The sequence below is a fragment of the Citromicrobium bathyomarinum genome, from assembly GCA_001306305.2.
In the GTDB taxonomy this organism is placed as follows: Bacteria; Pseudomonadota; Alphaproteobacteria; order Sphingomonadales; family Sphingomonadaceae; genus Alteriqipengyuania; species Alteriqipengyuania bathyomarina.
Genome location: CP155577.1, coordinates 1745754 through 1797664 on the forward strand (window position 1 = coordinate 1745754; position 51911 = coordinate 1797664).

Consider the following 51911-nt stretch of genomic DNA (forward strand, 5'->3'; position numbering starts at 1 on the left):
GCGACAGAAGGTCGATCTCGGGTTCGCCGGTCTCAGTCATTCTTCGCCCCCGCCGGATTGAAATCGCCGATGGTCATGTAAACCGCCGCCATCGTCGCCACCGGATCGTCAGGATCGCCGTCATGCGCGATCCCGCGCACGAAGGCGGCAGAGCGCGTGGTGCGGTAACATTCGCACCGCGCAATCACATCCGCCCGCTCGCCCGCCGGGCGCTGGTAGTCGACCCGCATGTCGAGCGTTGCGATCGGCACGAACCGCTGGGCGCGGGTCCAGATCGCGATGCCGCCACCCATGTCGAGCATCGAGAAGATCGGGCCTGAGGCGATCACGCGACGCACATCGTCGCCCATCAGCTCCTCGCGCCATGGCAGCCTGATTTCGGTCCAGTCCTCTCCGTGGCCGAGATAGGTCAGGCCAAGCCAGCCAGGGTGCCCGCCCGCAAACAGGAAGGGCGCGGCTTTTTCCGGGTCGAACAGGTTCGACGGATCGCGGTGGGGGGCCTCTTTCTCCATGCCCGGTCATCTGTCCGGAGATGGCGGCGATGACAATGTTTTAATTCGCCTGGGCCGGGGCTTCGCGGGAACGGTGGCGCTGCACGGCGGGGGAGCCGTGCGTTGTTTCAGGGAGCAAACATCTATGAACTTGCCCAAGCTTTCGCTCGACAGCCTGCCAGGCCTGATCGATGCGCCTGGCCTGATCGGGAGCCTGTCCGATCTGGCCAGCGCGACGACCGACGACCGGGTCGTGATCCTGATGGTTTACCTCTACGAAACTTTCCCCCCCGAAGTGCCCACCGGCCTGTTCTGAGGCGGGTCGCCGACCATGCATGTTGATGCTGCGCTGCGCGAATTTGCGGGCGATAGCCGCGCGCAGGCCGCGGCGCAGGATCGCGTGCTGGCCGCGCGGGCCGAGTGGCAGGCGCGGCCACAGGTCGCGCGAGTTCTGGCCGATTGCCGGACCCTGCGAAACACCGGTGATTTCGCGCGCTGCGGTGCGCTGGAGGCCCTGATCCATGGGGGAGCGGCGCAGGAGTTCGTCGCGCAGTTCATCGCGGCCATGCTGGCTGCGTGGCGGGACCAGCCACTTGCGCAATTGCCCTTTCGGCACAGCTATGCCTGCGGGCAGGGCATCGTCCACATCCACCGCGACGGGCCGGTGACGCTGGCGCTTGTGCTGGTCGAGCGGGATGCAGCCAGAGCGCCGCGCACTATCGCCTTTTCGGATTGCGATCGGCGGGAGGTGGTGCTGGCAGGGCAGAGGGCGGCGGTCCGTTACACACGGCGCGACGGTGCGCCGCCTGTGGCTAAAGAAGTTCGCCTCGCCCCCGGGACGGTTCTCACCGCCGATGCCGATAACTCCCGAGCCATTGCCGCTGTGGACGCGCCGCTTGTGCTGCTGCGGGTCGCACGCGAGCCCGCCCATCCGCGCCCGACGCGAGAGGTGGAACTGGCAACCGGGCGGATCGTCCACCGCGCCTCGCCGAGCCCTGCAGACGGTCGCGCTGAACTGGCGGCTGCATTGCTGGGCGCGATGGGGCGCACGGACGCCGCGCCAATGTTAGGTGACAGGAGGTTCTGGAGTGCCGCTTTGCCGGGATCATCCGGAATTAGCGTGGATTTGGCGAGGCGTTAGTGGCTGAATACCGCCGTTTCGGCTGGGGTGGCCCAAAATTTGGCGATCGGGTTCTGTGTCAAGAGTCACCTGCCATTTAGACAATGATCTGACGGGACCGGCTGGAGTGTGGCGTTCCTAGAGGTTTTCTAGAGATTGATCGCTATGTGGCTCTTAGCGGGGCTTACAGGCTCGCTGAGGGGTCTCTGAGCGGTCGATGCGGTCGCGGGTGCTGGCGTGGAAGTGGGCGAAATGTGCCCAGTTCGGCATTTTCGCACCTCGAACTGGGCACTTATTGATATTCAAGGGAAAATGGTGAGCGGGCTGGGGCGGGATGGTCCTTGGCCCCCTGCGAACTGGGACAGTTTTTTCGCTGGCATGAGCAGCCGCTCCGACAGTTCGCGATGCGGAGAGCGGCAATTCATCTATCGCTTGCGCGCCCAGGGCTCGGACGTGCGATCGACATCCAGTGGCCCTTCGTAAGCGCGGCACAGGTCGAGCGCTTCTTCTGCAGAGCCGGTCTGCCATGTCGCATAGGTATCGGGCTGGAGGATCACGGGCATGCGGTTGTGGACCTGTGCGGCGGGGCCTGCCGCTTCGGTCATGACCATCGAATAGCAGTCGCCCCATTCGTCGCTCGCGCGCCAGATGCCGGCCACGGCGAATGCCTCGACATCGGGCAGGGACATCCATGTGCGCGTCATCGCGCCGCGCTGCCCTTCCGCCTCGGCCCAGGCGGTCAGCGGGATCAGGCAACGCCGCTCTTCGAAACTGAAGCGCCACATGAAGCTGTCCAGCTTGTCGGAGCGCGCGTTGTTGACCGGTCGCGGCTTGAGCGGCGCGCCGGTCTTCTTGCTCTTCTGCGCCAGCGGAAAGCCCCACACCATCGAGCGCAGCTGCCCATTGGCGATCACCGCACCCGAGTACCCCGGATAGACTTCCTCGGCGTAATTGGAGCCGAGATCGCCGGCGGCGGCGAAGATCCGCGCGATCTCCGCCTGGGCCTTCGTCATGCGGTAGAGATTACACATCGGAGGCCGTTGCGGCGTCGCGGAAGATGACGCTGCAGCCCTCACCCATGGCGGCCTCAAGTTCGGCACGGATGGCCATATCGCGGCGATAGCTGCCGGTGCCGCGCCGCCGCGAACCGGGAACCTCGGCCCCGTCGGCGTCGATGATGACTACGTAGCTGTGGTTCATAGATCGGGGGTAGGGTACCAGACGACGATGCCGCGATCCTCAGAAAGGACGCAACGTCCGCTTCCCCGCATTGGCACGCCATAGGCGTTATCAGCACGATAGGTTAGGCGGTATTGTTCATTTTGATCAAAGGACGCGTCTCTGAATTCCAGAATTTCGAGAGTGTCGGGCGCGACCAGGGTTTCTGCGATTTTTTTTGCGCATAGTGATCTCGGGCGGTCCCCCTGGGAAGCCAATAGGGCGACCCCGCCAATGATTAGAATACCGACGAGCGCATAGAGCGGAGTTCTAATCGGCTTCGACGCTGTTTCGCTCATAATTTCCCCACCTTCGCGATGACCCTGCCGATGATCCGCAGTTCGTCGTCGACGGCGAAGTCGTCGGGGACGGCCGGGTTGTCCGACAGGATGGTGACGCCTTCGCGGGTCGGTCGCAAGCGCTTGATCATGCCGAAGTCGCCCACGGTGCAGGCCCAGATCAGGTCGCGGTCAAACATCGTATCCTGGCTGCGGTCGATCAGGATCAGGTCGCCACTGGAGATGGTCGGCTCCATCGAGTCGCCCTGGCCGATCGCCCAATAGAGCTGCCCCGGCCGGGCATCGGTGAAGTTCTGCAGCCACTCGCGCGAGAAGATCCGCTTAGCGGGCTCAACGTGCCCGCTCACGTCGCTCGCGCCCATGCCGTAGCGCATGTCGATCTCGTCGATCTCCACGAGGTCGCCTGGTTCGATTGGCCTGCCGGTTTCGTCGAAATGCTGGCCGATCTCTTCGAAGCCGGGCGATGCGACCAGCTGCTCCACCAACGGATGACGCTGGCGACGGCCTGAAACAACATACTGGACATCTACCCCATGCTCTGCCGCGCGTGCGAGATAGTCCAACGTGATCGGTGAACTCCCCGTTTCGTAGGCAAGTTGGGTGTTTTTCGAGATGCCAGCCAGATCCCCAAAGGCCCTCTGGCTGTAGCTCAACCGTTCGCGTTCCTCCCGCAAACGCAGGGGCCATCCCTCAAGCATCGAGAATTCCCAACTTACGGGGTTGCATAGTCCAGAATACTGCTCCATGGTCCAGATAACAGGGACAACGAATTGGACTGAGCCCATGCATCTTGACCGTATGCATCCTGAGGATGTGAAGGCCGCGATCCGGAAGAAGTACGGCACCGTCGCGCGCTTCGTTAAACAGCACGACCTCCCCACCAGTGGGGTGAGCGACCTTTTCCGGGGCAGAACGAGCGCGCGCGTTGCGAACGCGGTCGAGAAAGTGCTGGCCGAGGATGCGGAGTCCAAACATTCGGACAGCGATAGGCGCGGTGCCGCCACCGGTAAAGGGGCGGCTGCGGCATGAGTGCGCTGGCCCTTTCATCGACCGATCTCAGCGAGTTCGAAGGTGAAGTCTGCGTGATGGACGTGCGGCTGGGAGAGCGCCTTGGCATGGCGCAGCCGCTGGACATCCGGCGATCGATCAAGCGCAACTTCGATGAGCTTGCAGGCTACGGACCAATTCGCACCCGGTGCGAATTGGTTGAGACGGGCTCCCGCGCCCGGCGCGAAGTCACCGTCTACTTCCTCAATGAAGAGCAGGCGCTGCTGCTGGCGATGCTGAGCCGTAGTCCCTTGGCGCAGGCGCTTAGGCGCGAAATCATTACGGTGTTCATGGCGTGGCGACGCGGCAAGCTGGCGACGACGACCGACGCCGATCACCGCTGGGCGATGCTCGAGAAGCGGCTCGACCAGCTGGAGCGTCTGATCACGAGCCAGGCGATGGTTGAGACGCCCGAGTTCACCAAGGCTGCTGCCTACGCCCCGCCGGTCTTTCGCCTGATCCGCGGTGACGGAAAGCTGAGGGGGCAACGGTACTCGCGATACTGGCTGGATCATGAAGTCCGCGCACTGATGATCAGTCTGCATCGGCAGCTGACCTTGAGCGATGCGGTTGCGGCGATTGCCGAGGAAGTCGGCCCCGAGCGCACGCCGTCAAAGAGCGCGCTGCAGCGCATCTGGAAACAACTCGACAAAGCCAGGAGCGCGGCATGAGCCATCCGCACGATCCTTTCCGTCTAGACCCCGTTGAGGTGCGCGAGTTCGAACGAAAGTCGGCTGAAGTTGGTCGAACCACCGCCCTCATGCTTCGAGCGATCGGCGAACAGCTCACTCGGGAATTGAAGGTCATTGGCGATCTTCATCGAGCGGATCTCGCCCGTCGTCGAACGGCCACAGTGTCGGAGGGCCTGACAGAAGCTCCTCTGCGGAATCGGCTCCCCGCATTGTCATCGTCAGAGGATGAATGCGCACAGAGGTATCTGCCGCGCAAGCTGCGGCACAGGTCAGCCATGCGTAGCCAAGGCGAAGGTGATAGCACGCCAGCAGCAGGTAGCCATGCCGTTCCTGCGGATGGTCGATGCCTGCCAGAAGCTTCGACCATTGGTGCGGTTTCGCGATCGCCAGATCATGCACGAGATCGGGTCGCCGATCGGCAAGGGCGTGCGCGCCCTCCGTTCCAAGCGCGGACAGGCTGCGTGCAAGGTCCGCCATGCCTTCTGCTGCAAGCGCTTCAAGGAAAAGCGCGAGGTGCCGGTGGGCCTCGGCCGTATATCGATCAATCTCCATGGTGCTCCCTCGGTTCGGCCAACGGGCATCGCTGGTTCCGGTGCGAGAATAGGCACGCTTGCCTGGAGGCGCATCGTCTAAGTCACCTGTCCGAAAAGACACCGGAGAAGCGCCGGAGCCGCGCCGTGCTGGTCGCACTGGCTGCTTTCGTCGCCGGTGATATGATCTTCGGGAGGCGCGCATGAACGCCGCCGCGAAGAAATCCGCGCCGGTGCTTGCCGACGCGCAGCTGCTGGAGCTCTCTCCCTCGGACATTCTGATCCCCGAGCGGATCGGCTTCCTGCACGAGGACAAGGCGGCAGCGCTGGGTCGGCTTATGGCGGTCGATGGCCAGCGCGATCCGATCAAGGTCGTCCGGTATCTGCCGAGCAAGTCGATCGAAGAGTGCGTCAGCGAGGGCAAGGCTCCATGGCGACTGGTGACCGGCATGCATCGCCTGATGGGGGCTACCTACGAAGGCATTACGATCTTCGCGATCGAGGTAAGCGGCAAGGCCGAAGACCTCGCTGAGTTGGAGGCGAGCGAGAACCTGCATCGCAGGCCGCTGGGTCCGATCGAGCGGGCAAAGTTCAGCGCGGCCTTGGTGCGGGCCGCACAAGAGCGCGTCGCGCGCGAACACGGTACGCTGTCGCAGTATAAGTTGGGTGCCAAGGCCCGCTGGGACCGAGTGAAGAGGCAGGAAATTGGGGCGGAAGAGGCCCTGACCGAAGAGACGAGCGATGCTTGCGACACAATGTCGCAAGCATACGGCTGGGAAGAGTCCGTCGCCGATGCGCTCGGCCTGACCCCACGGACCATCCAGCGGGACCTCGAGCTTTTCCGGCTGGTGATCGAGCAGTTCCCCGATCTGGCCGAGGCGCTCTCCAAGCACCCGGTTGTGGGCGAGAACGCCAGCCAGCTGCGCGCGATTGCGCGGGTGAAGGACGAGGCCAAGCGGCGCGAGGTTATCGAAGCGCTGCTGGCCGATCCGGAGCTCGGCGCAGACGATGCACGGATTGCGGCCGGGGTGGATGCCGAGCGCGGCGTCGCGCCGACCCCGGCGCAGAAGCACACCAATGCGATAGACAATGGATGGAGCAGGCTGAGCCTGTCCGAGAAGCGCCGCTACCTGCCGCGCTTCGTCGAAAAGCTGACCCCCGACATGAAGGCGCAGCTGCGCCAGCTGCTGGACGAGGAGCAGAGCTGATGGCGCAGCGCAAATCCTACGAAGAAAGGGCCTTCACCAAAGCTCGTTCGCGCTCGCGGCGCATTCGCAAGGCAATCGAGGAGATCGCTTGTGACTTCGCCGACAGCGACGCCAACTGGCTCAGCCATGCTGCAGAAAGTCTGGCCGAGGCTCTCGACGTCTTCGACAGCGAACTTGCCGAAGAGGTCGAGCATTACCGCGAGGTTTCTGGCGATGCGCGGTGAAATCTCCTCCGGTCGCCACTCGAAGCGCCATCCCTACGACTGGTATGTCGAGGAATACTGGGTCACCGCGCAGCTTTATCGCGCGCTGGGCGGCTTCGCCCAGGAGAAGCGCGAAGGGCTGGCGGTCTGGGACCCGGCGGCGGGGCTCGGCACGATCGGCGGCGCGTTCCTCGAGGACGGGCACCGGGTCTATTTCTCCGACATCGTCGAGCGGATCGACTGGGCACGGATTGGCGAACTCGACGCGACGATCCTGCCGACGTTCCGCAGCGCCGACTTCCTCGAGCTGATCAAGCCGCCTGCGGCGTGTTCGATCGTCTGCAATCCGCCCTATTCCTATATCGAGGGGATCGCAGAGGCGTTTGTGCGCAATGCGCTCCGACTGACCCATCGCCGGGTGTGCATGCTGGTGCCGGTCAAGTGGCTGGCCAGTCAGGTTCGCTACGGCCTGTTCGCTGAGGACCATCCGCCGCAGGCGATTCTTTACCTGACCCAGCGTCCCAGCATGCCGCCAGGCGACCGGATTGAGGCGATGGGCAACCGCGCATTCCGGGGCGGAATGATCGATTATTGCTGGGTCGTGTGGGACGTGAAGCGCCCCACGCCTCCCGGATTCACGCGCAGCGTATGGCTGCCGCCGCTCCACAGGTCGTTCGACCTGCTGCCGATCGCGGGAATCGCATGATGGGGCTGGGCAGGATCTTCAAGCCCATCCGGGTGCCCGATGCGGAGCAGTGGCAGCCGGGTGATCTGGCCGAGTGCATCGTTCAGGGTGACTGGGTCATGGCGGAGACCCGCGAGGACTCGCCGGGCCCCCAGTTGAGCGAGACGCGGATCGTCACGAAGGTCCGCGTAAAGCGCTGCCCTGTGAGGGGCGAGGTGATCCTCTGGCTGGGCTTTGCCCGCTACCCCGGCCGGATTTTCGACGCGAGCTTCTTCCGCAAGGTCCGCCCAAGCGCGGACGAGCAGGTCGCGGCGGAGAATGCCTTTATCGCCCTGATCCGCAAGCAGCCCGCGCGCTGTCCTGCAGGGGAGGGCGTGTGATGGCCGATTTCCAGCAGGGCGACCTGATCCTCTACCGCGAGCGGGGCCGGGACCGGCTCAATGTCGCGCGGGTGGACATCGTCCGCCGCGACGAAGTCTCGAGCATGCCCTGGCACCCGCTGCGGCGGCGATTCCTCGTCGGCCGGACCCGCATCGAGCGCACCCGGATAGTGCGCAAGCTGCCGCGCAGCGTCGCTGTGGCCGATCTGGTCGCGGAGCTGCGGGTCGCCGAGCTCAAGCGCGACCGCAAACGCCTCGCTGCAGACAAGTGGCTCAAACGGACCATCGCACGCATCGCGCACGAACTGGAACAGGAGGGATGCTGATGCCTCGCCAGACCATCGCCGAGAAATACCGCCAGCACAGGCACGAGATGACGCTGGCGCTGCAGCTTGGCTGCACGCCGAACGAAGCGCGCGCAAAGATTCGCTGGGACCAGGCGCGCGAGCGGATCGAACGGAGCGAGGCGCGGATCGCCAAGCGCGCCGACGCGCCGCTCCGGCTGCGCGACCTGCCCGACGAAGCCTGGATGATGAGGGACAGATAGCGATGTCGAACGTCAAACCCGCCCCGATCGGGCTGACCGAAGGCGTGGTCGCCAAGATGGTCGGCGACCGCCCCGCCTATGGCAAAGGCATCGTCCGCGTGCCGATCGTTCCCGTCAGCAAGGGAGATCGCAGCGATGGCTAAGGCGGCATTTCCCTATCGTTTCGGTCGCTACCGGCTGGGCGCGGACGGTGTGCTTCGCAAGCCGCAAGGTCCCGCGTCGAGCCCGACTGTCGCTATCGTCACCTTGCGGCCCCGAGCAGGTGGCGATCGGACGACAGCCACGGTGACCGTGCCGCCGCAGCCATCGCATGATGTGGTCGGGAAGGTCCGCGAGATCATTGCCAACTCGGCCGAGAGCAATCCCACGCCAGCAACACCGGCTAAGCCAGCGGTGCGCAGCAAGTATGGTCCGGGGGAGCGGAGGCCCGCGAAGAAGGGCGTTCTGCCCGATATCCCCTTCTACCTGCGCAAGCGCAACATCGATGAGGCGACAGTCTTCCTCAAGCGCCGGGCGATCCTGGTCGACGTGGTCGATCGGGACTCTCTGGTGCGGATGTACCGGGTCTTCGGCAAGCGTGACGCACTGCTTGCCGAAGAGGTGATCGAGATCGCCTGCCAGCTAGGATTCGAGGTGATCCTGTGAGCGGCGCTGCATTCGACACAGTGCGGCAGAGCCTGCGCGAGCGAGGACTGCTCGGCAGCGACAACCGGCTGACAGCTGCGGGCAACGCCCACGCGGCCGAGCTGATCGAGCAGCTTCGCAGGACCGAAGCGCCCAGCGATCCGGGAGCGCGCCGCGTGCGCTGGAACAATACGATGGCAAAGCGGGGGCGCTGACCATGGCGATCGATCCCCGCATTCAGGCTGCACTTGACGCTCCGCTTCGCGGACGCCCGAACCTGCCCAAGACGAAAGCCAACCGCGGCTATGCCTTTCCGCCGGGGACCGGGCCCCAGGGCGAAACCTGCCGGACCTGTCGTCATTCGACACCGCACGACTGCTCGAAGCGTTACTGGAAGTGCGGCCTAGTCAACTGGACCCGCGGGAGTGCAACAGACATCGTCCTGCGCTCGCCCGCCTGCAGCGGATGGGAGGCGCGCGATGCCTAAAGCCAAGCCGCATCCCGACCAGGTCGCGTTTGCGTTCGACGCGCCGGAACTGGACGAGCGCGCGGGCGTGCTCGCGGGTCTCGAGCAGGAAATCGCCGAGACGGTCGGCACGATACTGGCGAGCACGCCGATGTCGCGCTTCGAAATCGCCGCGCGGATGAGCGAGCTGCTGGGCGAGCCGATCAGCAAGCTGATGCTGGACGCCTATGCGAGCCGGGCGCGGACTGATCACAAGATGCCGATGTCGCGTTTCTTCGCGCTGGTGCTGGCGACCAAGCGCCACGACCTGTTTGATCCGCTGGTTCGCAGGATTGGAGCCGGGCTGCTGGTCGGCGACGAAATAAAGACTGCCCGGCTCGGCCAGCTCGATCGCATCATTCAGAACGCGCGCGAGGAGAAGCGCAAGCTCGCCCAGACCGCCCCCTTGATCCGGAGCGGAGCTGCCGATGTCTAGTGCCCTTGCCGCCAATGAGAACGTCGAGGCGACCCCGGACCTTGCGCCTGCCGAATGGTTCACCGCAGCCGAGCTGGCGCAGCTGGCGCTGCCGGGCCTCGCCGGGGACAAGCGGGCGATCAATCGTCTTGCGGGCGAAGAGGGCTGGGCGACCCGCGTCGATCTGGAGCGCAAGCCGCTGGCACGGCCGCGCAAGGGGCGCGGCGGCGGGCTGGAGTTCCATTATCGCCTGCTGCCCGCAGAGGCTCAGCTCGCGCTGGGCAAGCGCGGGCTGATCCCCGGCCAGATCGCGGCGGAGCCGCAGCAGGATCGCGCCTGGGCGTGGTTCGATCGGCAGACCGAAAAGGTGAAGCGCGAGGCGCGGCGTCGGCTGGAGATCGTGCAGGAAATTGAAACGCTGGAGCAGGCCGGAATGACCCGGTCGGCGGCGGTGGCAGAGGCTGCGGCCCGCCACGGACAGGGAGAATCGACCATGTGGAAGTGGCTGACCAATATCGCAGGGCTCGCACTCGAAAACCGGTTGCCTGCGCTTGCCGACGATCGCCGGGGCGGAGGAAAGCCCAAGGATATCGACCCCGAGCTGTGGACGCTGTTCAAGAGCGATTACCTGCGGCCGAGCGCACCGCCGCTGAGCAGCTCCTATCGCCGGGTGTCGGCGATCGCCGCCGAGCGCGGCCTGCCGATGGCGTCCGAGCGGACGTTCCGGCGCAAGCTCAAGGCGGAGGTCGACCCCCAGATCGTGATCCTGCAGCGCGAGGGGCGCGAGGCTTTGCGCCAGTCGCTGCCCGCGCAGCGGCGCACGGTTTCTCACCTCCACGCGCTGGAACACGTCAATATCGACGGGCACACCTTCAACGTCTTCGTCCGCACCGCCGAGGGCAAGGTGGTTCGCCCGGTGATGGTGGCGATTCAGGACCTCTACAGCCGCAAGATCGTCGCGTGGCGGATGGGCGAGGTCGAGAGCGCCGCTCTGGTAAGGCTGGCCTTCGCCGACCTGTTCCAGAAGTGGGGCATCCCCAAGGCCTGCACGCTCGACAATGGCCGCGGCTTCGCGAGCAAGTGGATCACCGGCGGGTCGAAGTCCCGCTTCCGCTTCAAGATCCGCGAGGAGGAGCCGACCGGCCTGCTGACCGAGCTGGGCATCGCGATCCACTGGACGCTGCCCTATCGCGGCCAGTCGAAGCCGATCGAGCGTGCCTTCGGCGACCTCAACGGCACGATCGCACAGCACCCGCTGTGCGAGGGCGCCTATACCGGGCGCAACCCGTTCGAGAAGCCGGAGAACTACGGCACCCACGCGGTGGCCTGGGACGAGTTCGAGGCGCTGGTCGCGGAAGGTATCGCCCAGCACAACGCGCGCAAGGGGCGGCGGACCGAGACGGCCAAGGGCCGCAGCTTCGACGAGGTGTTTGCCGAAAGCTACGCGACCGCGCCGATCGGCAAGGCGACCGAAGAGCACCTGCGGATGGCGCTGCTCGCGGCCGACCAGAAGCGCATCCAGAACGACGGCGTGATCCATCTCTACGGCAACCGCTACTATTCGCAGGAGATCGGACGCCATGCGGGCGAGCGGGTTTCCGTGCGGTTCGATCCCGACAACCTGCACGGCGACATCCACGTCTACGCGCAGAGCGGCGGCTACCTCGGCAAGGCGGAGATGATCGCCGACACGGGATACACCACCGCAGAAGCCGCAAAGAGCATCGAGAAACAGCGTGCGGCGAACCGCAAGGCGGTGCGCGCGGCGAAGGAGGCCGAAGGGCTGATCGATGCGCAGGAGCTGGCGCAGCGGCAGGCGCGGCCGATCGAACCCGAAGTCCCCGAGCTGAGTGTCATCCGCCCGATGCCGCCGCGCAAGGGCGTGGCGGTGGCCGCGCAGGCGCAGGCGATGCCGGATTCAAGACAGGACGAGGAACGCGAGCGCAGCATCTTCACGGCGCTGAGCGTGGTGACCGGCGGCAAGAAATAAGCGGCGCGCGACGGTGCGGTGAGAGGCCCGCCGCGCGCCATGTCCACCAAGGAACAGGAGTGAAAATACCATGGCAACGCAGATTGAACAGCCCGCAGCAGACGAGAAGGCCTGGAAAGAGACGGTCGATGGGCAAGAGGCATGGGCGCGCGAGGTGGAGAAAGAGCGCCAGTGGCTGATCGCCCACAAGACCGAGCTGGGTTGCAGCTGGCCGGCGATGGCATCCCGGCTCGATGCCAAAATAAAGCATAGCACGCTCAGCGTGTGGATCGGCGGCAAGTACCAGGGCCCCGACGACCGCTTCGTGGAGGCGATCCGCAGGTATCGCCATTCGCTGACCTCGCGTGCCAGGATCGAAGTCAACCTGCCGACCGCGCCGCATTTCTACGAGACCGAAGTGAGCAAGCGGCTGACCGCGATGCTCGAATGGGCGAAGCGCGGGCGGATTGTCTACGCGGCGCTGGGGGCGGGGCTGGGCAAGACGCGGACCGGCAAGCGGTTTCAGGAGCTGAACAGCAACGTCTTCGTGATCGCGGTCGCGCCATCCTGTTCGGGGATCAACAGCCTGCAGAAAGAGGTGCTCGACGCCTTCGGGATCAAGGTCCAGACCGGTACCAGCCAGATCCTCTCGCGCCGGATCGTCGACTTCATCGACGGCGCGCCCGACTGCCTCTTGCTGTTCGACGAGGCGCAGCACCTGACCCCCAAGGCGATCGAGGAGATCCGCAGCTGGCACGACAAGACCGGAGTGGGCATCGCGCTGTTCGGTAACGAGCAGGTGCAGCAGACGCTCGATGGCGGGGCGCGGTCTGCCGCGTTCGCGCAGATCTTCAGCCGGGTGGCGATGTCGCTCACCCGATCGAAGCCGTTCGATGCCGACATCGAGGCGATGCTCGACGGGTGGAGCATCGATGACGATGACGTCCGCAAGGAGGTGACGCGGATTGCGAAGCTGCCCGGCGCACTGCGCGGGGCGACCCACGTCCTCGAGGTCGCGCACATGCTGGCGCTGGTCGACGAAACCGCGCTGACCCTGCGCCATGTGCAGGACGCCTGGGCGCAGCTGTCCAAGCGGAGGGAACAGCCGTGATCGGCGCGGTGCGAGAGCTGGTCATCGCCTTCAACGCGGCGATGGGGCCGGGCGCGGCTCGGCGGGAGGCGCTGATCGTCCTCCCCTCGCTCGCGGCGCTGTTCGCGATCCTGCTGCTGGTCGCGATCGCGGGCGGAGAGGGCTGATGTCGGTGCGCAATCCGTTCATCGTCACCGCGATCGAGTTCGTGGAGCGCGAGACCGGCCTGACCCGCTTCGACCTCTTTTCGAAGCGGCGGACTGCCGACGTCGTGTGGGCGCGCACGCTGCTCGTCTGGCTGCTGCGCGAGCACCGGCCGGGATCGATGAGCTATCCGAAAATCGCGAGCCTGCTCAACGGCCGCGACCACGCCACCATCATCCACGCCCACAAGGTCACCGCGCCGAGGCTGCGCGAGGCAGACCCTTCGTTCGACGAAGCCTGCGCCAAGTTCGTCGCGCAGATCGAGCAGGAAAGGGAAGCAGCATGAACGCCGCAACCGCTCGCGAACCCGCGATCAGCTCGCACCGCCGATCGATGATCGCGAAGATCCACGTCGCGCGAACGCAGCTACAGATGGAGGAGGACGATTATCGCCAGATCGTGTTCGATGCCTCGGGCAAGACCAGCTCGGCAGACTGCTCGGACGCGCAGCTCGAGGCGGTCATCGATGCGCTGAAGAAGCGCGGGTTCAAGCCGCTGCCGAAGAAGGGTGGCCAGCGCGTCGCGCAGCATCCCGTGGCGCGCAAGGCGAGGGCGCTTTGGATCTCGCTCTACCAGCTGGGTGCGGTGCGCAACCAGGGCGAAGCCGCTCTCGAATCCTTCGCCAAGCGCCAGCTCGGCTGCGAGCGGCTCGACTGGGCGCGCCAGTCGGACGGCTATCGCCTGATCGAGGCGCTGAAGAACATGGCCGAGCGTGAGGGCTGGGCCCAGCGCGGACCGAAGGGCGAGAAGCTGGCCGTGCGCCAGTTGCAGAAGGGCCTGTGCGAGGCGATTCTCGCCAAGCTGAAGGCGAAGGGCCTCGCCGGGGCGAACTGGTCGCTGGATGTCGCCGCTTACCGCCTGCTGGGCGAAGAGGTCGACACGCTGCTCGCCACCTCACCCGAAACCTACGCCACGCTCGCCGCCCAGCTGGGCCGGGTGCTGCGCGGGGAAGGTGGCACGCGATGAGCCGCAGCCCGCTGCCCAGCCAGGAGCAGAAAAGCGTGGTCCGGATAATAGGGCTCGCCCCGCTGGCGCGCGCCTATGCGAGCCAGCCCCGCGACCTGCTCAGCTATCACTACCCGACATGGGCGAAGCGGCTTCGTGTGGCGGAGCTGGAGGTGATCAGAAACCTGCGCGCCAAGGGTGTGACGATCGAGCAGCTGGAGGAGGGGGCGGTGCTCGTCGCCTTCGCCGGCATCCGCACGACGTCGCGTCTGGGGCTGCGCAAGGCCCTCAAGAACTGGTCGGAAAAGGCGGAGGGAAGGCGCGTCGACGGCTTCTATCGCGCCGCAGGACAAGGACACAAGACATGAGCAGAGCACTGGTTGTCGTGGAGCGCGATCGCGCGCCGACCCTGGCCGACCGCATTCAGCGCGGGGCGCGCGGCTATGCCGCCAGCTACCTGCCGGGCGAGCTCAACCGTTGCCCGAGCTGCGGCTGCAAGCAATGGCATGTCGGGCGGGTCACCGCCACTTGCTCGCGCTGCGATCTGCCGCTGGCGATCGCTGGCGACGGACGCGAGGGGACGAGCTGATGGGCACGCTGCGGGTCTCCGATCACGCGCTGCTGCGCTTCCTCGACCGGTCGGCCGGTATCCCGGTCGAGCAGCTGCGCGAAAGTCTCGCCCGATCGCTCGACAAGGCGCATGATGCCGCGGTCGAGATCGGCGCGCGCGACTATTTCATCGCGGCGACAGACGGCCCGTTCCTCGTGCGCAATGGCGTGGTGGTGACCGTGCTGGAGGACGAGAAACCGGGCACGACGCTGCGCCGACTGCGGCGCATGGCGAATGAGCGATAGGCTCACCCCCACACTGATCGCCCTGATCGGCGAAGACGGCCTGATTGCGCTGGCGGAGGCGTTCGGCGGGCGGCGGCTCTATGTGCCCGAGAAGCTCGACCCCGATCATGCTATAACTAGGGCGATCGGCGAGGAGCGCGCGGCCAAGCTCAATCGGCTCTACTCGTTCGCCTATATTCGCGTCCCCATTGCGCGAGAGCTGCGCGCCGTGCATTACCGCAAACGCGGCCTCTCCAATGGAGAGATCGCGACGAAGCTGGGGATCGTCGAACCTTCGGTCGACAAGATTTTCGCCCGCATGGCGAAGCCCCCGGTCAAGGGCAGCGCGCAGCTCTCCCTCGATATCTAGCAGCCATGCCCGCCTTGGCGGGCATGCTCTCCAAGCCCGGCAGACCATAGAGCTGTCGGCATGGCCACCGAAGACATCGACCCCAACAAGCCAATCGTGGTGAAGGCATTCACCGACCGATACCTGCGCGCCTTCGCCCACCTTCTCGGGATCGAAGGCGGCTACGTGAACGACAAGGTCGATCGCGGCGGCGCGACCAAATACGGCATTTCGCTGCGGTTCCTCGCGACCGAAGGCAAGATCGATGATGATGGCGATGGTTTCGCTGACTTCGATCTCGACATGGACGGCGACATCGACGGGGCGGACATCCGCGCCTTGACGATCCTCGACGCGAAGATCCTCTACAAGGAATGCTTCTGGAACCGGCTCGACTGCGGGAGCTTTCCGGAGCCGATCGGCGAGATGCTGTTCGATCAGGCTGTCAATGGCGGGCTGAAGGCCGCGGCGAAGCTCCTCCAGCGCGCGATCAACTCGATCACGCGCGAAAAGCGCTTCCGCACGATCCCGCTGAAGGTCGATGGAATTCTTGGTGAGAAGACCCGCCTGCGCTTGGGCGAATACCTCGACAGGTTCGGCGAGGACGCGATCATCGAGGCCTACCGCCAAGAGGTAAAGGATCGCTACTACGCGATCGTCCGCGCCAACCCGAGCCAAGGCAGGTTCCTTCGCGGCTGGCTCAACCGGGCCGATCGGCTCGGCCGATGAACGCACTCCCATTCCTCAACGCCCTCTTAGGCGTCGGTAAGTGGCTGCTCAGCGGCCTCTGGAAACTGCTCGGCAAGCTGTTCGACTGGCTGCTCGCAGACTTTCGCCATGTGGTGATCGCGGTGTTCGGTGCGCTGTGGCTCTGGGGCCTCCTGATCACCGTCCCCGGCCTGCGCACCGATGTCGCGACCCAGACAGCCCGTGCCGATCGCGAGGCCATGCTTGCGGAGACGTGGCGCGTCTCCGCCGAGGATTGGGAGCGTGGCTACACCGAATTCGTCCAGCTGGTGATGGCCGCGCAGATCGACGCCGCTGAAGCCGACCGCGCCAATATCGCGCGGGTCGAGGCCGAGTTTGCCGCCATCAATGAAAGGACCGCCGATGATTACGAAGCCCGCCTTGCTGGCAGCGCTGCTGCTGCTGAACGCCTGCGCGACCGCCTCGCCCGAGCCGAAGCCGACTCTGCCCTCGCGGGTGGAAGTCTCGGCGGTGACGCGGGAGAGCCCGTCGATCTCACCGCCCGATGCCAGGCTTTTGGAGCCGCCGACTGTGACGGACTTCTACAGCAGCTTCCGTGGGTCCTCGCCGAAGCCCAGGCCAACACCGACAAGCTCGTCCCCCTCCAGCAGTGGGTCGCCAGCTCCGCGCTGATCGACTTCTCCGGCAACGCGGAGGAACCTGCGCAGTGAGCGAGCCAATCTCTTTCTCGCACTTCCTGCTCGGCTGGGTGCCCGCGCTGGCCGCGACCAGCGTGGTGCCCGAAGTCGCGCCCGAGCTGGCCGACACCATGTTGGTCGTGATCGGTGGCGTGCCGATCCCGCTGGTGACCTGCGTGCTCGGCTTCCTTGGCGTGATCATGGCGCGCCCGCTGGCGCGCAAGAGCGAGAGCGCGCTGAGCTGGCCGCTGTTCCTGCTGGTGACCGCGATCATGCTGATCCTGGTCGAGCTGTGGATCGTCGAGAGCCGCCCGCGCTGGCTGTTCGCCTTCGTAATCGCGATCGGGCTCGGCTTCTCCGGTTATTCGCTGATCGAGCTGCTGGGCGACCAGCTGCGCGACTTCATCAAGGACATCGTCGGCAAGGCGCGCGGCGCGATCGGCATCGACAAGAACGGAACGGACACATGATCGGCCCCTACCTCGAACTCTTCATCATCGCGATCATCCTGGGGGCGATCGTGTGGCTGAGCCGCCGCAATGGCGCTGCCAACCCGGTCGGCACCGGCAAGCTGCTGCACGATGTCAGCAGTATGCGGCAGGAGCACGAGGCACATGGCCGAAGGCTCAAGAAGCTGGAAGAGGCAACAGCCTCTGCCAAGGATGTCGAGCGGCTGAGCGAGGCTTTCAAGGAGCAGCAGGCGCGTATCGAGACGATCGAGCGGCAGGTGGGAAGCATCGCCGAAACGGGCACAGCCACAGCACGGCGCGTCCGCCATATCGACCAGCGGCAGGACAAGATGGCAGAAGACATCGCCTCGGTATCTGCCGACGTTCGTGCCTCCAGCAAGCAGATCGACCGCATCTACGATGTGCTCGTGCCGAAGGGGATGGAGCGATGAGCTTCAAGAACAGTCTTTCCGATGCGATCGCGGCCGAGGCGCGGCTGATCATCCTGCGCGAGCTGGCTGGTCAGACCGATGGTCGGCTCTCGTCACTGTCGATCCGCTCGATCCTCGACGTGCATGCCATCCGCCGCGATGGCGACTGGATCGCGACCCAGCTGCGCAAGCTGGAGAGCCTCGACGCGGTCGAGCTGGGCGAAGCCGGCAGCACGCTGATCGCGAAGATCACCCGCACGGGCCGCGACCATGTGGAGGAGCGCGCGGTTCTTTCCGGCGTGGCGCGGCCTTCGGAGGCCGAGTGATGGACCTCGCACTCTCCATTGCGGCGGTCGCTGCCCAGCTGCTCGCCGGATGGCTTCTGGCCGACTTCCTGTCGGGGCTGCTCCACTGGGCCGAGGACCGGCTGGGCCCGGGGCGCGAGCACTGGCCGCTGATCGGTCGCCACGTCTTTGCGCCGAACCTGCTGCACCACAAGCGCCCGCTCGACTTCACCCGCACCAGCTTCGTCGTCCGCAACTGGACGACATGGGCCGGCGCGAGCGCGCTGGCGCTGCCGCTGCTGCTCGCCTTCGGTCCGCAGTGGTGGCTGGCGTCGGCGTGGCTGGGCGGGATGATGGCCAACGAGGTTCACGCCTGGGCGCACAAGCCCGAGATGACGCCCGAGTGGGCGAAGCCGTTCCAGAATATCGGGCTGATCAGCTATCGCTGGGCGCATGGCGTGCACCATCTCTGGCCGCATGACCGCCGCTATTGCGTCCTGACCGCCTGGCTCAACCCGCTGCTCGATCGCGTGCGGTTCTGGCGCGGGCTGGAGCGGTTGCTGCCGAAGGGTGTAATCCGATGAGCGCCGCCGATCGCCGCCAAGGCCGGGGACGCCTGTCCTCGATCGACACGCTGCCCGATGAGGCAGAGGAAGACGTCGTCTGGGCATTGGAGGCGCTGCGCGAACGCAAGCTGCCGCAGAACACGATCCGCGAGGAGTTCAACGCCCGGCTGATCGCCCGCGATATCGAGCCGATCAGCAAGAGCGCCTTCAACCGCTACGCAGTGCGCAAGGCGATCCAGTTCCGCAAGATGGACGAGGTGCGTCGAATCTCATCCGAGCTGGTCGACACGCTGGGCACGGACGCACCCGACGACGTGACCGTTCTGGTCGCGGAGATGATCAAGGTCTCGATGTTCAAGATCCTCGAGGACAAGGAACTCGACCCGAAAGCGATCATGGAGCTGAGCCGCGCACTGCAATCGACCGTGAGCGCGCAGCGCGGCTCGGAAGAGTATCGCAAGCAGCTCGAGAAGCGCGTCGCCCAGCAGCTCGAGGAAGCTGCCGATCGCGCCGAGGTCAAGATGCGCGAGGCCGGACTGCCGGCCGACCGCATTGCCCAGCTGCGCAAGGACTTCCTTGGGGTGAAGTCGTGAGCCGCTCGGATCTAGCGCAGCGGGCAGAAGTAGCCGCGGGCGTTGTGATAGAAGCGATTGCGCCCTTCGCAGCCGGGCGTCAGCCGGCAACGTGTGCTCTTTCCCCAAAGGTCGAAGTCGGGTCCCTTCGCAGCACTGACCTGCGCAAGGTCGACTTCGCGGTATGCTCCCTGGCAGGTGTCGCACCAGGCGCGCACCCGCACGCCATGCTGGATCATCAGTGCGACGCTGGCCGTCGAGGGCGGTCGATTCACGGAAGGCAGGCGCATCGGTCTTTCGTGAGAACAGGAGCGGAACGAGTCAATCCGGCCTTGCCCGGCGCTGGGGTCGCGCAATGAAGGACGGAACCTTCAACCTTGGCGCGCGGGGCCACGAAGTGGTGTTCGCGAAGATCGATGGCGAGCGGCTGGCACTGGTCGCGAAGACCCGCGACGTGCGGGATGTCAGGATCGAGCTGAATGCCGAGCAGCGTGCCGCGCTGAAGCAGCTGCTCGATGACTGACCTCGCCGATCTCCCCACCGCCGACCAGCTGCCGCCACGATCGCCGGTCGACGATTTGCTGCCCGGTGCGCTGCCGCCACCGGATTTCGATCCGCTGGCCGATGGTATCCTGATGGAGCACCAGAAGGCGTGGATCGCCGACCAGTCGCCGCTCAAGCTGGCGGAGAAGGGGCGGCGGACCGGGGTCACCTTCGCCGAGGCGCTCGATTCGACGCTGATCGCGGCGGCGGCGAAGAGCGCGGGCGGCGATACGACCTATTACATCGGCGACACCAAGGAAAAGGGCCTCGAGTTCGTCTCGGTCTGCGCCAATTTCGCCAAGGTGGTCGCACGCGAGCTGCTCAGCGTCGACGAGTTCCTGTTCGAGGACGTGCAGGAGGACGGATCGAGCAAGCACATCACCGCCTACCGCATCCGCTTTGGCTCCGGTCACCAGATCGTCGCGCTGTCGAGCAATCCGGCCAACATTCGCGGCCTGCAGGGGCGGGTGGTGATCGACGAGGCGGCGTTCCACCGCAATGTCGCGGCGGTGATCGATGCCTGTAACGCGCTGCTGATCTGGGGCGGCACGATCCGGATCATCTCGACCCACAACGGCAACCTCAATCCGTTCAACGAGCTGATCAAGGAAACCCGCGCCGGTCAGTACGACTATTCCATCCACACGATCACCTTCGACGACGCGGTCGAGAACGGGCTGTACGAGCGCGTGTGCCTGATGAAGGGGACCGAGCCGACGCCCGAGGGCAAGGTGGAATGGTATCGCACGATTCGGCGCGCCTACGGCAGCCGCGTCGAAGCGATGCGCGAAGAGCTGGACGCGATCCCGCGCGAGGGTGAAGGGGTTTTGCTGCCGCTCGCCTGGATCGAGGCGTGCAGCACGTCGAAGTATCGCGTCGTGCGCTGGCAGCCGCCAAAGGAGAAGTTCGGCGGCCGCGACTTCGTCCACTGGCCCAGGGAGGCGCGCGAGGCAGAGATGGCAGCCTTCCTGCGTCGCGAGGTCGCTCCGTTGCTGGAGGACTATGCCGATCGCAACCTTGCATGGTTCCTGGGCGAAGACTTCGCCATGCGGCAGGACCGGACCTGCCTCCCGATCGGTTTTGTCGACCAGCAGCTGAAGCGGCACGTCCCGCTGATCGTCGAGCTGCGCGAGTGCCCATACGACCAGCAGAAGCAGGCGCTGTTCTGGCTGGTCGATCTGGTCGGCGAACTTGGCCGGTTCGGCAGCGGCATCCTCGATGCGAACGGCAACGGTATGGCACTCGCGCAGGAGGCGGCCCAGCGCTACGGACCCGAGCGGATCGTCGAGCTGATGCCGTCCGATGCGTGGCGGCGGGAGACCGGGCCGCGCTTCCGTGCCGCGTTCGAGGACGGCACGATCCTGATCCCGGCCGACAAGGACGTGCGCGACGATCTGCGCCAGCTGCAGATGATCGGCGGGGTCGCCAAGATGCCGCGCAGCATCCGGACCGAGGGCACGGACGGCGGCAAGCGCCACGGCGACGCCGCAGTCGCGCTGTGGAACTTCCACGCCGCCAGCTTCAGCGAGGCGATCCCGGTCTATGACTACCGTCCGGTGCGCGGTGCCGGCCGTGCCGGGACCGACGGACCGGACGACGATTTCGATGACGCGGAAGAGGCGCGGGGTTGGTGGCGTCAGCCTGCCGGTATGCGCCTGCGAACGGGAGGGCCGCTGTGAGGCCCCAGAAACGATTTGAGCGAGTCCAGCGCCCCGCGACACCCGAAAGCGCGCCGACCCACCTCTTAAACCCTCTAGTTTTGCCCTCAGAGGCCAATTCGTTTTCGCCGGAGACCACCTGATGCCAGAACTCGTCGACCATCTCGGCAGGCCGCTGCGCAAGGCGGTGCTGAAGCAGGAAGTCGCCGGGCCGACCCTCGCGGGCGTGCGGCAGCCGATCTCCGGCTATCCCGGCGACGGGCTGACCCCGCCACGCCTCGCGCGCATTCTGCGCTCGGCCGACGAGGGCGAGCCGATGGCCTATTTCGAGCTGGCCGAGCAGGTGGAAGAGCGCGACCTGCACTATCTCGGCGTGCTCGGCACTCGCAAGCGTGCGGTCAGCCAGGTCGACGTGACGGTGGAAGCGGCGTCGGACGACGCGGTTGATGTCGCCAAGGCGGACATGGTGCGCGAATGGCTGAGCCGGGACGAGCTGGCCGACGAAACGTTCGACCTGCTCGACGCGATCGGCAAGGGCGTGTCCTTCACTGAGATCATCTGGGATACGAGTGAGGGACAGTATCGTCCGGCGCGGCTCGACTGGCGCGACCCGCGCTTCTTCCGCTTCGATCGTGACGGCCGCACGCCGCTGCTGCGCGGCGGGATCGGCGGCAATGATCCAGACGAGCCGCTGCCCGCGTTCAAGTTCATCCAGCTCAGCATCAAGGCGAAGTCGGGCCTGCCAGTCCGCTCCGGCCTTGCGCGGCTCGCCACCTGGAGCTGGATGTTCAAGGCCTATACCCAGCGCGACTGGGCTATCTTTACCCAGACCTATGGGCAGCCGATCCGGGTGGGCAAGTATCACCGGGGCGCGACCGAGGAGGATCGCAACACGCTGTTCCGCGCGGTGGCCAACGTGGCGGGCGACTGCGCGGCGATCATTCCGGAAGGGATGGAGATCGATTTCGTCGAGGCGGACAACCTCGGCGCGGGCTCGACCCTCTACGAAAAGCGCGTCGACTGGCTCGATCGGCAGATATCGAAAGCGGTGCTGGGGCAGACCAACACCACCGATGCGCAGGCCGGCGGGCTCGGCTCGGGGCAGGCCAACGTCCACAACGACGTGCGCGAGGATATCGAGAAGGCCGACTGCAAGGCGCTGTCCGCCGCGCTCAACCGCGACCTCGTGCGGCCCTGGTGCGATCTCGAATATGGTCCCTCCGATCGCTATCCGCGCCTGGTCATCGCGCGGCCGGAGCAGGAAGACCTGAAGCTGCTGTCCGAGGCGCTGGGCCCGATGATCGATCGCGGCCTGCGCGTCGGCCAGTCCACGATCCGCGACAAGTTCGGGATCGAGGAGCCGGGCGCGCAGGAGGAGGTCCTGCGGCCGCAGCGCGATCAGGCCGCGCCGATCGCGGTGAGCGGGGAGACGCGGGCCGCGCTGCAGGCGCAGCAACGCGAGGCACGCACACCCGACCATCCCGCAACCCTGATCGCACGGCAGATGGCAGAACGGGCTGACCCGTCGATCCAGGCGATGGCGAAGACGATCGAGCTGATGATGGAGCGGGCAAGCGATCTCGCCGAGCTGCGCGAGATGATCCTGACCGGCTTTCCCGAGATCGACGTGAGCGACCTCTCAGCGGTGCTTGAGGAGGGCTTTATCGCCGCACATGCCGCCGGCCGGAGCGATGCGCTCGACGAGAGCGCGTGATGCGGGAAGGTCTCCTCAATCCGGCAGACGCGATCGCGCTGGGAAACAAGATCGACGAAATGGCTGGCCTGCTGAAGTTTGCCGAAGTCGGCATTGAAGCCAGCATCCGGATATACATCGACGAAGAGCCTTTCGAGCTGAAGCTGGTCCGGCAAGCGAAATGAGCGACGAGCATCCCTCTGCTGCCACGGGCATGTTCCGGCGTCCCTTTACCGAGCAGGTCGCCTTCTTCCGGCGCAAGCTGCGCAATCTCGTGCCGACCGAGCGGTGGGACGATCTCGTGCGGCAGGAGCACGACGACGCCTTCATGGTGGCGGGCGCGGTCAAGGCGGATCTGCTGACCGACCTTGCTGCGGCCGTCGACAAGTCGCTCGCCGAGGGTCGCGGGCTGGAAGAGTTCCGTCGCGACTTCCGCGATATCGTCCAGCGCAATGGATGGACCGGGTGGACCGGGGAGGGCAGCGTCAAGGGCGAGGCGTGGCGCGCGGGCGTGATCTACCGCACCAATTCCTACACCAGTTATGCCGCCGGGCGCTTCGCCCAGCTGAAGGCGGGCAACTTCAAGTACTGGGTCTATCGCCATGGCGGAAGCCTGGAACCGCGCCCGGTCCATCTGGACTGGGATGGCATCGCGCTGCCGCCCGAGCATCCCTTCTGGCAGACGCATTACCCGCCGAGCGACTGGGGCTGCAGCTGCTACGTGGTCGGCGCGCGGACCAAGGCGGGCATCCGCAGGGTCGGCGGCGATCCGAACAAGACGCTGCCCGACAACTGGCGCGAGCTCGATCCGAAGACGGGCGCGCCGAAAGGCATTGGCAAGAACTGGGATTACGCGCCCGGCGCCAGCGCGGCCGACGAAGTCAACGCGATGGCGTGGAAGCTGGGCAACTGGGATCACCGGGTGGCGAAGGCGTTCATGGAGGCTCTGTCGCAGGAACAGGCCGATGCCATCTCTCGCGCCTATCGCAACCTGCCCAGCACCCGCGACGATGCGCGGCGCTATGCCCGCCGGATATGGCGCGACCTCGAGACGAGCGAGCCCGGCCGCACGCTGGGCATGCTGCGCGGGGACCAGGTCAATGCGGTCGGGCGGTGGCGCGATCTCGACGTTTCAGGCTTCGACTTCTCTCTCACGGCGGACGAGGTGCGGCACGTCCGGCGCAACCATGGCGATCTCGCGACCGAGCTGCGCCGTGGCCAACGGCGAATCGCGCCCGAGGATTTCGCGATGCTGCCGCGTGTCCTCGAGGAGGGAAGCACGCCCCGGTTCGTCGGCATGTCGCGCGGGCGCGATCGGCCGATTTTCGAGATCGTGCTGGAGATCGATGGGGAGACCTACGTCACCCGGTGGGAATACTGGCGCAGGCGCAGGAGCATGTCGCTGCTGAGCTTCTTCGTGCGCACCGGGGAGAGGGGATGAGGACCGCCCCCACCTCACGTCCAAAACGGTCAGGGATGTTTCCTGGTAGCAGGTGCGGTCGAGGAGCAAGTTAACCATGTTCGAGGTGAAGTTCAACTCGGGCCCGGCGCGTAGTGCACTGTCGCGCGCGATGCGCGAGCTGGAGGACATGACGCCGATCTTCGCCGACATTCGCGAGTACCTGATCGAGGTCCACCGGAGGCGCTTCATCGAGGGCCGCGATCCCGAGGGCAATCCCTGGGCACCGAAGAAGCAATCGACGCTCGATCGGTATCGCAAGCTCGGTTACGGCAACCTGCGCCGTCCGCTGATCGGCCCCGGCCGGGCGCTGTCGCGGCAGATCCAGTCATTCGCGAGCAGCAATGGCGTGGTGATCGGTTCTTCGCTGATCTATTCCGGGGTGATGCAGGAAGGGGCTGCCAAGGGCGCATTCGGAAATGACAGCCGGGGCAACCCGATCCCGTGGGGCACCATCCCCGCACGGCGGTGGCTGGGCCTGTCCGAAGAAAACGAGACGGCGATCGTGGATACCGTCGACGAGCACCTTGGCGACGCACTGGGCGAATAGCTGCCGGCCGGTGCCATTGGCACTCCCTAAATCGGCCTGATCGTTCGCGGTCCATTGCGTCGGCGCGCGTGCCTGTGGCAGTCAGTCGGCAGGCCGAAGCGCGAATCGCCGCCCGGCTGATCCCTCCGATATCCCCGACGCATTCGGCCCATGCCCGCCATGGCGGGCATGCCATCGCGCCCCGTGCGCTGCCAATTACCATCGGGTGACGACCAAGAGTTCAACCCTTGCCCTGTGCGGCGCGATCGCTCTCCCGGCCCAGCTGCCCGATGACGGCAGCGAGTGGCTGCACCTGCTGCCCGGCGGCGGCGTGGTCGAGACCGAGGACAGTCGAGGCCCGTACACGGTGCCGAGCTACGACGCGGTGGTGACCGCGTTCAACGCGGCGGGCAATCCCCTTGTGGTCGATGAATGCCATGCCACCGATCTGGCCGCGCCCAAGGGTGGCTCGGCCCCGGCGCGTGGCTGGATCGTCGCCCTCGAAAGCCGCGATGACGGCATCTGGGGCAAGGTCGAGTGGAACGCGGCCGGTCGCCAGCTGCGCGAGGACAAGGCCTATCGCGGCATCTCCCCGGCAATCCTGCACGACAAGGCCAAGCGCGTCCTCGCGATCGCGCGGGCCAGCCTGATCAATCTCCCGAACCTGAAAGGGCTGACGGCCCTGCACCAAGAGGAAACCACCATGGACTGGAAGGCAATGCTGATCGAGGCGCTTGGCCTCGAGGCGGACGCAACCGACGAGGCGATCAAGGCCGCGGCGATGAAGAAGCTCGGCATGGGCGACGAAGATGTCGCCGAGGAGGCGCTGCAATCCGCCCTGCAGGCGCAGGCCAAGCCAATCGCTACCGCGCTGGGCCTGCAGGCCGATGCATCGAGCGATGCGATCGTCACCGCGATCGGCCAGCTCAAGAGCGGCGACAGCGGACTGGTCGCCGCGCTCCAGTCCGAGCTTACCGAGCTGGGCACGAAATTCGTCGCGCTGCAGTCGGAACGTGCCGGCGAGAAGTCGGCCGCAGTGATCGACAAGGCGATCCGCGAAGGCCGCGTCGGGGTGAAGGCTCAGCGCGACCACTACCTGGCGATGCACCAGGAAAACCCCGAGCGGGCCGAGGCGATCATCAATGGCCTGCCCAAGGTCGGCGGGCTGGCGCTGCAGGCGCGCGACGTGCCCCAGCGGAAGGCCGACCAGCTCGACGAGGCCGACACCAGCGTGATCGCGCTGATGGCTCTCGACCCCGAAAAGTTCAAGGAAACCCGCGCCGAAGAGCTCGGCGCAACGGAGGCACTCTGACATGGCTCTCTCTGCAGACCGCAACACCCCGCGCGCCGAAGGCGCTATCCTGCGCAGCCCCGCCGCAGCCAGCCTGATCTATGCCGGCGCGCTCGTGATGCGCAATGCGGCCGGATACGTCACCAAGGGCGCGACCGCGACCGGGAGCGTCGGCGTCGGCCGCGCCGAACAGCGGGTCGACAATTCGGGCGGCTCGGCCGGCGACCTGTCGGTCAATGTCCGTCCGGGCACGTTCCGCTTCAACAACTCCGCCTCCACCGACGCGATCACCATCGCCGAGATCGGAGACGTCTGCTTCATCGTCGACGACGAGACGGTCGCCAAGACCGACGGAAGCGGCACCCGCTCCCCCGCCGGCTTCGTCGCCGACATCGATGACCAGGGCGTCTGGGTGCGCTTCGATGAGGCGCTGACCCGCGTCTACGTCGAAGGCATCGCCGAGCCCGCGGCCTGATCCGGCCTGACCAAGGAAACCCACGCACATGATCATCAACAGCGCAAATCTCGCCTCGGTCCGCACCGGCTTCAGCACGGCCTTCAAGAAGGGCCTGGGGCAGACCAGTTCGCTCTACACCAAGATCGCGACGATCGTCCCCTCGACGACGAAGGATCAGAAGTACGGGTGGCTGGGCAAGATCCCCAACGTCCGCGAGTGGATCGGCCCGCGCGCCGTCCAGAACCTCTCCGAACACAGCTACGAGATCTCCGAGAAGAAGTGGGAGCTGACGATCGGTGTCGACCGCGACGACATCGAGACCGACAATATCGGCGTCTATGCCCCGCTGTTCGAAGAGATGGGCATGTCGACCGGCGCGAAGTGGGACGAGCTGGTCTGGGGTCTGCTGGCCGCCGGCTTCACCACCGAATGCTACGATGGCCAGAACTACTTCGACACCGATCACCCGGTCCTCGACAAGGACGGCGACCCCACCTCGGTCGCCAACACCGATGGCGGATCGGGGACCCCGTGGTTCCTGGTCGATGCCAGTCGCGCGCTGAAGCCGATCATCCTGCAGAAGCGCAAGGACTTCCAGTTCGTCGCCAAGGACAACCCGACCGACGACAACGTCTTCGACAACAACGAGTTCAAATACGGGGCCGATGCGCGCGCCAATGTCGGCTTCGGCTTCTGGCAGTTCGCCTGGGGTTCCAAGCAGACGCTGGACGCTTCGCATTACAGCGCGGCCCGCGCAGGGCTGATGGGGATGAAGGGCGATTACGGCCGCCCGCTCGGCCTGCTGGCCGGTGCCAAGAAACCGCTGCTGATCGTGCCCCCTTCGCTCGAAAGCGCGGGCCGCAAGCTGCTCAACAACGAGCTCGGCAGCGGCGGCGAGACCAACGAATGGAAGGACACGGCCGAGCTGATGGTCGTGCCCTGGCTCGCCTGATCCCCCGACCCTGATTTTCGCAAGAGAAGGACGAAGACTATGAAAAGTTTTTTGGTGGGGCTGTGCTTCTTGTCCCTCGCAACCGTCGCCTTGATCGCCGCGTCACCCCTTGTGGCCGAGCTCGCTTGGCTTCCCGTCCTCATCGGAGGCGCGTTTGCGGTCGGTGTAGCCATCGGGCTGTTCGCTCCCGAGCCCCTTATCCCGTCCAACGGCCATCCGCGCTCGATCTTCGAGACGCGGCGGGCCGGCCTCCACTGAGGCCGGAGCCTCCCGACGAAACGAAGGCCCGCCGTCCGAGTGGCGGCGGGTTTTTCGCAAGGGCCGGTCCGCCGACCCTTCCGAAAGACCCGAAAGGAACCTCAGCATGACCGACAAGACCGAGACCCCCGCGCCTGCGCTGACCGATGTCGACCACGTCGGCGCGAAGACTGCCAAGGCGCTTGCGGCGGCAGGCATCGACAGCGTCGCCGCACTGGCGGCGGTCGATCTCGCCAACCCGCCCGCGCTGACCGACTTCCGGGGCACGCCCGCATGGACCGACTGGGTCGCCGCCGCGAAGACGCTGGTCGCTGCCCAGACGCCGCCTGCAGCGGATACTCCGCCGGAGCCGCCGCTGACCCCTGAACAGGCGTCGGTCATCGCCAGCGCCGAAGCCACGCCGGAAGAGCAGCAGGAAGGCCCCGGCCAGCCCGACCCCGCCGGGGCACCGGCGATGGCCGATGATCCCTATGACAGGCCGGTCCTGGTCGTCACCGGGCCCAAGAAGGGCTTCCGGCGCGCCGGGTTCGCTTTCGATGCGACGCCGCGCACGCTGAGCCCGGCCGATTTCGGCGAGGGCATCGAGGCGGCGCGCCGCTTCATCGCGCTCTATCGCGAGCCGAAGCTCACCGTCACGCTGCGCGCGCCCGACGGTTCGCTGATCGAGTTCAACGAGTGCGACATCGCCGCACTCGAAACCGCTCTCGCCGATCCCGATACCGACGAGGGCCGGGCGATCCTGGAGCAGTTCGGTCACCTGACGGCCGCTGCCTGACCTATGGCCTATATCGATCTCGACCAGCTGACCGATCGCTACGGGGCGAGCATGCTGCTCGACCTGACCGATCGCGCGACGCCGGCAGCGGGCGCGATCGATGTCGACGTGGTCGCGCGCGCGATTGCCGATACGCAGGCCGCGATCGATGGCCACCTGCTCGGCCGCTACAAGCTGCCGCTGGCGGCGACCCCTCAGCTGCTGGTCGACCTCGCGCTGCAGATCGCGATCTACAAGCTGCACCGCTTCACCCCGAACGATAAGATCGCCCAGGACTACAAGGACGCGATGGCCACGCTTGGCAAGATCGCGACGGGCACGGTGCGGCTCGACGTGGAGGGCGTGGAGCCTGCATCGAGCGGGGCGAGCGGCGTGCGGACCAATGATCGCGAGCGGCCCTTCACCGAAGACAGCCTGCGGAGGATCCTGTGATCCACACCGAAGCCGTCCGCGATCGCATCGAGGTGAAGATCCCCGACCTTGCCGGGCGGATGAAGTTCGCCGCCGAATGGGCGAAGGTGATCGAGACCGGGCAGATGCCGCAGTCCGACTTTGCCGGTTTCGTGCTGCCCGGCATGCTGAGCGGCGGCAACGCCAGTGCCAGCGCGGGGGCATTCACACAGGCGCTGCAGGAGACCGTGCTGGTCGTCCTGTGCCGCCGCGTCACCGACGATCCCACCGGGGGCAAGGCGATCGATGCGATCAGGCCCTTCGCCGACGCCGCGATCCGCGCGATCGCCGGGTGGGAGCCGCCGGTGGCCGAGGGTGAGAGTTCACCGGTCGGTGTGTTCGAGTTTGCCCAGGGCGAGCTGGTCGGCGCGGTCGACGGTACGCTCGTCCTCGAGCTCCACTTCCGTCTCAACGACCAGCTGAGGATCTTCGAATGAGCCGCAAATCGCAGACCAGTGGCGCGACGCCGCCCGCTCCGCCGACGCCTGCCGCCGAGGCGGTGCCGATCGCGCGCCCGCGCAAGGGTGGCAGCTACGTCGCCGATGCCGCGACCGGCAAGATCGAGCGCAAGCACTTCACCAAGCCCGCCGATGCCACCGCCGCGCCCGCCGCGACGGCGCAGGCCGGCGAGACCAGCGACCAGGGCGAGGAGGGCTAGATGGCCGACCCGATCAAGTGGAAGTCCAAGATCATCCTCGCGAAGATCGAGAGCGAATACGGCACCGATCCGACGCCCACCGGTGCGGCCAACGCGATGCTGATGACCGATGTCGAGCTGCGGCCGATGGAAGGTCAGGACGTATCGCGCAATCTCGAGCATCCGTGGCTGGGCGCGCAGGAGACGATCCCGGCCGGGCTTTACGTCACGCTGACCGGGTCGATCGAGCTGCAGGGTTCGGGCACTGCCGGCACGGCCCCTGCCTATGGCCCGCTTCTGCGCGCGTGCGGCGCGGCCGAGACGATCGTCACCGATACCAGCGTGGCCTACAACCCGGTGTCCGACGATCACGAGAGCGTCACGGTCTATTTCCAGATCGGGCCGACGCTGCACAAGATGCTCGGCTGCCGGGGCACCGCAACCCAGACGCTCAACGCGCAGGGCATCCCGGTGGTCCGCTATACGCTGATGGGGCTGTTTACGACGCCGGCCGATGCCTCGCGGCCGACGCCGGACTATACCGCGTTCCAGATCCCCAAGATCGCGACCAAGGCCAATACGCCGACCTTCACCCTGGGTGCGCAGCCGCTGGTGCTGAGCCAGTTCACCTTCAACCTGGGCAACGACGTGCAGCAGCGCCTGCTGGTCGGGCGCGAGGAGATGCTGATCGTGGACAAGGCGGAGAGCATCGAGGCGCGCGTCGAGGCGGTGCCGCTGGCGACCTACAACCCCTTCGCGATCTCGCAGGCGCGTACCCGGCAGGCGCTGGTGCTGGTGCACGGGACGCAAGCCGGGCTGACGGCCACGCTCAGCGCGCCGACCTGCTCGCTCGGCCGTCTGCCCAGCTACCAGCAGTCGCAGAACATCCTCGAATGGCCGCTGGCGATCACCCCGCTGCCCGACGAGGGCGACGACCAGTGGACCCTCACCTTCACCTGATCACCGAAGTCTCAGGGGCAGCTGAGGGGCCCCTGAGACACCCCTCAGAAAGGCTTCAGCATCATGTTCAAGATCGTCGAATCCGTCACCTTCACACGCAAGGTCACCGCGCACGTCCCCGATGGCGACGGGCAGGTGCCCGAAACCTTCAAGGCCACCTTCCGCTCGATCCCGCCCGAGGAGGCGGACGAGTTCAACCTGCTGAGCACCGAAGGGGCGAGCGAGTTCCTGCGGCGCGTGGTCGTCCGGCTCGACGATATCGGCGACGCGCAGGGCAAGCCGGTCGATTACTCGGACGAGGTTCGCGACCAGGTCATCCGCCTGCCCTGGGCGCGCGGCGCGCTGGCGCGGACGTATTTCGAGGAAGTGCGCGGCGCGAAGCTGGGAAACTAGAGGCAGCCGCGCGTGCGATCGTCGGGGTCTCGGCAGGCTTCGACGAAGCGGCGGAAGACGCCCGCACGCTCGGCCTGCCGGAAGAACTGGTCGCGCAGATCGAAGGTGCGGCCGAGCTGAAGCAAGAGGACGGCACGCTAGGCATATGGCCGGAGAACTGGGACATCGTGATGGCCTTTGCAGCGGTCGCCAGCCAGTGGCGGACCGAGGCGCTGGGCGAGGGCGCGGTGCTCTATGTCGGGCTCGACTACACCGCCGTGGATGTCGGCCTGCGCCGCGCCGGGCTGACGCTCGATCCTGCCGGGTGGCAGGGCCTGCAGGTGATGGAGCACGCTGCCTATCGCGCGCTCAACGGGCGGCTGCGGAGCTGAGCCGATGACGCTGCGCACGGCCCTCATGATTGCCGGTGACAGCGAGGGCGCGAAGCGTGCTCTGGCCGAGATGGATGCCGCTCTCGAAAGAGGCGAAAAGCAGGCCCTCGAATACAATGCCGCTTACGAACGCACGGACGCCACGATCAAGCTGCTCGCCAATGCGCAGGCGGCTGCCAAGCGGGAAATTGACCAAAGTCGGGCTGCCTTTGCTGCGGGCAAGATCACCCAGGAAGACTACAACCGGGAAATCCTTGAGACGAAGACGGCGCTCGGGCTTGTTCAGGCCGAATATAGGCGGTCGTCCGCTGAGCTAACCAAGCATTCGCAGAACCTGAACGCCACGACGGAAATGACCAATGCGCAGCGGGCTGGTGCACAGCAGCTGGCGTTTCAGGTCGGCGATATGGCGACGATGTTCTCGATGGGCGCTCGCCCGATGCAGATCTTCGCCAGCCAAGGCACACAGGTTGTCCAGGCTATTGGCTTGATGCGTGGCGGAGCTGGCGGTCTCATCGGCTTCCTCGGTGGACCATGGGGGCTGGGGATCATGGCTGCCGTGACGGCGTTAACGCCGTTCATCAGTAAGCTTTTTGAAAGCGACGAGGCGATCGACACCGTCGCTCAGAGCCTCCGCGATATGGAGACTGACGCTGATCGGGCCGTAGCCGCTCTCCAACGTCTGGACGGCCAACGGCAGACCTCGCTCGAGGGCGACATCATTCTTGCCGAGATCGAGCGAGACAAGATGCAGCGCCGCTTGGGCGAAATGCAAGATCGGCCTGGCTTGCCGGAAGGGGGCGGGTTTGGTGACGAACGCTCCCAAGCACGCCGGGCTGCCATCCGCCGCCAGCGATCCGAAGAAGAGCGTCAGCTTCAATGGGACCTCGTCGAGCTTCAGGGCCGGATCGATATCGGCCGTGACGCACTGCGCCGTATGCAGGAGAAGGAAGACGAGAAGCCGGTTGGGCGCGACGTATCAGCGCGCCCTTCGGTCAGCAGGGAGACCGGCAGCGCAGGCACCTCCGGCAGGATATCCGAGGAAGCGCGAGCCCTCGAAGCGGCCAACGATAATACGAAACAGTACATTGCCAGCCTTCAGGACGAGATCGAGGCGATCGGCCTGGACGAAAAGGCCCTGCGCCAGCTGGAAATCCAGCGTGCCAAGGAAGCCGCTGTCACCGATGACCAGCGCGCATCGATCGATGATCTCAACCAGAAGCGCGAGAAGGCGATCGCGCTGGAGGAGAGCCGCCAGCGCGCCGGCGCGATCCGCGACGAGACCAAGGGCATCGAGACCTCCATCGCCTCACTGGAGCGCGAGGCGCAGGCGATTGGGCTGGTCGGATGGGCGCGCGAGCGGCTGATCCTGAAGCTTGAGCAGCAGGCGCAGATGGATGCGCTGCTGGCCCAGCTGTCTCAGGCGAAAGCCAGCGGCATGCAGGACGAGATCGCCTCCCTGCTGGGAAAGATCGACGCGCTGCAAATCATGAACGCGCTCGAAATCCAGATCGGCGATGCAAGCGAGGTTCACCGCGAGCAGGCCGACGCGGCCGAGCGCAATGCTGAGAGCTATCGCCACCTCGGCCGATCGGCGGCGGGGGCGCTGTCGCAGATCCTGATCTATGGCGAGGGCGCGGGCGGGGTGATGAAGCGGCTCGCCACCTCGATTGCCGACGCCATCCTGCAGGCGAACCTGCTGGGCGAAGGCCCGCTGGCGGGGATCTTCGGCGGCGGCGGGGGTGCGGGCGGGCTGATCGGCAGCCTGCTGGGCGCGATCGGCTTCGGCGGCGGGCGCGCCAGCGGTGGGCCGGTGTCGCCCGGACAGATCTATGCGGTCAACGAGCGCAGCACCGCGCCGGGGTTCTTCCTGCCGGTGGGCCCGGGCCGGATCGAGCCGCCATCCAACGACAACCCCGCTGGCGGAGGCCGGGGGAACGCGGCTGCATCGATCTATTTCGACCTGCGGGGGGCGATCACTCAGGAGGAGCATCTGCGCGAAATGCGCGCGATCGCGCAGAGCGTCTCCGGTTCAATGATCGGACGTTTCGATAGCGAACTGCCCAACCGGATCGATGCCCATGTCGCGAGGTCGCGATGATCTTCGACTGGCCAGCCAACCTCGTCCCCCAGCAGCTGTCGATCCTGCCGCCGAGCAAGACGTCGGGTCTGTCGACCAGCCTTTCCGGCTTCACCCAGGCCGTGCCTGCGATCCGGCCGCCATTCCGGCTGCGGATGGAGTTCGGCAACCTGTTCGGCGACGAGGTGCTCGCCTGGCGCGCAGCGTTCGGTCTTTTCGAAGGGCGGACCAATATCGCGCGCATCCCGCTGTTCGACCTGTGGTTCCGCGCCAACGACCCGGCGATCGGCGCGGGCAGCGTGAGCCATTCGGATGGCAGCGCCTTTTCCGATGGCACGCTCTACGTCACCGACGACCTCAGCGGGGTCACCACCACCACCGTGCAGGGCCAGCGCAATATCGCGGTCGACTTCGGCAACTATGGCCAGCTGCTGCAGGCGGGGCTCTATTTCGGGCTGGGCGAGCACTGCTATCTCGCGACCGGCGTGTGGTGGAACGGCACGGTCGCGACGATCCGGACCACGCCGACCATGCGCAAGGCCTACACGGGCGAGGCGGTGAAGCTGCGCCCGGTGATGCGGGTGGGGCTGACCGACGACAATGCGGGCGAGCTGTCGCTGAAGACCGGGCGCTACGGCGGGCCGTCGCTGGATCTGGTGGAGAGGTTCGATGAGCCTCTTTCCTGAGACGATCCGGCGTTATGCTGCGGGCGGCAAGGTGGAGGCCGCGACGCTTGTCTCGATGCACTTCGCGTCGGAGACGTGGCGGCTGTGGGGCGGTCTCGACGTGCTCGAAACCAACGATGACAATCGGTGGCACGGCCTGGGTACGTTCGGCTCGATCACTGGGCTGCAGCAGGCAACCGATGGTCGCGCGCCCGAGGCGACGATGACCCTGTCGGGCGTGACGCCCGAGGTGATCAAGATGGCCCGCGACGACTTCGCGACCGAGGCGCGCAACCGCCTTGTCCGGGTGTGGCTGCAATTCTTCGGGGTCGACGATCCGGAAGACCCGGACAACCAGCGCTGCCTCGACAATCCGTTCCCGATCTGGGCGGGGCGCATGCTGCGGCCGGGCTTCACCTTCGATCGCGGCGACGACGAAGAGCCGGAGGAATCGACGGTCAGCGTCACGCTGGAGAGCATCTTTACCTCGCGCAGCCGCCCCAATTTCGCGCTGTGCACGGACTCCGACCAGCAGGGCCGCTTCCCCGGCGACAAGGGGTTCCAGTTCGCCGCAACCCTTCGCAACAAGGTGCTGACATGGCCGGACTACTGAGCGAGCCCGTGCCGATGGAGCAGGCGCTGTCGGCCACGTTCCGGCGCTGGGCGCGCGAGCCGTTCCACACGCTGAAGGCGAACTGCGCGTTTTCCGTGCTCGACTATGCCGAGGCGGTGACCGGTCGACGGGCCGATCCCGATCCGCGCCAGCTGTTCCAGGCCCTGAAGATCGACGGGCCGATGCTGGGCGCGTGCTTCTCGGTGATCGAAGGGCTTGGCTGGGCGCGAGTGGACGAAGAGCGTCGCGGCGACGTCGGGCTCGTCCAACTCGCCGATGGTCTGACCGCGTGCATCTGTGCCGCGCCGCAGGTGGGACAGTCGCTGCCGTCGTGGGTCGCGCGTCGGCCGCGCGGGTTTGCGAGCCTGCCGGTGACGGCAGAAATGGTCTGGAGGGCACCATGCCTTCGGTCCTGACCTGGGCAACCGTGCTGCTGGCATCGGCCGGCGCGAGCGGCACCCTCGCGGTGGTGGGTGCCTATGTGCTGGCAGGCGCGATCAGCGTTGGTTTCTCGATCGGCGCCAACGCTCTGATCGGTGCGCTGTTCGGTCCCGGTCGCCCCGCGCCCAGCGATGGCCAGAGCATCTCGGACGATCCGGTCGGTTCTCACCGCCGCAATTACGGCATCGTCCACACCGGCGGGCAACGCACTTTCCGCGAGAGCCGCAACGGGACCATCGGCCAGGTCATTACGCTCGGCCTCGGCCGGGAGAACGACGTCATCGAGCATCGGATCAACGACAAGCCGGTGACGCTCGATGCCGGCGGCTTCGTGACCGAGGCAAGCTTCCACGGTGCGGTGAGCATCCACACGCGATCGGGAGCGGCCGACCAGATGGCGATCGCCGAGTTGACCGCGTTCTTCCCCGAATGGACCGCCGCGCATCGCCAGCGCGGCTGCCCGCACGCGGCGATCATCGGCCGCGCGGTGGAGGCGGAGCAGTTCAGCGAGGTCTATAACGGGCGCGAGCCCGCCTATACGCAGGTGCGCAAAGGGGTGGGCCTTTACGATCCGCGTCTGGACGACACGATGGTGATCGGGACGGACGAAGCGGGCGAGCCGGTCTACGGCTCCGGCTCGGTCCGCCTCGACGATCCGCTGACATGGCCGTGGAACGACAACTGGGCGCTGGTGACGGCGGACTACTTCGCGCACCCGGACGGGTTCGGCGGCGGGTATGCCGACGTGAACTGGGCCAACATCGCGACGGAAGCGGATATCTGCGACCAGACCGTCTCGACCGCCTCGGAAGAGACGATCGCCCGCTGGCGCATCTGGGCGAGCTACAAGCTCGCGAACGAAAAGCGGGCGGACATCCTCGAGGCCATGCGCCTCGCGGCGGACGGCTTCTTCTGGCAGGACGCCGAGGGCAAGTTCAACGTGATGTGCGGGCGCTGGGTCGAGCCTGACCTCGTGATCACCGACGACCACATTCTGTCGCTGACAGCCGCGCAGGGGCCGGAGGCCTATCAGGTCACCCGTGCGGTCAAGGTGCTCTATACCGAGGCCGCCATCGGGTACCGCGAGCAGGAGAGCGCGACCTTTGGTTCGCTGGAGGCTGACGACGACGGGGAAGCGCAGGCGATCCAGGCCTATTACGCGCCGCACCACAATCAGGCCGCGCGGATCGGCAAGCTCGCGCTGGCCGAGCTGAACCCCGACCGCTGGCGCTTCAATGCGCTGCTCAACCTGCTCGGCATCGATTGTTTGGGGCGACGATTCGCGCGGTTCGAAAGCGCCAAGCTGGGTCTGAGCATGTGGGTCAAGATCGGCGCGCCCAAGCTCGACCTGATCAATCTGCGCATCGAGATCGCGCTGACGCAGGTCGAGCCCGCGGACTGGAGCTTCGACGCGGCGCTGGAGGAAGGGACGCCCCCCGTGGCCGACACGGGCACCGGAAGCACGCCGACGATCTCCGATGTCGAGGGCCTCACTCTTTCGACCATAGCGGTTCAGTTCGGAGAGACCATCGGCGTTGCGATCGAGGCGACGTGGAGTGCGGTCGAGCGGATCGGCCTGCTTTACGACGCCACCTATCGCGAGAGCGGCGGCAGCACCTGGTATCCGATGTCGATCGACCCGGATGCTTCGCCCCCCTCAGCGCGCACAGGCCCGGTCAGCAGTGGCGTCGAGTACGAGGTCCGCGTGCGGGCGCGAACCTTCACCGGCCGTTCCGGCAACTGGAGCCCGGTCGCGACCATCACGCCGATCGCTGGCGTGTTCCTGGGCGCGCCCACCTCGCTCGCCGCGACTGGTGGCAGCGGCCTTGCGGATATCAGCTTCAGCATGCCGACCAGCAGCGCGCTCGATTACGCCCGCCTGTTCGGCTCCGACACGTCCGATTTCGGGGACGCGGTGCAGGTGGGCACCGACATCACGGGCGCACCCGGAACGCAGGTGACGCGGCAGGAGACCGGGCTTTCCGCCGGCACGCGATATTACTGGGCGCAGGCCTTCGACAGCGATGACAACGGATCGGGCGTCACCGGCCCGGTCGCGGCAACGATCACTTAGGGAGCGAGACGATGGGTGCGGTCTACCAGCATGCGCAACAAGTCTACCGGGACTTCACTACCGATGGGGTGCAGGCGAGCGGCCTGCATGCGCCGACGAAGAGCGATATCAGAGAGCTGTTTCAGACGGTCGACAATGCGATCAGCGCCGCGCAGGCCGGGCTGACGGCCGTTGCCGATGTGAGCGCCCGCGACAGCTTCTTCGCAACGGCCGCCAACCAGAACCGCCTGGTCTACGTGAACGACAATAACGGGGCGGACGACGATCCGGCCAATGGTGTGTACGAGTATGTCGACGGCGCGGCGCGCATCGCGACCGGCTTCTACCAGGGCGTGGCGCTGGTGGTGCAGCCGCTGGTCGACGAGGCCGAGGCGTGGGCGCAGGGCACCGAGCCGGGCGGGGCAGGGACGAAAAGCGCCAAGGAATGGGCGCAGTCGATCTCCGGGCTGGTCTCGCTCGATGTCAATAACAACGCCTTCGCCGCCGGCGCGGGCAATGGATCGGTCTCGGGCGATGGCAACACCGCGTTTGCCTATCACGCCGCGCGGGATCTGCTCGCCGGTATCGGCAATACCGACATTGGCCGGGCCGCAGGCCGTGGCAACCTGAACGGGGAATACAACCTCAACGCAGCGCATAGCGCCGGCCTGCTGATCACAGGCGGCGATTTCAGCGTCCGCCTTGGCTATCTGACGCAGGGCAACGTCGTCACTGTCTCGTCCCGGAATGCGATCGTGGGGGCATACGGCGCACAGTATTACCAGGGCAACGAATTTGCCGGACTGGGCTTCGGGGTGGGCGGCAACCTTACGACCGGGGTTCGCTTTGCCGGGCTCGGGGCGGGGGCCGGTGGCACCGCGACTGTCAATGATGCGGTCACTGCGCTGGGCTGGGGCGCGGATATCTCCGCCGCCGCGCGCGATGCGGGCTACAACAACATGACCGCCGTCGGTGCCCTGGCAATCTGCACCAACGAAAATCAGGTGGCACTGGGCGACAATCAGGTCACCGAGATCCGCGCGTTCAATATGATCGCCATGCGGGGCATCCCCGCCGCGCGCAGCTGGTACGCCGGTAACGCGGGCAACAACAACGCCGCCAACCAGGGATGCTTCGGCATCGGTGAAGGTGTCCTGTGGCAATCGACTTCGTCGAGCAATGTCCTTGGCTGGGGCGATCTGTGCCTGGCCAACCACGACGGGTCGAACGGGGTCATCTCGATCGGCAACCGCTCGATGCAGGAGAGCATCGACATCAAGGATAGCGTGGTCCTTGGCGTTCTCGCGCTCAACGAGCGACAGCATGGCGTCGGCTTCACGATCGCGGGCTACCGCGCGCAACAGCACGGCGTCACCAGCAACAACGTGTCGGCGTTCGGCGACAGCGCGGCTTGGCAGTACCAGGGCGATGGCGGCGTCTTCGGTGGCTATGTGGTGGCCGAGCTGATGCAGACCGGCGACGGTGTCGTCATCCAGGGCCGTGCCGCTGCCCGGCACCGCAAGAACGGAGATCACGTTATCCTGATCGGCGAATGGGCAGGTGGCTTCCCCGATGCGGCCGGCGTCGACATCGAGGCCAACCTTGGCGCGGTCACCGCTGGCGATCGGGTGGTCGGCATCGGCCAGCGCGCGATCATGCAGGCTGTCGGTAGCGACATCGTGGCGATGGGCGACCTTTCCGGCAGCGCGGTCACCCTCGGCACTGGCAGCATCTTCATCGGCTCTGGTGCGGGCGCTGGTGAAAGCCAGAAGCCGGACATTGCGAACGCCATCGTCATCGGCACCAATACCGACGCTGCCAACGACAACGAGATCGTCTTGGGCAATGCCTCGCATACGACTCTCTCGGTTTGCGGCGTGAGCTTCGCCCAGGCCGATCTGACCAACCTCAAGGACCTCTCCGACAATGCGACCGAGTTGCTGGCGCTGCTCGACGCCGCGTAACCGCCCCCTCATCCCTCACGAAAGGCAATCGACATGACTACCAAGGATCGCTCCAAAACCGCCCCGCGCAACCGTGCGAAGAAGGACAAGACCCTGCGCGTCGACTTCATCAGGGGCCTGCGCGGTCTCGACGATCAGCCGCTGGAGCGGCAGGTCGGCGTGGCGCTCGGTGAAGACGGCAAGCCGCTGCCGCCCGAAAAGCAGAAAAAGGTGCCGCTGACCCTTCGCTATCTCGTCGCCTATGCGCTCGACAAATCGGCGGACTCCAAGGGGGCAAGCCTTCGCCGTGGTGAGCTTTATGCCTCGCTCGGGGGAACCGATCCGGTCGACCTGGACAAGGAGGACGTGGCGCTGATCGAGAAGACGGTCTATCTCGCGCTCTCGCCGATCGCGATCCGCGCTATCCTCAAGGAACTGGATCTGGTGTCGGACACGCCCAAGCCGGCATCGGGCGCGAAGCCCTACGATCTCGACCGGCCGGTCCTCGATATCGATGGCGAACCCAAGCTGCGCGAAGGGCCGGATGGACTGGTGGAACTCGATATCCGCTTCGCCGTCCGCGAGGCCTTGAACGATGTCACCCGTGGAGCCCACACCACGGTGACGGACGGCGCCGGTCGACCGCGTGCAAGCACTGATCGGAAGGAACTGGAGCGCAGGGGCGAGCTGCTCGACCTGATCGGGCTCGACGGCTTGGCTCACCTCGACAATGACGATATCGTCCTGATCGAGAACCGGGTGCACGATCGGTGGGAACCGTCAGTGCTCTACGCAGTGCGGCAGGCTCTCAGCGAGCCGGTGAAAGAGGAAGCTGACGCGAAATGAACGGTGCGGTGGTGACGATCGTGCAGAGCGAGACCTCGACGAACGTCGACGGGCTCGCTCTGCTCATCCTCGGTGCGGGCGCTGGGGCCAACATCATGATCGGCTACGATGCTGTCGACCTCGTCGATGAGACTGGACGAGAGCGCGCACCCCTCACCGGGGAGGATCGCTCCTCGCCTATCTAAAGCATCGCTGTAGGAGCTCTAGGGATCGCCTAGAGCTCCAATATGCATGCGCTAGATGACCGCTTCTGGCCCGCTAAAAGTGCTCCAGCCGGTCTTGTCAAAGACTCCAGAAGGTCTTGGCACGCTACAGCCAAGCCTAGCGCGCTATGCCTGCGGGAAGGGGGGCTGTGGACAAGCGGGGGAGGGGGCCCGGTGGCAGGCACTGCGTCACGCGCTGGCGCTCGACACGGCCAGCGGATTCGAGGCTTTGTGCGCTATTGCGGAGTGCGATAGGGATCCGCTGGCATGCGAAGCCGCTACACTTCGCCACAAGCTATGCACAACTTATCCACAGCTTGCCAAGTTGCGGGAGAGCCGATGCCTCGCGAGCTGAATCCACCCTTCTGCACCCCGCTGGCACTCGCAGAGTGCATCGTGCAGCTGGACGAGCACGGCTTCGATCCGGCGGACGAGCGTTCGTTACAGAATGCGGCATCGCTGCTCGCCGGGCTGGCGGCCAATCGCGGTTTCCTCGGCGATCTGCTGATCGATCTCCTGGCCGGCGCTGACGATCAGGCAAGCGGTTACGGCCCGCAGGCGATCATGCTGGCGGGGCCGCGCAACGGCTATTTCCTGCGCGCCAATATCTGGCCCGCGCGCGGCGATCCGGCCTTTGAGGCAAGCGGCGCGGCAAGCTTCGTCTATGGCCTGCCGCATGATCACAATTTCGACTTCCTGACGGTCGGCTATTTCGGGCCGGGCTATGTCAGTGACTATTGGGAATACGACTACGCGAGCGTCTCGGGAGAAGCCGGGGAGGCGGTTGATCTGCGGCGCGTTGAGCGATCGCAGCTGAGCGAGGGGCGTGTGCTGCACTATCGCGCGCATCGCGACGTGCATTGCCAGCATCCGCCCGAGAGCCTGTCCGTTTCGCTCAACATATGCGCCGCGAACCCCGCGCAAGGCTGGTTCGACCAGTACCGTTTCGACACCGAAGCCGGCCGGATCGCGGGCGTGCTCAATGCGAGCGCGAACGAGGTCTTGCTAATGCTGGGTGTGGCGCTGGGCGGGGAGGATGCGAGACATTGTGCGCAGCATTTCGCAACACATCACCCCAGTGCTGCGATGCGACGGGTGGCGAGCGGAATGATCCGGTCAGAGTAGCGGCGAACCCGTCGCCGTATCGATCGCACCCTGAAGGATGATCGTCGCGGCCTCCGCGTCGATACGCTCCGCCCGCTTGCGGCGGCTGACATCGAGCCCGATCATCGCGTCCTCGGCGCTCTTGGTCGACCAGCGCTCGTCCCACAGCAGCACCGGCAGGCCGAAGGCTTCGGCGAGGTTGCGCGCATAGGCGCGGCTCGCCTGCGCGCGCGGGCCTTCGCTGCCGTCCATGTTGCGCGGCAGGCCGATCACGATCCCGCGAATGCTGCGCGCCTCGATGAGCTTGCGCAGCTCGTCGCGATCGCGACCGAACTTGCCGCGCGGCAATGTCTTGAGTGCGGAGGCGAAGCGCCAGCCCGCATCGCACACCGCGATGCCGATGGTCTTGGTACCCAGGTCCAGCCCGATCAGCGCGCCCCCGTCGGGCAGCGTCTCGGCCAGACCTGCGGCACTCTCACCTACGAGTTCGCGGCTGTCCATTCGCGCACGCGCGTCACCACGTCGTCCTGCAGGTTCCGCCAGAACAGCGGGATGTCGTAGACGTGGTAGTTCCTGCCGGGCAGCACGGCGGAGCCCATTTCGGGCGGGTCGCCGATCCGCAGGATGCCTTGTTCGTCACACCTGGCGCCGACCGCACCGGCGACCAGTTCGCCGGAGGTAAGATCCTCACTCGGCACCAGCGTGCCCTTGTTGTCGTCCGCCGGGGCGGCGCTGTTTGCGAAACCGGTGATCGGATTGACGCACAGGATCGCCCCGTTGCCGCGCGGCTCCCCGTCGAAGCCGGGGCTCGCCCGGTAGCGGCTGAGCAGCTGGGTCGGGTCGCCATCATCGGCGAAGCTCACCCAGCTGAGGATGCAGCCTGCTTCGTTGGCACGCTCGCACGCGGGAAGCGGCAGCACGGGCAGGTCGTGGTCGATCGAGATCGGCCAGCCGACCGCATATACCGCCGCGATGCGGTTCTCCACCGGGCGGCCCTTGATCCGCTCACGCAGCAGCCGCAGCAGGTGGAGCGATCCCTGGCTGTGCCCGGCGAGGATGATCGGGCGATCCTTGTCCACGCTTTCGAGGAAGTAGTCGAACGACTGCTCCACATCGCGATAGGCCGCGTCGATCGCCTGCTCTGCCTCGGGCTTGTCGGTGATGAAGGCACCGACGGTCGCCTGGCGATACTTGGGCGCCCAGATCTCGGCGGCGCGGTTGAATGGGCTGGCGAGCCCGCGCAGGAACAGATTTGCGCGGTCCTCCGCCTCCCTGTTGCCCAGCTTCGCGTTCCACTGGATGTCGCGGTCGAGATTGGTCGGGATGTAGCTGGTCGGGTGGACAAAGAAGACCGCGAAGGGCGGTGCGCCCTGCTCGTCGTCGGCGGTGACGCGGCGCGATCCCGCCTCGCTCGCCTGCTCCACCAGTGTGCGCTCGTCCTCGCTGCGGGGCAGGGGGTTCTGCGTCTCTGCGATTGCGGGCTGGTAGCGCGCGGGATCGTTCGTGCCGATCCCGGGGCGCGAATACCACATGTCGGGGTCGGAATAGGCGTTTTCGGCCAGCGCCTCCTGCTCGACGAACTTGGTGTTGGGGACGAAGGCGATCTCGGTCGCCTTGTCGGACCAGTAATTGAGCGCGAACAGCCCGATGATCACGAGCACGATCATCGTCGCGATGAAATAGAGAAATGCGCGTACCATCGTGTTTCCCCCTATGCGTCCGCGCGGCTCGCGGCGGCTGCAGCGGCTGCGGCATATTCGCTGTCCTGCGCGGCCTGGTTCGCTTCCGACCGGCGCACCAGCGCGACCTTGAGCATGGCGAGCAGCGGGTCGGCCAGCAGCAGCCCGATAATTCCGAACAGAAGACCCATGATCAGCTGCGCGCCGAGCACCAGTGCGGGCGGCAGGTCGACCGTCTTGCGAGCGATCATGGGTATGACGACGTAGCCATCGAAGGTCTGGACCACGAAATAGATCGCCACTGCGGCGAGCCCGGTTTCGACACTGACCGAGAAGCCGACGGTCGCCATTAGCAGGCCGGAAACGACCGCGCCGATATTGGGAATGAACGCCAGAAGTCCGGTCAGGATGCCCAGCAGCGCCGCCATCGGCACTCCGAACATCTCCAGCGCGACCCAGGTGAAGAACCCTTCAAACACCATGCCCACGATGCGGCCCGCCATCAGGCGACGCAGCGTCAGCGCCATTTCGGCGAGGGTCTTGCGCAGTTCGCTGCGCTCGCCACGCGGGGCCATCCATTCGACGCCGCGCTCGTACAGGTTGGGTTCGAGCGCGACATAGATGCCGATGATCAGGATGATCGCGGTCGTACCGATGATGCCCGCAATTCCGCCGATCGCGCGGGTTACGGTGCCGACGCCGCTGACCACCTGGTTGGCCATCGACTGCGCATCCGACAGGGACACCTGCATGCCGTTTTGCTGGGCCAGCGCGATGATCTCGTTCAGCTGTTTCTCGACGATGGCGGGGAGGGTGGCAGCCTGTTCGGCGATCTGCGAGCCCGCAAAATAGCCAAGCCAGACGAGGAATGCGATCGCGAGCAGCAGGACCATGACGATCCGCAAGGTGCGCGGGATCGGCAGATAGCGGCCGATCAGGCGCGCGCCGCCGTCGATCATCGAGGCGAACACCAGCGCGGCGAAGATCACCAGCAGCGACTGCGAGATATAGACCGCCAGCGCGGCGAGGCCGATCACCCCGACCCACACCATCGCCTTGTGCATCTCCAGCCTCAGTTGAGGATTGGAGATGTAGGCCGGGCTGGCATCGTCCCAGCCCTCGTATTCGCCATCGGTATCGGGGCCGCGGGTGCTGTCCGGCGTTGCGGACTCGCGCGAAGGATCGTCAGGCTGTGCCATTGGCGGTCCGGTCAGGCGCCCTTGCTGGTGTCTTCGACGGCCTTGGCGGCGTCATCGGACTTGGTCGGGCGCAGCGTGGTGAACGCCCGGTCGCCGCGCATCGCGCCGAACCAGGTGAACGGGTTCCAGCTTGCGGTGCCGTCCAGCGAATAGGTGATGAACTCCGCGCGGCCGCCGATATTGGCGAGCGGGACGGGGCCGCCCAGGCCCTGATTGGCGATCGAGGCGCGGCTGTCGGCCGAGGCATCGCGGTTGTCGCCCATCACGAACACCGCATCGTCGGGCACCTGGATTTCGGGGTAATTGTCGAGCGGCTGGTCGGGCAGTGCGTCGATGATCAGGTAGCTCGCGCCGTTGGGCATGGTCTCGCGTTCGACGGGAACGCGGCACTTGCGGGTGCCGTCGGGAGCGGTGACGGTGGTGAAGCCGGGGCCCTGACAGGGCGAATTGAGATCGATCGGCAGCAGCATCGCAGGCTCGACCTTCTGCGGCACGGGCTTGCCGTTGAGGATGATCTGCCCGTTCTTCACCGCGATCCGGTCACCCGGCAGCGCGACCACGCGCTTGATATAGTCTTCGCTGCGCTGCGGATGGGTCGGGATGACGATGTCGCCATATTCCGGCGTCCCGCCGAAAATGCGCCAGTTGCCGCGCGGCAGCATGTGGAAGGTCACCGAAGACCAGTTGTAGCCGTAGGGGTAGCGGCTGACGATCAGCTGGTCGCCCACCAGCAGATTGGGCATCATGCTGGTCGAGGGGATGAAGAACGGCTTCGCGACGAAGCTGTGAAACGCCAGCACCGCGAGAAGCATCAGCGCCAGCCCGCGGAATTCGGCGAACCAGTTGACCTTTTCGTCCTCGCCGGATTTGGGTGCGGTGTCTTTTTTGCTCATGCTGGTCAGGTTGCTCATTCGGGAAGTGCCTCGATCATCACCAGAGCCTGTGCCCATGGATGATCGTCCGTGAGGGTCAGGTGAACGCGTGCCACATGGCCCGCCGGGGTTATTTTCGCAAGCGCCTCCGCAGCGCCATGTGCCAGTTCGAGAGTGGGCGCGCCCGAGGGTGCGTTAACCACGCCGATGTCCTTCATGAAAACGCCCTGGCGAAATCCGGTGCCGACGGCCTTGGAGAACGCCTCCTTGGCGGCGAACCGCTTGGCGTAGGTGCCCGCGATGGTGAAGGGTCGCCGCCGCGCCTTGGCGCGTTCCTTTTCGGTGAAGACGCGGTTCTCGAACCGCTCGCCATAGCGGTCGAGCGAGTTCTGGATCCGCTCGATATTGCACAGGTCGGAGCCGAAACCGATGATCATGATGCGCGCACCAGCAGGACGACGAGCAGGATCAGGGCGACATAATGCAGGATGACCTGCGTCTTGACGAGATCGTGTGAGGTGTCGCCCTTCGCCAGACGCAAGGTCATGGTGTAACCGCCGACTTGTAGCAGGGGCCAGACGACGGCGAAAACCGTCAGCGCGCCCGAGTTGAGCGACACGCCCAGCAGGAATATGCTGAGAAGAAAGGGAATAGCCCCTGCGATCGGCCAGAAGCGCTGGCCGGGGGTGATCTCTGCAGGCGCACTCACCGCGCTTCGTCCATCAGTTCGCGCATCCGGCGGATCGCGGGTTCCAGCCCGGTGAAGATTGCCTCGCCGATCAGGTAATGGCCGATATTGAGCTCTGCGATTTGCGGGATGGCGGCGATGGGCTGGACATTGTCGAAGGTCAGGCCGTGGCCCGCGTGGGGTTCGATCCCGTTCTTCACCGCCAATGCCGCCATGTCCGCAATCCGCTTCAGTTCGATCGAGCGCTGCTCGCCAGTTGCATGCGCATATTCGCCTGTGTGGAACTCTACGACAGGCGCGCCGAGGCGCATTGCCGCTTCGAGCTGTGCAGGGTGGGCTTCGATGAACAGCGAGACGCGGATGCCCGCGTCGGTCAGTTGCGACACGATCGGCGCGAGCTGGTTGTGCAGGCCCGCCGCGTCCAGCCCGCCTTCGGTCGTGCGTTCCTCGCGCTTCTCGGGGACGATGCAGGCGGCGTGCGGCTGATGGCGCAGCGCGATCGCCAGCATTTCCTCGGTCGCCGCCATTTCGAGGTTGAGCGGCAGGTCGGTCGCATCCTGAATGCGCCTGAGATCGTCGTCGCGGATATGGCGGCGGTCTTCGCGCAGGTGCGCGGTAATGCCATCGCCGCCCACGGCCGCGACGATTTGCGCCGCGCGCACGGGATCGGGATGGTCGCCGCCACGCGCGTTACGGATGGTCGCGACGTGATCGATATTGACGCCCAGGCGGAGTTTTTGGGGGCGGTTGCTCATCATCGCGCTCTAGCGGGGTGTCGCCGGGCTCGCAATTGCGTTGCAGGCGAGTGCTGCAAGTGCGTCGTGCAACGCGCCGGAGCCGGTCCAGATTTCTCCGAAATTGAACTCGCCGTCGGCGGTCGCCAGTGCCAGCGCCATGTCGCGCTGGGGCAGCATGATGTTGCGCACCTGATATTTGCCGATCGCGCCGCGCCGCTCGACGATGCGGACCGGGGCGTCGCAGCCTTCGAGCGGCGCATCGAACACCCACTGGCCGAGCGCCATATATCCCAGCTGCGGATCGCCCTGCCACATCGCGGTGCGGGCCTCCGGGCCGAGCAGCTTGCCCGCCATCAGCGCACGGTCGAAGCGCAGCATGTCTGCCAGCGGACCGATCAGCGCGGCGGAGGTGCCGTAGCGGGCGATGCGGGTGGTGTGGGTTGGGTCACGCCCGGCATAGTCGCGCGCGCTCCCAGCGCGAAGCAGCGCGGTATCGCGCCAGCCCGATGGTATGGCGATCCGCTTCTCCAGCAGCGCCTCGATCGGTTTGCCGGTCACGTTTTCGAAGATCGCGCCCAGCACGATGTAGTCGCAGTTGTTGTAGCGCCATTCCTCGCTCGGCGCGGTGCGATCGGCCAGACACCAGTCGAGCCCGGTCGATCCGTCGGAGTAGAAAGACGGGAACCCGGTCGCATCCGGCGGGCTGTCGTCGGGATTGGCAAGGCCTGATCGGTGCTGGAGCAGCTGACGGATCGTGGGGGCGGGCACCTTGGAGGCGAGCTCGGGCAGATACCGATCCGCCGGAGCATCGAGATCGAGCGTCCCGGCTTCGACCTGCTGCATCGCCAGTACCGCCAGCACCTGCTTGGTCACCGATGCCCACGGCCACCGCTCCGGATTATCCGCTTCGTCCCGCGCAGCGAGCCCGATCGAGACCGAAGAAAGATCGCCCGGCCTCCGGCTCACCACCGCTTCGCCGGTAAAGCCGCTTGTGTAGAGAGCCTGCGCAAAAGGGGCCGACGCCGCGGGTGCGCCGGGCGTCGGGGGTGTGTCGCGCAGATCGTGGGGCGCGCAGCCCGTGGCGGCCACCAGGGCGAGCGCGCCAAGGGCTGCGCGCAGGATCAAGCCTTGCGGCTCCCCGGCTTGGTCACGGGCACCGCCTTCAGGCTCTCGGGCACCTCGCCTTCGGGATAGGTCGGGAAGGAAAGCTGGATCAGCGGGAAGAACGGCACGCCCATGTCGGCTTCGCCGGACGAGCGATCGACCAGCGCTGCCTCGGCGATCACCTCGCCGCCCTCGCGCTTCACAGCCTCGATCGCCTCAACGCTCGATTTGCCGGTGGTGACCACGTCTTCCACCATCAGCACCCGCGCGCCTTTTTCCAGTGCAAAGCCGCGACGCAGTTCGAAAGTGCCTTCGGGCCGTTCGAGGAACATCGCGTTCTTGCCCAGCGCGCGGCCCATTTCATACCCTATGATAAGGCCGCCCATCGCCGGGCTGACGATCACGTCGATCTGGCTGCGGATGTCGCGCGGGATTTTTTGAGACAGCGCAAAAGCCAGCCGGCCAGCGCGTTCCGGGTCCATCAACACCCGCGCGCATTGCAGATAATGGGCCGAGTGGCGGCCCGAACTCAGAAGGAAATGTCCTTCGAGCAGGGCGTCGCAACCCCGCAGTTCACCGATGATCTCTTCATCCGTCATGACCGTTCGTGCCTTCGTTATCTGTGTAGTGATGGGGCTGGTGTTGCACCAAACGCATTGGACGCCCCGTGAATTCCGGTCTAGAGGCGCTTGAGAGTCGCGGCAAGCGCCCCTATAGGGCGAGCCCGAAATCACGCCCAAGCATGCTAAAATGGGTTACAGGGCCCGTGTTTCTGCAAGGTTCGAAGGAAGTCAGACCGACAATGTCAATTGCCGCCGCCTATCGCGATATCCGCCGTTTCCTGATTGCAGTTCTTGCTGTTGCCGGCCTTGGCCTTGCCGCTCAGGCTGCCATTGCCGCCGCGCCCGATACGGGTGTGCCGGCTGCTGCGACGCAGACCGAGGCCGCTGCTGCCGATACCGCAACGGGCGCGGATCAAGCTGCCGGCGAGGGTGATGCTGCCGCCACTGATAGTGAAGGTGGGTACGAACATCTCGGCCCCGAATGGATCAAGGGCCAGCCGACCGCGTTCGAAGACAACGCGCTCAAATCGATGAGCTTCCAGGACCAGTACACCGACGATGGTCAGTTCGCGCTGGGGATGAACAACTACATCCTCGCGCCGGTGATCGTGTTCATCAGCGCCTTCGTGTTCTTCCTGCTTCTGGTGGTGGTGGTCCGCTATCGCCGCCGTGAGGGACGCGAGCCTTCGCGCACCACCCACAACACGCTGATCGAAGTGATCTGGACGCTGGTTCCGGTGCTGATCCTGGTGATCATCGCGGTCCCCTCGATCACGCTGCTCGCGCGGCAGTACAAGACCGCGCCGGCCGATGCGATCACCATCAAGGCGACCGGCTACCAGTGGTACTGGGGCTACACTTATCCCGACCAGGGCGGGTTCGAAGTGATTTCGAACATGCTGCCCAAGGAAGAAGCGCTCTCGCGTGGCGAACCGGCGCAGCTTGCTGTGGATAACCGCATGGTCGTGCCGGTCGGCGTGCCGCTGCGCATCCAGACCTTCGGCGCGGACGTGATCCACTCGTTCTCGGTCCCGAGCCTGTGGTTCAAGGTCGATGCCGTCCCGGGTCGCCTGAACGAGCGAGTGCTGACCATTCAGGAGCCGGGCATCTATTACGGCCAGTGTTCCGAACTGTGCGGCGCGCGCCATGGCTACATGCCGATCGCGATCGAAGCCGTCCCGATGGACAAGTGGCGCCAGTGGGTGCTTTCCAAGGGCGGCACTTTCGAGGAAGGTGCCGAAGGTAGCGAACAGGCGGACATTCAGGCTCCGGCGAGCGCGACCGAAGGGGCTCCCGCTGCAGGTGGTGCGCCGACCGCTGCCGACGATGGCGGCGAAGCGCCGTCCGTGCCGCTCGACGCGAGCGACGCGGCCGACACGGCAGCCTGACCGGCGGACGCGAGTCCGGCGAGAGAATAATCGACTTTTAGACGTCACGTAGAACCGAAGAGAACCAGAGCGACATGGCTACCACTGCTGACACCTTCCAGGCCCATACGGACGAGCATCATCACGATGCCGACCACAAGCCGGGCTTCTTCGCCCGGTGGTTCATGTCGACGAACCACAAGGATATCGGCACGCTCTACCTGATCTTCGCGATCATCGCGGGCGTGATCGGCGGCGCGATCTCCGGGATCATGCGGGCCGAGCTGGCCGCGCCGGGCATTCAGGTGCTCAACGTGGTTGCGCCCTGGCTTGGTGCCGATCCCGCGCAGCTCGACCAGACGCTCCACCTGTGGAACGTGTTCATCACCGCGCACGGCCTGATCATGGTGTTCTTCATGGTCATGCCCGCGATGATCGGGGGCTTCGGCAACTGGTTCGTGCCGCTGATGATCGGCGCGCCGGACATGGCCTTCCCGCGCATGAACAACGTGTCGTTCTGGCTGACCGTGGCCGGCTTCTTCTCGCTGCTGTTCTCGATGTTCGTCCCCGGCGGTGTCGGGCCGGGCGCGGGTACCGGCTGGACGGTCTATGCGCCGCTTTCGACCAGCGGTTCGGTCGGCCCGGCGGTCGACTTCGCGATCTTCTCTCTCCACCTTGCGGGCGCAGGCTCGATCCTGGGTGCGACCAACTTCATCACCACCATCTTCAACATGCGCGCGCCGGGCATGACCCTGCACAAGATGCCGCTGTTCGTGTGGTCGGTGCTGGTCACCGCCTTCCTGCTGCTGCTCTCGCTGCCGGTTCTGGCCGCGGCGATCACCATGCTGATCACCGACCGTAACTTCGGTACCACCTTCTTCGATCCGTCGGGCGGTGGCGATCCGGTCCTCTACCAGCACCTGTTCTGGTTCTTCGGCCACCCCGAAGTGTACATCATGATCCTGCCGGGCTTCGGCATGATCAGCCAGATCGTGGCGACCTTCAGCCGCAAGCCGGTGTTCGGCTACCTCGGCATGGCCTACGCCATGGTCGCGATCGGCGTGGTCGGCTTCATCGTGTGGGCGCACCACATGTATACCGTCGGCCTCGACGTGAACACGAAGATGTACTTCACCGCTGCGACAATGGTCATCGCGGTGCCCACCGGCGTGAAGATCTTCAGCTGGATCGCCACGATGTGGGGCGGTTCGATCGAGTTCAAATCGCCGATGGTCTGGGCGATGGGCTTCATCTTCCTGTTCACCGTGGGCGGTGTGACGGGCGTCGTGCTCGCCAATGGCGGCATCGACGACAACCTGCACGACACCTACTACGTCGTCGCGCACTTCCACTACGTGCTCTCGATGGGTGCGGTCTTCTCGATCTTCGCGGGCTTCTACTACTGGTTCCCGAAGATGAGCGGCCGCTGGCACTCCGAACTGCTGGCCCACATCCACTTCTGGGTGTTCTTCGTCGGCGTGAACTTGGTGTTCTTCCCGATGCACTTCCTCGGCGTGAACGGAATGCCGCGCCGCATTCCCGACTACCCGGGCCAGTTCGAGTTCTGGAACCACATTTCGACGCTCGGCTACGGCATTGTCGCGATCTCGGTCCTGATCTTCTTCGCCAACCTCGTCTACGCCTTCGTGGCAGGCAAGAAGGCGGAAGCGAACTACTGGGGGCCGGGTGCGACCACGCTGGAATGGACTCTGTCCAGCCCGCCGCCGTTTCACCAGTTCGAAACGCTGCCGGTGATCGAGGACCACCACGATTACCACAACCACCTGCCGGGCGAAGGCAAGCCGGCGCACGCGTAACGACACATCTCCCCTCCCGTTCGCGGGAGGGGGCCATGGGGTGGGCCGCACCCCGCTTGTGCTTGATCGGGCGGGGCAGGCCTTTGTCCCGCTACCCCTCCGCAAGCAGGAGGGGAGGAATGACATGACGACAACGACGACCCTCATCACGCCGACCGCAGCGACGCCGATGTCGAGCCATTGGCGCGACTTCCTCGCGCTGACCAAGCCGGGCGTCGTGCGTCTGGTCGTCTTTACCGGCCTGTGCGGGCTGCTGGCCGCACCGGGCCATATCAATCCGGTGCTCGGCTTCACCGCGATCCTGTGCATCGCACTCGCCGCCGGCGGCGCTGCCGCGTTCAACCAGTGGTATGAATCCGAGCTCGACGCGCGGATGAAGCGCACCGCAAAGCGCCCGATCCCCGCCGGGCGGGTGAGCAGGAACGACGCGCGCGACTTCGCCAGCGTGCTGTGCGGCGCATCGGTACTG

At 65.9% G+C, this 51911-nt stretch carries 78 protein-coding genes (2 of these 78 cut by a window edge); 59 read left to right on the forward strand and 19 right to left on the reverse strand.

Annotated features, from left to right (window positions below):
• Together VO57_008620 and VO57_008625 are read right to left on the reverse strand one after the other, a co-directional pair.
• Positions 1-40, reverse strand: partial view of a PaaI family thioesterase gene (locus VO57_008620; GenBank protein XBL68209.1) — the beginning only. The gene continues 389 nt to the left of window position 1, outside the view; only the first 40 of its 429 coding nucleotides appear in the window; it begins with the start codon at positions 38-40; its stop codon lies off the left edge, out of view.
• Positions 33-512, reverse strand: a complete 480-nt coding sequence (locus VO57_008625) for a PaaI family thioesterase (GenBank protein ID XBL68210.1) — start codon at positions 510-512, stop codon at positions 33-35. The genes VO57_008620 and VO57_008625 overlap by 8 nt, the downstream gene beginning before the upstream one ends.
• A gap of 124 nt (positions 513-636) precedes the next feature.
• Here VO57_008625 and VO57_008630 point away from each other — a divergent pair, with 124 nt between their 5' ends.
• On the forward strand, positions 637-807 hold the full coding sequence (locus VO57_008630) for a hypothetical protein (protein ID XBL68211.1): 171 nt from the start codon (positions 637-639) through the stop codon (positions 805-807).
• Between the two features lie 15 nt (positions 808-822).
• Positions 823-1632: a hypothetical protein gene (locus VO57_008635; protein XBL68212.1), complete on the forward strand. Its 810-nt coding sequence runs from the start codon at positions 823-825 to the stop codon at positions 1630-1632.
• A 404-nt stretch (positions 1633-2036) separates the two neighbouring features.
• On the opposite strand, the gene VO57_008640 is transcribed toward VO57_008635, so the two are convergent.
• Genes VO57_008640 through VO57_008655 form a run of 4 tightly spaced genes read right to left on the reverse strand, consistent with a single transcriptional unit; the run spans position 2037 to position 3781 of the window.
• The gene (locus VO57_008640) at positions 2037-2624 is read right to left on the reverse strand and encodes an SOS response-associated peptidase family protein (protein XBL68213.1); all 588 of its coding nucleotides are present in this window, start codon (positions 2622-2624) and stop codon (positions 2037-2039) included.
• A 10-nt stretch (positions 2625-2634) separates the two neighbouring features.
• Positions 2635-2811, reverse strand: coding sequence for a hypothetical protein (locus VO57_008645; GenBank protein XBL68214.1), 177 nt, complete (start codon positions 2809-2811; stop codon positions 2635-2637).
• Positions 2808-3128 carry a hypothetical protein gene (locus tag VO57_008650; protein ID XBL68215.1) on the reverse strand — a complete coding sequence of 107 codons (321 nt, stop codon included), beginning with the start codon at positions 3126-3128 and terminating at the stop codon, positions 2808-2810. Before VO57_008650 ends, VO57_008645 begins: the two co-directional genes overlap by 4 nt.
• Positions 3125-3781 (reverse strand): LexA family transcriptional regulator, encoded by a 657-nt coding sequence (locus VO57_008655; protein XBL68216.1) that lies wholly within the window; start codon positions 3779-3781, stop codon positions 3125-3127. The genes VO57_008650 and VO57_008655 overlap by 4 nt, the downstream gene beginning before the upstream one ends.
• Before the next feature lie 130 nt (positions 3782-3911).
• Between VO57_008655 and VO57_008660 the strand changes: the two genes are divergently transcribed.
• Both VO57_008660 and VO57_008665 read left to right on the forward strand, forming a co-directional pair.
• Positions 3912-4157, forward strand: a complete 246-nt coding sequence (locus VO57_008660) for a helix-turn-helix domain-containing protein (GenBank protein XBL68217.1) — start codon at positions 3912-3914, stop codon at positions 4155-4157.
• A complete protein-coding gene (locus VO57_008665; GenBank protein XBL68218.1) occupies positions 4154-4846 on the forward strand; it encodes a hypothetical protein in 693 nt (230 codons plus the stop codon). Before VO57_008660 ends, VO57_008665 begins: the two co-directional genes overlap by 4 nt.
• 23 nt (positions 4847-4869) lie before the next feature.
• Here VO57_008665 and VO57_008670 read toward each other — a convergent pair whose 3' ends face one another.
• A complete protein-coding gene (locus tag VO57_008670) occupies positions 4870-4995 on the reverse strand; it encodes a hypothetical protein (protein ID XBL68219.1) in 126 nt (41 codons plus the stop codon).
• Positions 4979-5419, reverse strand: coding sequence for a hypothetical protein (locus VO57_008675; protein ID XBL68220.1), 441 nt, complete (start codon positions 5417-5419; stop codon positions 4979-4981). Before VO57_008675 ends, VO57_008670 begins: the two co-directional genes overlap by 17 nt.
• Before the next feature lie 181 nt (positions 5420-5600).
• Here VO57_008675 and VO57_008680 point away from each other — a divergent pair, with 181 nt between their 5' ends.
• The 26 genes from VO57_008680 to VO57_008805 all read left to right on the forward strand — a co-directional run bounded on the left by VO57_008680 (position 5601) and on the right by VO57_008805 (position 19063).
• Complete coding sequence (locus VO57_008680; GenBank protein ID XBL68221.1) at positions 5601-6605, forward strand: hypothetical protein; 1005 nt, start codon at positions 5601-5603, stop codon at positions 6603-6605.
• Positions 6605-6829, forward strand: coding sequence for a hypothetical protein (locus tag VO57_008685; protein XBL68222.1), 225 nt, complete (start codon positions 6605-6607; stop codon positions 6827-6829). Before VO57_008680 ends, VO57_008685 begins: the two co-directional genes overlap by 1 nt.
• Positions 6819-7514 (forward strand): SAM-dependent methyltransferase, encoded by a 696-nt coding sequence (locus VO57_008690; protein XBL68223.1) that lies wholly within the window; start codon positions 6819-6821, stop codon positions 7512-7514. The genes VO57_008685 and VO57_008690 overlap by 11 nt, the downstream gene beginning before the upstream one ends.
• Complete coding sequence (locus VO57_008695) at positions 7511-7873, forward strand: hypothetical protein (GenBank protein ID XBL68224.1); 363 nt, start codon at positions 7511-7513, stop codon at positions 7871-7873. The genes VO57_008690 and VO57_008695 overlap by 4 nt, the downstream gene beginning before the upstream one ends.
• A complete protein-coding gene (locus tag VO57_008700; GenBank protein ID XBL68225.1) occupies positions 7873-8199 on the forward strand; it encodes a hypothetical protein in 327 nt (108 codons plus the stop codon). The genes VO57_008695 and VO57_008700 overlap by 1 nt, the downstream gene beginning before the upstream one ends.
• Positions 8199-8420, forward strand: a complete 222-nt coding sequence (locus VO57_008705; protein ID XBL68226.1) for a hypothetical protein — start codon at positions 8199-8201, stop codon at positions 8418-8420. Before VO57_008700 ends, VO57_008705 begins: the two co-directional genes overlap by 1 nt.
• Positions 8421-8422: 2 nt before the next feature.
• Complete coding sequence (locus VO57_008710) at positions 8423-8563, forward strand: hypothetical protein (GenBank protein ID XBL68227.1); 141 nt, start codon at positions 8423-8425, stop codon at positions 8561-8563.
• Complete coding sequence (locus VO57_008715; GenBank protein XBL68228.1) at positions 8556-9065, forward strand: hypothetical protein; 510 nt, start codon at positions 8556-8558, stop codon at positions 9063-9065. The genes VO57_008710 and VO57_008715 overlap by 8 nt, the downstream gene beginning before the upstream one ends.
• Positions 9062-9259, forward strand: a complete 198-nt coding sequence (locus VO57_008720; GenBank protein XBL68229.1) for a hypothetical protein — start codon at positions 9062-9064, stop codon at positions 9257-9259. The genes VO57_008715 and VO57_008720 overlap by 4 nt, the downstream gene beginning before the upstream one ends.
• A gap of 264 nt (positions 9260-9523) precedes the next feature.
• The gene (locus tag VO57_008725; GenBank protein XBL68230.1) at positions 9524-9985 is read left to right on the forward strand and encodes a hypothetical protein; all 462 of its coding nucleotides are present in this window, start codon (positions 9524-9526) and stop codon (positions 9983-9985) included.
• Entirely contained in the window at positions 9978-11954 is a 1977-nt protein-coding gene (locus VO57_008730) for a transposase domain-containing protein (protein ID XBL68231.1), read from the forward strand. The genes VO57_008725 and VO57_008730 overlap by 8 nt, the downstream gene beginning before the upstream one ends.
• A 70-nt stretch (positions 11955-12024) precedes the next feature.
• Positions 12025-13044, forward strand: a complete 1020-nt coding sequence (locus VO57_008735) for an AAA family ATPase (protein XBL68232.1) — start codon at positions 12025-12027, stop codon at positions 13042-13044.
• A complete protein-coding gene (locus VO57_008740; GenBank protein XBL68233.1) occupies positions 13041-13190 on the forward strand; it encodes a hypothetical protein in 150 nt (49 codons plus the stop codon). The genes VO57_008735 and VO57_008740 overlap by 4 nt, the downstream gene beginning before the upstream one ends.
• A complete protein-coding gene (locus tag VO57_008745) occupies positions 13190-13513 on the forward strand; it encodes a helix-turn-helix domain-containing protein (GenBank protein ID XBL68234.1) in 324 nt (107 codons plus the stop codon). The genes VO57_008740 and VO57_008745 overlap by 1 nt, the downstream gene beginning before the upstream one ends.
• Positions 13510-14193: a regulatory protein GemA gene (locus tag VO57_008750; GenBank protein ID XBL68235.1), complete on the forward strand. Its 684-nt coding sequence runs from the start codon at positions 13510-13512 to the stop codon at positions 14191-14193. Before VO57_008745 ends, VO57_008750 begins: the two co-directional genes overlap by 4 nt.
• Positions 14190-14540 (forward strand): hypothetical protein, encoded by a 351-nt coding sequence (locus VO57_008755; GenBank protein XBL68236.1) that lies wholly within the window; start codon positions 14190-14192, stop codon positions 14538-14540. Before VO57_008750 ends, VO57_008755 begins: the two co-directional genes overlap by 4 nt.
• Positions 14537-14761, forward strand: coding sequence for a hypothetical protein (locus VO57_008760; protein ID XBL68237.1), 225 nt, complete (start codon positions 14537-14539; stop codon positions 14759-14761). Before VO57_008755 ends, VO57_008760 begins: the two co-directional genes overlap by 4 nt.
• Positions 14761-15027, forward strand: coding sequence for a hypothetical protein (locus VO57_008765; protein ID XBL68238.1), 267 nt, complete (start codon positions 14761-14763; stop codon positions 15025-15027). The genes VO57_008760 and VO57_008765 overlap by 1 nt, the downstream gene beginning before the upstream one ends.
• Positions 15017-15376, forward strand: coding sequence for a hypothetical protein (locus VO57_008770; GenBank protein ID XBL68239.1), 360 nt, complete (start codon positions 15017-15019; stop codon positions 15374-15376). Before VO57_008765 ends, VO57_008770 begins: the two co-directional genes overlap by 11 nt.
• Positions 15377-15436: 60 nt before the next feature.
• Positions 15437-16084 (forward strand): glycosyl hydrolase 108 family protein, encoded by a 648-nt coding sequence (locus VO57_008775; GenBank protein ID XBL68240.1) that lies wholly within the window; start codon positions 15437-15439, stop codon positions 16082-16084.
• Positions 16081-16773 carry a hypothetical protein gene (locus VO57_008780; protein ID XBL68241.1) on the forward strand — a complete coding sequence of 231 codons (693 nt, stop codon included), beginning with the start codon at positions 16081-16083 and terminating at the stop codon, positions 16771-16773. Before VO57_008775 ends, VO57_008780 begins: the two co-directional genes overlap by 4 nt.
• The gene (locus tag VO57_008785; protein XBL68242.1) at positions 16770-17210 is read left to right on the forward strand and encodes a hypothetical protein; all 441 of its coding nucleotides are present in this window, start codon (positions 16770-16772) and stop codon (positions 17208-17210) included. Before VO57_008780 ends, VO57_008785 begins: the two co-directional genes overlap by 4 nt.
• Positions 17207-17641, forward strand: a complete 435-nt coding sequence (locus tag VO57_008790; GenBank protein ID XBL68243.1) for a hypothetical protein — start codon at positions 17207-17209, stop codon at positions 17639-17641. The genes VO57_008785 and VO57_008790 overlap by 4 nt, the downstream gene beginning before the upstream one ends.
• Entirely contained in the window at positions 17638-17946 is a 309-nt protein-coding gene (locus VO57_008795) for a hypothetical protein (GenBank protein ID XBL68244.1), read from the forward strand. Before VO57_008790 ends, VO57_008795 begins: the two co-directional genes overlap by 4 nt.
• Positions 17946-18488: a fatty acid desaturase CarF family protein gene (locus VO57_008800; protein XBL68245.1), complete on the forward strand. Its 543-nt coding sequence runs from the start codon at positions 17946-17948 to the stop codon at positions 18486-18488. Before VO57_008795 ends, VO57_008800 begins: the two co-directional genes overlap by 1 nt.
• Positions 18485-19063: a DUF3486 family protein gene (locus VO57_008805; protein ID XBL68246.1), complete on the forward strand. Its 579-nt coding sequence runs from the start codon at positions 18485-18487 to the stop codon at positions 19061-19063. The genes VO57_008800 and VO57_008805 overlap by 4 nt, the downstream gene beginning before the upstream one ends.
• An 11-nt stretch (positions 19064-19074) precedes the next feature.
• Here the strand turns inward: VO57_008805 and VO57_008810 are convergent, their stop codons facing one another.
• Complete coding sequence (locus VO57_008810) at positions 19075-19332, reverse strand: hypothetical protein (GenBank protein ID XBL68247.1); 258 nt, start codon at positions 19330-19332, stop codon at positions 19075-19077.
• Between the two features lie 65 nt (positions 19333-19397).
• On the opposite strand from VO57_008810, the gene VO57_008815 reads away from it, so the two are divergent.
• From VO57_008815 to VO57_008890, 16 genes are all read left to right on the forward strand, one after another.
• On the forward strand, positions 19398-19565 hold the full coding sequence (locus tag VO57_008815) for a hypothetical protein (GenBank protein ID XBL68248.1): 168 nt from the start codon (positions 19398-19400) through the stop codon (positions 19563-19565).
• Complete coding sequence (locus VO57_008820) at positions 19558-21264, forward strand: hypothetical protein (protein XBL68249.1); 1707 nt, start codon at positions 19558-19560, stop codon at positions 21262-21264. Before VO57_008815 ends, VO57_008820 begins: the two co-directional genes overlap by 8 nt.
• Positions 21265-21385: 121 nt before the next feature.
• Positions 21386-22957: a DUF935 domain-containing protein gene (locus VO57_008825; GenBank protein XBL68250.1), complete on the forward strand. Its 1572-nt coding sequence runs from the start codon at positions 21386-21388 to the stop codon at positions 22955-22957.
• Positions 22957-23121 carry a hypothetical protein gene (locus VO57_008830; GenBank protein XBL68251.1) on the forward strand — a complete coding sequence of 55 codons (165 nt, stop codon included), beginning with the start codon at positions 22957-22959 and terminating at the stop codon, positions 23119-23121. The genes VO57_008825 and VO57_008830 overlap by 1 nt, the downstream gene beginning before the upstream one ends.
• Positions 23118-24377 carry a phage minor head protein gene (locus tag VO57_008835; GenBank protein XBL68252.1) on the forward strand — a complete coding sequence of 420 codons (1260 nt, stop codon included), beginning with the start codon at positions 23118-23120 and terminating at the stop codon, positions 24375-24377. The genes VO57_008830 and VO57_008835 overlap by 4 nt, the downstream gene beginning before the upstream one ends.
• 76 nt (positions 24378-24453) lie before the next feature.
• Positions 24454-24945: a phage virion morphogenesis protein gene (locus VO57_008840; GenBank protein ID XBL68253.1), complete on the forward strand. Its 492-nt coding sequence runs from the start codon at positions 24454-24456 to the stop codon at positions 24943-24945.
• Positions 24946-25150: 205 nt separating this feature from the next.
• Positions 25151-26236 carry a phage protease gene (locus VO57_008845; GenBank protein XBL68254.1) on the forward strand — a complete coding sequence of 362 codons (1086 nt, stop codon included), beginning with the start codon at positions 25151-25153 and terminating at the stop codon, positions 26234-26236.
• Between the two features lies 1 nt (position 26237).
• Positions 26238-26690: a hypothetical protein gene (locus VO57_008850; protein XBL68255.1), complete on the forward strand. Its 453-nt coding sequence runs from the start codon at positions 26238-26240 to the stop codon at positions 26688-26690.
• Between the two features lie 28 nt (positions 26691-26718).
• Positions 26719-27624 (forward strand): Mu-like prophage major head subunit gpT family protein, encoded by a 906-nt coding sequence (locus tag VO57_008855; GenBank protein XBL68256.1) that lies wholly within the window; start codon positions 26719-26721, stop codon positions 27622-27624.
• Between the two features lie 39 nt (positions 27625-27663).
• On the forward strand, positions 27664-27882 hold the full coding sequence (locus VO57_008860) for a hypothetical protein (GenBank protein XBL68257.1): 219 nt from the start codon (positions 27664-27666) through the stop codon (positions 27880-27882).
• Between the two features lie 106 nt (positions 27883-27988).
• A complete protein-coding gene (locus VO57_008865) occupies positions 27989-28657 on the forward strand; it encodes a helix-hairpin-helix domain-containing protein (GenBank protein ID XBL68258.1) in 669 nt (222 codons plus the stop codon).
• Between the two features lie 3 nt (positions 28658-28660).
• On the forward strand, positions 28661-29089 hold the full coding sequence (locus tag VO57_008870) for a DUF1320 domain-containing protein (GenBank protein ID XBL68259.1): 429 nt from the start codon (positions 28661-28663) through the stop codon (positions 29087-29089).
• A complete protein-coding gene (locus VO57_008875) occupies positions 29086-29544 on the forward strand; it encodes a hypothetical protein (protein XBL68260.1) in 459 nt (152 codons plus the stop codon). Before VO57_008870 ends, VO57_008875 begins: the two co-directional genes overlap by 4 nt.
• Positions 29541-29765 (forward strand): hypothetical protein, encoded by a 225-nt coding sequence (locus VO57_008880; protein ID XBL68261.1) that lies wholly within the window; start codon positions 29541-29543, stop codon positions 29763-29765. Before VO57_008875 ends, VO57_008880 begins: the two co-directional genes overlap by 4 nt.
• A complete protein-coding gene (locus tag VO57_008885; GenBank protein ID XBL68262.1) occupies positions 29766-30704 on the forward strand; it encodes a phage tail tube protein in 939 nt (312 codons plus the stop codon). It abuts the gene before it with no gap.
• 63 nt (positions 30705-30767) lie between these two features.
• Positions 30768-31097, forward strand: a complete 330-nt coding sequence (locus VO57_008890; GenBank protein ID XBL71393.1) for a hypothetical protein — start codon at positions 30768-30770, stop codon at positions 31095-31097.
• On the opposite strand, the gene VO57_008895 is transcribed toward VO57_008890, so the two are convergent.
• Positions 31094-31222: a hypothetical protein gene (locus VO57_008895; protein XBL71394.1), complete on the reverse strand. Its 129-nt coding sequence runs from the start codon at positions 31220-31222 to the stop codon at positions 31094-31096. The genes VO57_008890 and VO57_008895 overlap by 4 nt on opposite strands.
• On the opposite strand from VO57_008895, the gene VO57_008900 reads away from it, so the two are divergent.
• From VO57_008900 to VO57_008945, 10 genes are all read left to right on the forward strand, one after another.
• The gene (locus VO57_008900; protein XBL71315.1) at positions 31214-31468 is read left to right on the forward strand and encodes a DUF1799 domain-containing protein; all 255 of its coding nucleotides are present in this window, start codon (positions 31214-31216) and stop codon (positions 31466-31468) included. The two genes, VO57_008895 and VO57_008900, sit on opposite strands and share 9 nt — an antisense overlap.
• Positions 31469-31472: 4 nt before the next feature.
• Positions 31473-33569, forward strand: a complete 2097-nt coding sequence (locus VO57_008905; protein ID XBL68263.1) for a hypothetical protein — start codon at positions 31473-31475, stop codon at positions 33567-33569.
• Positions 33566-34234 (forward strand): hypothetical protein, encoded by a 669-nt coding sequence (locus VO57_008910; GenBank protein ID XBL68264.1) that lies wholly within the window; start codon positions 33566-33568, stop codon positions 34232-34234. Before VO57_008905 ends, VO57_008910 begins: the two co-directional genes overlap by 4 nt.
• A complete protein-coding gene (locus tag VO57_008915) occupies positions 34218-34826 on the forward strand; it encodes a hypothetical protein (protein ID XBL68265.1) in 609 nt (202 codons plus the stop codon). Before VO57_008910 ends, VO57_008915 begins: the two co-directional genes overlap by 17 nt.
• A complete protein-coding gene (locus VO57_008920) occupies positions 34811-35242 on the forward strand; it encodes a hypothetical protein (GenBank protein XBL68266.1) in 432 nt (143 codons plus the stop codon). Before VO57_008915 ends, VO57_008920 begins: the two co-directional genes overlap by 16 nt.
• A complete protein-coding gene (locus VO57_008925; GenBank protein ID XBL68267.1) occupies positions 35227-37341 on the forward strand; it encodes a fibronectin type III domain-containing protein in 2115 nt (704 codons plus the stop codon). Before VO57_008920 ends, VO57_008925 begins: the two co-directional genes overlap by 16 nt.
• 11 nt (positions 37342-37352) lie before the next feature.
• On the forward strand, positions 37353-39284 hold the full coding sequence (locus VO57_008930; protein XBL68268.1) for a hypothetical protein: 1932 nt from the start codon (positions 37353-37355) through the stop codon (positions 39282-39284).
• 33 nt (positions 39285-39317) lie between these two features.
• The gene (locus tag VO57_008935; GenBank protein ID XBL68269.1) at positions 39318-40109 is read left to right on the forward strand and encodes a hypothetical protein; all 792 of its coding nucleotides are present in this window, start codon (positions 39318-39320) and stop codon (positions 40107-40109) included.
• On the forward strand, positions 40106-40294 hold the full coding sequence (locus tag VO57_008940) for a hypothetical protein (GenBank protein XBL68270.1): 189 nt from the start codon (positions 40106-40108) through the stop codon (positions 40292-40294). Before VO57_008935 ends, VO57_008940 begins: the two co-directional genes overlap by 4 nt.
• 357 nt (positions 40295-40651) lie before the next feature.
• Positions 40652-41437 carry a transposase gene (locus VO57_008945; protein XBL68271.1) on the forward strand — a complete coding sequence of 262 codons (786 nt, stop codon included), beginning with the start codon at positions 40652-40654 and terminating at the stop codon, positions 41435-41437.
• Here the strand turns inward: VO57_008945 and ruvX are convergent.
• The 9 genes from ruvX to pyrE are packed head-to-tail and all read right to left on the reverse strand — an operon-like array spanning position 41429 to position 48294.
• On the reverse strand, positions 41429-41917 hold the full coding sequence (gene ruvX / locus VO57_008950) for a Holliday junction resolvase RuvX (protein ID XBL68272.1): 489 nt from the start codon (positions 41915-41917) through the stop codon (positions 41429-41431). The genes VO57_008945 and ruvX overlap by 9 nt on opposite strands.
• On the reverse strand, positions 41896-43116 hold the full coding sequence (locus VO57_008955) for a DUF3089 domain-containing protein (GenBank protein ID XBL68273.1): 1221 nt from the start codon (positions 43114-43116) through the stop codon (positions 41896-41898). Before VO57_008955 ends, ruvX begins: the two co-directional genes overlap by 22 nt.
• An 11-nt stretch (positions 43117-43127) precedes the next feature.
• Positions 43128-44294 carry an AI-2E family transporter gene (locus tag VO57_008960; GenBank protein ID XBL68274.1) on the reverse strand — a complete coding sequence of 389 codons (1167 nt, stop codon included), beginning with the start codon at positions 44292-44294 and terminating at the stop codon, positions 43128-43130.
• Positions 44295-44305: 11 nt separating this feature from the next.
• On the reverse strand, positions 44306-45187 hold the full coding sequence (lepB, locus tag VO57_008965; GenBank protein XBL68275.1) for a signal peptidase I: 882 nt from the start codon (positions 45185-45187) through the stop codon (positions 44306-44308).
• Between the two features lie 14 nt (positions 45188-45201).
• Positions 45202-45603 carry a holo-ACP synthase gene (acpS, locus tag VO57_008970; protein XBL68276.1) on the reverse strand — a complete coding sequence of 134 codons (402 nt, stop codon included), beginning with the start codon at positions 45601-45603 and terminating at the stop codon, positions 45202-45204.
• On the reverse strand, positions 45600-45875 hold the full coding sequence (locus VO57_008975) for a pyridoxal phosphate biosynthetic protein (protein ID XBL68277.1): 276 nt from the start codon (positions 45873-45875) through the stop codon (positions 45600-45602). The genes acpS and VO57_008975 overlap by 4 nt, the downstream gene beginning before the upstream one ends.
• The gene (locus VO57_008980) at positions 45872-46609 is read right to left on the reverse strand and encodes a pyridoxine 5'-phosphate synthase (protein XBL68278.1); all 738 of its coding nucleotides are present in this window, start codon (positions 46607-46609) and stop codon (positions 45872-45874) included. The genes VO57_008975 and VO57_008980 overlap by 4 nt, the downstream gene beginning before the upstream one ends.
• 9 nt (positions 46610-46618) lie before the next feature.
• Positions 46619-47716: a serine hydrolase domain-containing protein gene (locus VO57_008985; protein XBL68279.1), complete on the reverse strand. Its 1098-nt coding sequence runs from the start codon at positions 47714-47716 to the stop codon at positions 46619-46621.
• Positions 47713-48294, reverse strand: coding sequence for an orotate phosphoribosyltransferase (pyrE, locus tag VO57_008990; GenBank protein XBL68280.1), 582 nt, complete (start codon positions 48292-48294; stop codon positions 47713-47715). The genes VO57_008985 and pyrE overlap by 4 nt, the downstream gene beginning before the upstream one ends.
• Positions 48295-48497: 203 nt before the next feature.
• On the opposite strand from pyrE, the gene coxB reads away from it, so the two are divergent.
• From coxB to VO57_009005, 3 genes are all read left to right on the forward strand, one after another.
• Positions 48498-49646 carry a cytochrome c oxidase subunit II gene (coxB, locus tag VO57_008995; GenBank protein ID XBL68281.1) on the forward strand — a complete coding sequence of 383 codons (1149 nt, stop codon included), beginning with the start codon at positions 48498-48500 and terminating at the stop codon, positions 49644-49646.
• Between the two features lie 74 nt (positions 49647-49720).
• A complete protein-coding gene (gene ctaD, locus VO57_009000) occupies positions 49721-51442 on the forward strand; it encodes a cytochrome c oxidase subunit I (GenBank protein XBL68282.1) in 1722 nt (573 codons plus the stop codon).
• Between the two features lie 124 nt (positions 51443-51566).
• Positions 51567-51911, forward strand: the start of a protein-coding gene (locus VO57_009005; protein ID XBL68283.1) for a heme o synthase. Its footprint extends 606 nt past the window's final position; 345 of the gene's 951 nt are visible here — the first part of the coding sequence; it begins with the start codon at positions 51567-51569; the stop codon falls past the right edge of the window.

Excerpts from the sequence above, each read along its gene's own strand:
- VO57_008625 (XBL68210.1), bottom strand. The coding sequence starts at position 512 with ATGGAGAAAGAGGCCCCCCACCGCGATCCGTCGAACCTGTTCGACCCG.
- VO57_008630 (XBL68211.1), top strand. The coding sequence starts at position 637 with ATGAACTTGCCCAAGCTTTCGCTCGACAGCCTGCCAGGCCTGATCGAT.
- VO57_008635 (XBL68212.1), top strand. The coding sequence starts at position 823 with ATGCATGTTGATGCTGCGCTGCGCGAATTTGCGGGCGATAGCCGCGCG.
- VO57_008640 (XBL68213.1), bottom strand. The coding sequence starts at position 2,624 with ATGACGAAGGCCCAGGCGGAGATCGCGCGGATCTTCGCCGCCGCCGGC.
- VO57_008645 (XBL68214.1), bottom strand. The coding sequence starts at position 2,811 with ATGAACCACAGCTACGTAGTCATCATCGACGCCGACGGGGCCGAGGTT.
- VO57_008650 (XBL68215.1), bottom strand. The coding sequence starts at position 3,128 with ATGAGCGAAACAGCGTCGAAGCCGATTAGAACTCCGCTCTATGCGCTC.
- VO57_008660 (XBL68217.1), top strand. The coding sequence starts at position 3,912 with ATGCATCTTGACCGTATGCATCCTGAGGATGTGAAGGCCGCGATCCGG.
- VO57_008665 (XBL68218.1), top strand. The coding sequence starts at position 4,154 with ATGAGTGCGCTGGCCCTTTCATCGACCGATCTCAGCGAGTTCGAAGGT.
- VO57_008670 (XBL68219.1), bottom strand. The coding sequence starts at position 4,995 with ATGAAGATCGCCAATGACCTTCAATTCCCGAGTGAGCTGTTCGCCGAT.
- VO57_008675 (XBL68220.1), bottom strand. The coding sequence starts at position 5,419 with ATGGAGATTGATCGATATACGGCCGAGGCCCACCGGCACCTCGCGCTT.
- VO57_008680 (XBL68221.1), top strand. The coding sequence starts at position 5,601 with ATGAACGCCGCCGCGAAGAAATCCGCGCCGGTGCTTGCCGACGCGCAG.
- VO57_008685 (XBL68222.1), top strand. The coding sequence starts at position 6,605 with ATGGCGCAGCGCAAATCCTACGAAGAAAGGGCCTTCACCAAAGCTCGT.
- VO57_008690 (XBL68223.1), top strand. The coding sequence starts at position 6,819 with ATGCGCGGTGAAATCTCCTCCGGTCGCCACTCGAAGCGCCATCCCTAC.
- VO57_008695 (XBL68224.1), top strand. The coding sequence starts at position 7,511 with ATGATGGGGCTGGGCAGGATCTTCAAGCCCATCCGGGTGCCCGATGCG.
- VO57_008700 (XBL68225.1), top strand. The coding sequence starts at position 7,873 with ATGGCCGATTTCCAGCAGGGCGACCTGATCCTCTACCGCGAGCGGGGC.
- VO57_008705 (XBL68226.1), top strand. The coding sequence starts at position 8,199 with ATGCCTCGCCAGACCATCGCCGAGAAATACCGCCAGCACAGGCACGAG.
- VO57_008710 (XBL68227.1), top strand. The coding sequence starts at position 8,423 with ATGTCGAACGTCAAACCCGCCCCGATCGGGCTGACCGAAGGCGTGGTC.
- VO57_008715 (XBL68228.1), top strand. The coding sequence starts at position 8,556 with ATGGCTAAGGCGGCATTTCCCTATCGTTTCGGTCGCTACCGGCTGGGC.
- VO57_008725 (XBL68230.1), top strand. The coding sequence starts at position 9,524 with ATGCCTAAAGCCAAGCCGCATCCCGACCAGGTCGCGTTTGCGTTCGAC.
- VO57_008730 (XBL68231.1), top strand. The coding sequence starts at position 9,978 with ATGTCTAGTGCCCTTGCCGCCAATGAGAACGTCGAGGCGACCCCGGAC.
- VO57_008735 (XBL68232.1), top strand. The coding sequence starts at position 12,025 with ATGGCAACGCAGATTGAACAGCCCGCAGCAGACGAGAAGGCCTGGAAA.
- VO57_008745 (XBL68234.1), top strand. The coding sequence starts at position 13,190 with ATGTCGGTGCGCAATCCGTTCATCGTCACCGCGATCGAGTTCGTGGAG.
- VO57_008750 (XBL68235.1), top strand. The coding sequence starts at position 13,510 with ATGAACGCCGCAACCGCTCGCGAACCCGCGATCAGCTCGCACCGCCGA.
- VO57_008755 (XBL68236.1), top strand. The coding sequence starts at position 14,190 with ATGAGCCGCAGCCCGCTGCCCAGCCAGGAGCAGAAAAGCGTGGTCCGG.
- VO57_008760 (XBL68237.1), top strand. The coding sequence starts at position 14,537 with ATGAGCAGAGCACTGGTTGTCGTGGAGCGCGATCGCGCGCCGACCCTG.
- VO57_008765 (XBL68238.1), top strand. The coding sequence starts at position 14,761 with ATGGGCACGCTGCGGGTCTCCGATCACGCGCTGCTGCGCTTCCTCGAC.
- VO57_008770 (XBL68239.1), top strand. The coding sequence starts at position 15,017 with ATGAGCGATAGGCTCACCCCCACACTGATCGCCCTGATCGGCGAAGAC.
- VO57_008775 (XBL68240.1), top strand. The coding sequence starts at position 15,437 with ATGGCCACCGAAGACATCGACCCCAACAAGCCAATCGTGGTGAAGGCA.
- VO57_008780 (XBL68241.1), top strand. The coding sequence starts at position 16,081 with ATGAACGCACTCCCATTCCTCAACGCCCTCTTAGGCGTCGGTAAGTGG.
- VO57_008790 (XBL68243.1), top strand. The coding sequence starts at position 17,207 with ATGATCGGCCCCTACCTCGAACTCTTCATCATCGCGATCATCCTGGGG.
- VO57_008795 (XBL68244.1), top strand. The coding sequence starts at position 17,638 with ATGAGCTTCAAGAACAGTCTTTCCGATGCGATCGCGGCCGAGGCGCGG.
- VO57_008800 (XBL68245.1), top strand. The coding sequence starts at position 17,946 with ATGGACCTCGCACTCTCCATTGCGGCGGTCGCTGCCCAGCTGCTCGCC.
- VO57_008805 (XBL68246.1), top strand. The coding sequence starts at position 18,485 with ATGAGCGCCGCCGATCGCCGCCAAGGCCGGGGACGCCTGTCCTCGATC.
- VO57_008810 (XBL68247.1), bottom strand. The coding sequence starts at position 19,332 with ATGCGCCTGCCTTCCGTGAATCGACCGCCCTCGACGGCCAGCGTCGCA.
- VO57_008815 (XBL68248.1), top strand. The coding sequence starts at position 19,398 with ATGAAGGACGGAACCTTCAACCTTGGCGCGCGGGGCCACGAAGTGGTG.
- VO57_008820 (XBL68249.1), top strand. The coding sequence starts at position 19,558 with ATGACTGACCTCGCCGATCTCCCCACCGCCGACCAGCTGCCGCCACGA.
- VO57_008825 (XBL68250.1), top strand. The coding sequence starts at position 21,386 with ATGCCAGAACTCGTCGACCATCTCGGCAGGCCGCTGCGCAAGGCGGTG.
- VO57_008830 (XBL68251.1), top strand. The coding sequence starts at position 22,957 with ATGCGGGAAGGTCTCCTCAATCCGGCAGACGCGATCGCGCTGGGAAAC.
- VO57_008835 (XBL68252.1), top strand. The coding sequence starts at position 23,118 with ATGAGCGACGAGCATCCCTCTGCTGCCACGGGCATGTTCCGGCGTCCC.
- VO57_008840 (XBL68253.1), top strand. The coding sequence starts at position 24,454 with ATGTTCGAGGTGAAGTTCAACTCGGGCCCGGCGCGTAGTGCACTGTCG.
- VO57_008850 (XBL68255.1), top strand. The coding sequence starts at position 26,238 with ATGGCTCTCTCTGCAGACCGCAACACCCCGCGCGCCGAAGGCGCTATC.
- VO57_008855 (XBL68256.1), top strand. The coding sequence starts at position 26,719 with ATGATCATCAACAGCGCAAATCTCGCCTCGGTCCGCACCGGCTTCAGC.
- VO57_008860 (XBL68257.1), top strand. The coding sequence starts at position 27,664 with ATGAAAAGTTTTTTGGTGGGGCTGTGCTTCTTGTCCCTCGCAACCGTC.
- VO57_008865 (XBL68258.1), top strand. The coding sequence starts at position 27,989 with ATGACCGACAAGACCGAGACCCCCGCGCCTGCGCTGACCGATGTCGAC.
- VO57_008870 (XBL68259.1), top strand. The coding sequence starts at position 28,661 with ATGGCCTATATCGATCTCGACCAGCTGACCGATCGCTACGGGGCGAGC.
- VO57_008880 (XBL68261.1), top strand. The coding sequence starts at position 29,541 with ATGAGCCGCAAATCGCAGACCAGTGGCGCGACGCCGCCCGCTCCGCCG.
- VO57_008885 (XBL68262.1), top strand. The coding sequence starts at position 29,766 with ATGGCCGACCCGATCAAGTGGAAGTCCAAGATCATCCTCGCGAAGATC.
- VO57_008890 (XBL71393.1), top strand. The coding sequence starts at position 30,768 with ATGTTCAAGATCGTCGAATCCGTCACCTTCACACGCAAGGTCACCGCG.
- VO57_008905 (XBL68263.1), top strand. The coding sequence starts at position 31,473 with ATGACGCTGCGCACGGCCCTCATGATTGCCGGTGACAGCGAGGGCGCG.
- VO57_008910 (XBL68264.1), top strand. The coding sequence starts at position 33,566 with ATGATCTTCGACTGGCCAGCCAACCTCGTCCCCCAGCAGCTGTCGATC.
- VO57_008915 (XBL68265.1), top strand. The coding sequence starts at position 34,218 with ATGAGCCTCTTTCCTGAGACGATCCGGCGTTATGCTGCGGGCGGCAAG.
- VO57_008920 (XBL68266.1), top strand. The coding sequence starts at position 34,811 with ATGGCCGGACTACTGAGCGAGCCCGTGCCGATGGAGCAGGCGCTGTCG.
- VO57_008925 (XBL68267.1), top strand. The coding sequence starts at position 35,227 with ATGCCTTCGGTCCTGACCTGGGCAACCGTGCTGCTGGCATCGGCCGGC.
- VO57_008930 (XBL68268.1), top strand. The coding sequence starts at position 37,353 with ATGGGTGCGGTCTACCAGCATGCGCAACAAGTCTACCGGGACTTCACT.
- VO57_008935 (XBL68269.1), top strand. The coding sequence starts at position 39,318 with ATGACTACCAAGGATCGCTCCAAAACCGCCCCGCGCAACCGTGCGAAG.
- VO57_008940 (XBL68270.1), top strand. The coding sequence starts at position 40,106 with ATGAACGGTGCGGTGGTGACGATCGTGCAGAGCGAGACCTCGACGAAC.
- VO57_008945 (XBL68271.1), top strand. The coding sequence starts at position 40,652 with ATGCCTCGCGAGCTGAATCCACCCTTCTGCACCCCGCTGGCACTCGCA.
- ruvX (XBL68272.1), bottom strand. The coding sequence starts at position 41,917 with ATGGACAGCCGCGAACTCGTAGGTGAGAGTGCCGCAGGTCTGGCCGAG.
- VO57_008955 (XBL68273.1), bottom strand. The coding sequence starts at position 43,116 with ATGGTACGCGCATTTCTCTATTTCATCGCGACGATGATCGTGCTCGTG.
- VO57_008960 (XBL68274.1), bottom strand. The coding sequence starts at position 44,294 with ATGGCACAGCCTGACGATCCTTCGCGCGAGTCCGCAACGCCGGACAGC.
- lepB (XBL68275.1), bottom strand. The coding sequence starts at position 45,187 with ATGAGCAAAAAAGACACCGCACCCAAATCCGGCGAGGACGAAAAGGTC.
- acpS (XBL68276.1), bottom strand. The coding sequence starts at position 45,603 with ATGATCATCGGTTTCGGCTCCGACCTGTGCAATATCGAGCGGATCCAG.
- VO57_008980 (XBL68278.1), bottom strand. The coding sequence starts at position 46,609 with ATGAGCAACCGCCCCCAAAAACTCCGCCTGGGCGTCAATATCGATCAC.
- pyrE (XBL68280.1), bottom strand. The coding sequence starts at position 48,294 with ATGACGGATGAAGAGATCATCGGTGAACTGCGGGGTTGCGACGCCCTG.
- coxB (XBL68281.1), top strand. The coding sequence starts at position 48,498 with ATGTCAATTGCCGCCGCCTATCGCGATATCCGCCGTTTCCTGATTGCA.
- ctaD (XBL68282.1), top strand. The coding sequence starts at position 49,721 with ATGGCTACCACTGCTGACACCTTCCAGGCCCATACGGACGAGCATCAT.